We start from the raw sequence: 57,671 nt of genomic DNA, 5'->3' as shown, positions 1-57,671 counted from the left end.
CTTGTTATATAATGGATTAAGTTTTCCTATAAGGTACATTTCTAAGTAGTTGGGATACTTTGTTTCAATAATTTCAATTCTCTCTACTTCATCCATAAAAGTTGTGCTGCTGAAATGGTTATACATTCTCTTTCGAAAACAAATGGTACTTCCAACATATAATGGCACATCGTATTTTCCATAGAATATATAAGATGCACTTACACCTAATTTATATTCACGGACTTTAAAGGGAGTTTCTTTTTTACTAAAAGGTATTAACATTGCTCATATACACCTCCAAATATTTCTGTATTAATTATATCCTTCTATATAATTCCGGGAATAAATAAGTTGAGAACTAGATTGAAAAAAGCCTCCACATGATATTTGCGGAGGCGAGACATTGAGATGTAGGTTAATTATACATAAAAATACAAGATGTGAAAAGTTTGTAACTTTGTAACTGTATGACTACACCTATACGGTAACGATTTTTACAAAATAGAAAAGACGATAATAGCAAGGGTTTGCGGCTATATCTCTTGTTACCGTTTGACTGTTACCGAAATTGGGTGTATCTTAAGATCATCTAAATAGTAACGGAGGAGACAAAACATGAGAACAATCGCATACATACGAGTGTCATCCGAGGGACAAAACGTAGCTCGACAAAAGAAAGCGCTCAAAGAAGAAGGCTGTGAAGTCTTTTACGAAGAAAAGGTATCAGGAAAGAATACTGACCGACGGCAGCTTTTGAAGATGATTGAGGACCTCAATGAAGGGGATGTCGTAGTAGTACATGAAATATCGAGACTTTCCCGATCTGTAAAGGACTTACTTGAGATTGTCGAAAGCATCAAAGATAAGGGAGCGAGCCTTAAGTCGCTAAACGAAACATGGTTAGATACAACCGATGATAACCCGATGAATGAATTCCTTTTGAATATTTTTGGTAGTCTTGCTCAACTCGAAAGAGGGCTAACGCTCAAACGCCAACGTGAAGGGATAGAGATTGCGAAAAAGGAAGGCAAGTATCGAGGCCGCAAAACGGAAGTCTCTCTTGACGGTAAAAAGGCCGACAAAGCTGCTCAGGCTATCGCATGGCACAAGGAAGGGAAATCAGTGCGTTATATATGTAAGACGCTTTCCATCGGCACAGGCACGTTATATAGACTACTTGAGCGAGAAGGCATAAGGTAATAAGCGAATACTTACTTATGATAGGCGACATGACTGCGGTCCTTGTCGTCTTTTTTATACATCTGGTTTATGTAATAAGACATTATCTCATAGGTTCATATGCCGCAGTATACCCATAGGTACTCCTGATTCCTATCCTCAAATACTAGAACGGTGGAAAGTTGCATGCAGGCTCGTAGGTAGTCCGGTGTATTGCGATATCAAAGGTCTAATGCTCCGAGCTCTATGGTCTGGAAGTGAGCTAGAAAGTTCTCAAGCCTTTTATGTTTGCATTCTTATTCTTTCCTTCATTGGTTTCAACAAAGGAAAAGTAAACGTGGTAAAACTGAAAGGACTTCTCAAATGATTTTCTAATCTAGTCTAAATCATTTTAAAGATCAGAAATTAACTACTATCAAAGTCCTCCCCCTTGGATGTTTCTCCTTGCGCTTTGAGCACGTAAATAGTAAGTTGTGATCCCCCAAAGCAGGACCCACATCAAGTCAACAACTCGTCTTTATAAATTGGACGTTGTATTTTTGAACTCAATAGCTAAGTCTTTGAAACCAAACGACAACTTCTTCTGACATCTACTCTACCTGATATAACCAGTGAAACAATTTGAAGCCAACAGCACATAATCTCGACATGTAAACTAGCACTTGAGGGACGGTATCAACACATTATCCGAATGGAGCTTTCTAATCAATGTGACCTCAAAAATTTTTAGCAAAAAAATATTATCGATGTATAAAACCCACATTTAAAACGACGATAAAACTCCGAAAGAATTCATACAAATGCCCCTCTTTGAAAGATATAACTCGAAACACCTTAGCAGAAACAACTATACTACTTTAAAAAGTAAATGACCTTCTCTTTAATTTGTAAAGGCCTCCTATTTAAATAATACAGTAGCCCTCTTTAAGAAATAAAGGTTACTAAGATTTACTTATTAAGATTTACATATTTAGATTTAAATACTAATTACACAATATATTCTTCGAATACTTGTGTTACGCATCAGGATATAAATGCTTAGAGTAAAGTGAAAAATAAAGGAAAAAGTTCATAATTAACTGCACTCAGCAATACAAAAAAGAGTGGCTTCGCCATCTATAAGAAGGGAAAAGGTGAGTACCTCATACGAATAATCTTCCTCCTTGAAAGAGAGTTCGATCTCGTCTTTTCCTAATAATCAAATATGAGGTATGTACCGTTTTTATAAACGGATGCGCTTACTAGATTGAAGCGAGGTTTTGGTCGTCCTCGTTTGACATAGTGTTGGAGCTACTAATATTTGTGGCTCCTTTTCTTTTTGCAAAGTAAGTGCGGTAAACGACCAAACAAGAAAAAAGGAGGGGTTAAGTTTTGAATAGGTATACAGTCAAGCTCATTCGATCTCATTACGGAGAAACGCAAAGGGTGTTTGCCAAACGCTTGGGAATATCGATTTCGTACCTCGAAAAGCTTGAGATAGGAAGTAGAAGTGTCAGTGAAAATGTAGAGGCGAAAATCTTGGCAAAATGCGATTTAACAAGCCAAAGAATTCAAGACCTAAAAGATCATTCAAAAGTAATCGAAAGGTAGAGAGGAGTATAGGAACAGTATGTCAATCAATGCAAAAAACGACCGCTCTAATGTAGTAAACAAACAGGATCTAGGCGGAGCTACATTTACTCCGCAATTACGTGATTTAAACAAGTATCTATTCATAGATGGATTCTCAAAGACTACACTTTGCGTGTATAACGAGATCGTCTACCTATTCAACACGAATGAGGGAGTAGCATTTCCAAGTTACAATTACTTCCTTAGAGAGTTAAACATAACTTCGGCTACAGTGTCGAAAGCTATTAAAAAGTTAGTCAGAGTAAAGCTGGTTGGAAAGATGAGTGATAAAGGGCAGAGGAATCTCTATCTCCCTTATTATCCGCTAGATGAGGAGGAGTTTAAAAGAGCATTCCCTATTGCGTCAAACAAACGTGAAGCGACGATAGCGAAATCGAAAAGAAAAAGTAAAACAGATAAGGAGCGATTAGAAAATTATCAAAAGAAGATCGAAAAAGCTGAAGAGGAGGAATGACGATGCTGGATCGAACTACTTACGCAAATGTAAAGCGACTCGTCAAACGAAGCTGCGCAAACTACTCGAATAGTAGATGTTTACATTACGACACACAGTGCGACTATGAGAGTCGATTCGGCCATGCCATCTCATGCGATTATTTCGAGAAAAGCGTGTTACCGAATGATGACGTTCTCGAAGCAAGATACAAGAAAGCTCACGGCATTAACTATCAAGACGATCTGGAAGAGTCGAAGAACATTCGCAAGTGTTTGGATTGTTCCGAGGTGTTCTTTCGTAAAAGTAATCGACAAACCCGATGTAGTGAATGCCAACGCAACGCTAATCGTAAAGCGAAAGCCGAAAGAATGCGAAAGTATAGAGAAAAAGCGAGTAATATGTAGACAGTATAGGGAGCTGGAATCCGCTCTATAACAAGCTTCAGGTACTATACAAATGAAGGTGGAGACCTATAACACTCTCAATGCAGATATAGGCATTCAAAAGTGTCTACAAATATACAAAGGTGAGGCGATCAATAATGAGAGAGAAACTACAAAGAGCTCAAGAACTTATGCAAGGGAATACGATTCTTTTCAAGGAAGTAATCGATGAATACAGAGAAAAGAGATCAGAAGTAAATCGAAATACCGAGCTATCTGCATCAGGGAAAGAAAAAGCTCTTCAACGTCTATCTAAGGAATACGAGAAGAAATCAATGAAAATTGCGAAGCAGCTTAAGCAGGAGCGGAACGACCTAGCATCTGATGCGAAAAAGGAGGCGGAGAAGATTCTTACTTCGCAGCTACCGGATGTAAATGAACAAAAGCGAAAAATATTCTCGCAACGAGTAGACAATCTGGAAGCTCGAGTATTATTCGCAACAACTCCAGATAACGCAATAGTAGCACTAGGGGAGCTCGCAAAAGCAGCCGAGGAGCCAACGCTTGCTTACGAACTAAAACCGAAAGTCATGCAATTATCGCAGAGTATTCTAGGAACAATTACGGATTCTAACGAAGCAATCTCAACTCGTAAAGAGCTCGGGCAAATGTACGAGGAGCTTTCGGAAAAAGCAAAACCGGAGGGGAGTCAAGAGGCTAACGATACTATTGAAGCGGCCAACTCCATTATGAGCGCAGGTCTAGTAGGAGAGGCCGTGAGAAATGCTTTGCGTGAAGTAAGCGTAATGACTTCGAGTATGATCGATCAGCCACAGGAGTATTTTGGTAAGTATGACTTGCAAACTAATGAGTAGGAACTCCGTAAAGCATACATAAGGCGACCAAAAAGGTCGTCTTTTTCTTATTTCAATAAAATTGGACCATTTATTGATTTGATTGTGCTTATAAACATAGTCAAAACACTTTGGATAGGTGAAAATAGGAAGAAAGTATAAAAGTTATAGTTATAAAAGAAGAAGAAGCGAACAAAAAATCAATATAGAAAAGTCAACTCATCTTTACATAAGAAAGAGTTAAATAATAGTTTACGAGGTGTTTTTAACTCCGCTTAAAGAAAAACCATATGATGACCTACCCCAAGTTATGCCTATTGTAGAATTAAATCAAAAGTAATATAGTTATTGCGTCCTAAATAGAAAGAGTACATTTTTTCATTGAAACATTTTAAATATGATATTATTTGTATGGAATATATTGAAAAAATGGAGGTATTTATGTGCAGTTAGACTTTGAAAAATGGTTTTATGGAAAAAATTTTCCTAGAGAAGCAATAAATCAATTTAAAGAATCCGTGATATGTTTTAAAGCTTCTGCTTATAGAGCATCCCTGTTGATGTCTTATTTAGGCTTTCAATTGGTGCTTAAAGAGAGAATTTTAACTGCGGAAAAGCCAGATAACATTGAACGTGAACAATCGTGGGAAGCTATAAAGAAAAACTTACGTAAAGAAGATAAATGGGATGAAGAAGTAAATGAGTGCATTAAGAAAAGTGACGATAAAAAAAGAATATTTATTATATCTGAAGACTTAAGGAATCAAGCAAAGTATTGGAAATATAGGAGGAATGATTGTGCCCATTCTAAGCCAAATCAAATTGATGCCTCACACGTAGAATCATTTTGGCTTTTTTTAAGATCTAACATTGATAAATTTGTAGTCGGCGGGAGCATGGAAGCATTATTAACAAGAATAGACAAGCATTTTGATTCGAATTTTACTAGCAACACAGCTAGTCATAGCATACTTGTTGAAGAAATACCTAAAACAATCTTAGAAGAGGATATTGAAAAGTTTTATATGGAGCTAACCAATATATTTGAAAGCCACTTCATTTATCCATTGGTTGCACAAAGAGCACTTGAGTTTTGGAATGAGCTAATAAGGTTAGAAGGAGCTGTTGGGCAGAAAGCAATTGAATTTATTAAACATGAATCTCTTCTCGAAATTGAGTTTTTAAGTGAATACCCTGAGAGGACGGCAGTCTTTTATGAATGTGACTCCCCCGAAGTTAGAAACCTTTGGAGATCAAAGATACATAGGGGGAATTATGTACTTTTAAATATCTTTATAAGCCTTTGCCGAAATGGGTTAATAAAAAAAGAGAAAGAAGAGGCACTTGAATACTTAGTGGTTAATATAAAACAAACCAGTTTGCTTGAGGAGTGGATCAGTCCACTTAAAGAAATTGGATTTTTCAAAAAATATAAAGACTTAGTGTTTGCTAATGAAGGACCTTTACTTAATCAGTTTGATTGGGGCAATAACTCTTATTGGGGTATTGGTGATTTTCTTGATCAAATAGGTCTTGATTCACAAGTTGTTTTAGTTATAAATAATACATTCAGCACAACGTATTATCCATTTAAAATGCAAAAAGCAATTAAAGAGTACTTTGATCGAAAAGAAGGTGAAAAAGAAGATTACAAAAATATATGTGAACAATTATCTATCGAACCAGCTGAGAATTTAGGCTTTTAATTCTATTGATGTACTATGTGTTCAATCCAATCTTACTCAATTTATATGTCAGGGAGTAAATGTGATGTATAGCTAGAACTTAGTAAAAACAACCTATATTGAATAAAAGTAATGCTTCTGAATAATCTTGACTCATTTAAGGAATTCTTATAACATAAGACATACTGTTAGATGCGTAAGACTATTAATGCGTATAATTCATAAGATCGGTTGATACCTCGAAAGAAATCGAGTTGTACGAACCGTTACGAATATTACGCACTACATCACGTTAAAGAATAGCGTTATGACAACCATCAAAGGTTTTGAATACGAAGTAGGCTCGTGAAGCCGACTCAAAATCGTGTTCCTCACGGAGTGCCGGTTCGACCCCGGCCACCGGTACTAAATAGCTTGAATGAAAGACGATATCTACTTATTGTAAATATCGTCTTTTTTGTATGGTTTCCTAATCATAAAGGAACTCTTCCAGTCTAGTACACTTCCTTTTGCTTACATCCCGGAACGTTATACACTGGATATCATAAGAAAGACTCTCTCTCCGTTTGAATATTTCAGGAGGAAATGCTGAATCTAATCAGGTGGTTCCATTCCCGATGGATTAGGGAATGGGAGGAGTACGGATCGTTATTGAAGGAGGAAGATGGTAATGAAGATCGTAGTCACAGGTGCAACAGATGGCATCGGCCTTGCGACAGTAAAACGACTCGTCAAGGAAGGTCATGAGGTGCTTCTGCACGGCCGCAGCGCAGAGAAACTGGCTGACGTAGCCAACGAGCTGGGGAATGAAGAGATCGATCAGTATGTGGCTGATTTGTCTTCAATGAGTGAGGTAAGAAGGTTTGCAAAGGAAGTCGCAGCCAACCATGATTACCTGGACGTTCTAATCAACAATGCAGGCGTATACAATGCCTCGGAGCCTGTCACGGCCGAAGGACTGGACATTCGTTTTGCCGTGAATACATTGGCTCCCTATGAGCTGACAAAAGCACTCCTTCCGCTTATGGATGCTTCAAGCCGTATCGTGAATTTATCGTCGGCTGCGCAGTCGACGGTGGATGAGCAGGCTCTTTACGGGAAGAAGAAGCTTGCTGATGGAGAGGCGTATGCGCAGAGTAAGCTGGCGCTGACGATGTGGACGTATGAAATGGCCCGGCGGGTGGAGCCTGTTGTGGTTGCTGTGAATCCTATGTCCCTTCTGGGCAGCAAAATGGTGAAAAAGGCCTTTGGAACAGAAGGACGCGATATCAACATTGGTGCAGATATTTTGTGCCGGGCGGCCTTGTCTGATGAATTTGCAAATGCCTCAGGGAAATATTATGATAACGACATCGGATCGTTCGGTAAACCGCATCCGGATGCGCGTAATCTGGACAAGTGTGAAGCTCTTGTCAAACAGTTGGAAGAGATCGCAGCGAGTGTATAAACAACAGGTGTCCGGCGTGAAGCCGGGCACCTGTTCTATTCTCTCGTTTTCTTCCTGGTAGAAACGGGTAAACCTATGGATAGAGAATGTGAAGGAGGAATAGACGTGGGTCAAAACGCAGATTTAATTCACCACTATACAGAGTTTGCTTCATTTGAAGCCGAAGGGCTGCAAAAAGGGGAAATTGATTTTCCTGAGTTTGAAAAGGTCTTGAATGACTACATATTGAGCCAGCCGAAAGAGACGATGGAGTTCAAGGAGTGCTGGGTGTATAAAGAGCAGGATGGACTGCGGACGGTACGTGTTGATTTTTATGATCACAATTTGAAAAATGATATCCGTCTGTGGGGATCCAGAAATCCGGAGGACGGTCAGGTGAAAAGCTTGAACGTGGATGCTTTGGATGTGTCAACGAACGAAGTGGTTTATGAACGTAAACTGATGTAAGGAAAAAGAAGACCGATGCTGTCATGAAGACCGCATCGGTTTTTTATATGCCGAAGACGGACAATCATGCCTCTTTAGGAATAAAAAGGGGGGATAGATGGATAGAATAGTAATGGGTGATAAACATGACGAATTCTACACTTTTTCCTACACTGTTGTTCTTTCTATTTCTATTGTTCTCGTTTGGACTTATTTTTTTAGGTCGCCGTCAGGCTGAAGAAAATCAGCTGGTTGAAAAGGAAGTGTCTAAGAAGGCGCTGGCAGAAAAGCTTCACAGCGAATTGTCCAAGTATGGGCTGCACCCACAGCAGTACTATCAGGAAGGGGAATTCATTATCGATATGGCTTTTCCTGAATTGAAAATTGCGATCGAAGCTGTGGAGCACGAGTATTTGGTATCTCCTGATGAGTGGGAGATGGAATGGGAAAGGGATGCCTTTTTGAAAAATCACGGGTGGACCGTACTGAGGTTCAGTGCGGCACGTATTGAAGAGGATATTTCGAGGATTGCGGAGAAAATCAGCAGGGAGCTGGCCGGCCGGCATCATGCAGGATTTTGAATAGGACGAAAAGATCGAGTCAGAGAGGCCTCTGGCTTTTTCTTTTTGTTAAAAAGGTCAGAATCTTTGATACAATGGAGAGGGTCCTGTTTCTGTAGGAAACAGGCAGGAGGGCGAGTACTTGGTAAAGGAAGGTTTGACAGCTATGGAAGATAACTTGACCAGATTAACGATAGAAGGAAAAGAATATATCCTGATCGGCACGGCTCACGTCTCCAGACAAAGTGCGGAGCAGGTGAAGCAGGTCATTGAACAGGAACAGCCGGATGCTGTCTGTGTGGAGCTGGACGAACAGCGTTACCAGTCTATCAGGGACGGTGACCGGTGGAAGAATACGGATATCTTTGAAGTGATTAAAAGTAAAAAAGCGACGCTGTTATTAGTGAACCTCGCTGTTTCATCTTTTCAGAAGCGGATGGCGAAGCAGTTTGGCATTCAGCCGGGTCAGGAAATGATCCAGGGGATTGAATCTGCGGAAGACGCTGGGGCTGAGCTGGTGCTCGCCGACCGGAACATTCAGGTGACATTCTCCCGGATTTGGGGCAATCTTGGCTGGAGTGGAAAGTCGAAGCTCTTAATGTCGATCTTCTATGGCATTTTCAGCAATGACAAAATTTCTGAGGAAGAGCTGGAGAAAATGAAGTCCCAGGATATGCTGGATGGGATGCTTCAGGATTTGACCGATCATTTCCCGGACTTGAAGAAGCCGTTGATTGATGAGCGGGATCAGTACCTCGCACAGAAAATCAAGGATGCGCCCGGAGAGAAAGTGGTTGCTGTACTCGGAGCGGCCCACGTGCCCGGGATTAAGAAAGAGATTTATAACGATCATGATTTGAAAGCGTTGAAAAAGCGGCCGCCTAAGTCAAAAGCGCCGAAAATCATCGGATGGTCGATCCCAATATTAATATTATCGATTATTTTATATACATTCCTCTCCAATCCAGCCGCGGGTACCCAGCAGACGATCAGCTGGATCCTTTGGAACGGGTCGTTTTCAGCGATAGGAGCAGCGGCAGCTTTGGCACACCCGCTCGCCGTTGTGGCCGCATTTTTACTTGCGCCGATTACATCGCTGAACCCTCTCCTTGCGGCCGGCTGGTTTGCCGGGATTGTACAAGCCTATTTCCGACGGCCGAATGTGGGGGACTTTGAATCCCTTTCCGATGATGTCACGACGGTAAAAGGCTTCTGGCAGAACAAAGTAACGAGAATTCTGCTTGTTGTCGTGCTTGCAAATCTGGGAAGTACGCTTGGGACCGTCATTGGTGGAGCTGATGTGATCCGTTTATTTATTGAAAACCTGTAAAAGAGAAGTCTATGACAGACTTCTCTTTTTTTGTGCTCATTTACAGTATTTTCAACGAATGTTACAATTAGATGACGTGTGTTTGTCGGAAAAATATAAATTCAGAGAAAATATGCGCAATAAGGAATGAGAGGATATGAGCAGGTTTGTAAAGGGAACATCGATTCTTGGGATTGCACTCCTTGGTTTTGGTGTGTGGCAGCTGACAGAGATGGATCGGGAGAATCATGGGGAAGCGGAAAGTGCCCAGACGATTATTCAACAGGATCAAAGCTATGAGAAGGTTTTTATTGAACAGGAAGACGAAGAAGAGGAGAACCGTCCGGATTATGAACGCGTGGATAATCAGATGCTCCGAACGATTGAAGACAATGACGAAATGAAAGAACTCGTATCCGGCCTTGGTAAAGGGGTAACGGAGGATTTGAATGATCTGGAAGCGGAAACGGAAGAGCAGTGGAAAACAATTGAAGAAGATACAAAGCAGAAGAAGCAGATGTTGAAGCGGTTGATTGAGCTTACGGATGATAAGAAGATTGAGCAGATTGCTTCCAGTGCTGAGGCCAAACTGGACCGGATGATGGAGGATAAGAAAATCGACTTTTATAAAGAAGCTGTCCTTTCCTTCCAATTGATTTCCGAGCGGTTGTCTTAAGATTGGCTGTCAGGTAAGAGCGAGCCTCCTCACGTTTTGTCGAAATCGTGAATCATTGGAATGAGTCATCATCAATGACATGGTAATTTTTGTTTATTTTGCCGTTTTTCCGTTTTTCATGGTGATAAAACGGGGATGTGGAGAATGTAAAACAAATAAGGAGGTTCTTCATTTATGTCCATTGCTGTAAAAGATAGGTTGAGTACAGACAAGCTTAGTAAACTGAGAACGGCCGCTGTTTTGGAGTTTACCGAGGAAATCTTCGAGTCAGACAATTACCGCTGCCTGGAAGTTCTGGATTCGGATCAGCAGCACCTGTTTATTGTGAACAGAAATGACCGCACGCTGACAGCCTTAAGCTTATCGCCGGATATGTCATTGAAAAAGGAAACGTTGTTTGCGGACAAGATCATTTCTATGAAGGAGTACTTCGACGATTACAGCCTCAATGAAAACACACCTCCTAGAAAAATTGAAATCGTATTTATGGAAAACCGGACAGTGCTCATTGAACCCGTCAGTTCCATGGAGCAGGATGAGGAGTACAAGAAAAACGATGTCGCTGCCCAAGTGAATGAGGATTTTGAAAACTTGATCGCTGCTTTGAAGAACACGTTGATTCTATAAGTCAGACGGATGAAGAGCCATTAATATGGCTCTTCTTTTTATTTGTCATACATAAAGGCGGCACGTCCGGGGACAATAAGAAGACCCCGGCAGTAGATGCGCCAGAATACTTCTTCAGATGCAGCTTTCCTCCCGCACACATCCTCGTCCATCAGGATTGTGGAGGTGATTGAGATGAATACAACCGATCTGTTTGAGCTGTTTAAACTCTTCATTGACTCCCTGCATTTCACCGCTTTTCTCGTATTTTCCATCATCTACGTCTTCCAGCATAAGCAGAAGGATTAGTTCCAGACGGACTGCTTCACCCGGCAGTCTGCTTTTTCATGTATAAAAAAGACCCCATCCGGGTATAGTAGGCCTATCAGGCTTTTAAACTATAACCCCATAACATTGTAAAGCTGCTATTAAGATTTCGACAAAAAAACGTAAAAATCATGTTGCATCGATAGAATTCGGATGTTATCATAACAAATATAGATGAGGGAAGTTGTACGGACAACTTAGCTCTTTATATGCGGGTGTAGTTTAGTGGTAAAACCTCAGCCTTCCAAGCTGATGATGAGGGTTCGATTCCCTTCACCCGCTCCATTCACTATTGTGATGCATTTATTTTTTATACTTATGTGAACCAACGCAGTGTTTCGTTAAATGGGTAACGAAGCATTGCGTTTTTTAATGCGGAAAAATGGATACAACCTATAATAGAACGAAGACAGGAGGATGCCGGAATGAAAAAACTTCAAACGATGCTGAAGCAGATCGACGGAAAGAGTTACAAAGGATATAAGCAGATTCAAGGGACGTACAGTTTTGAGGATTATACGCTTCATATAGACTATGTGCAGGGAGATCCATTTGCGGCTCCATCGAAAATCAGGATACAGGTGCCTCAAAGCAGGCGCCCTGTTCCTGCCGAATATAAAGAGACGAAGAGTCGAAAAACGTACGCAGAAGATACCTTTGCGAGAGCGGCAGCGGATACGATTAAGAAAACCCAGTTCAGTGTGAAGGGATCAGGAAAAAGCGGAATGGTCGCCATCGATCAGCCGGGGCAGGAAATTTTAGAGCGGACAGCGGTTACCCTGATGCCTGAAGACATCATCATCTGCCTGACGGTCGGCCTGCCCGCAAATGGTCGGCGCATTAATGGAAAGCAGGCAGAAAAGCTGTTTTTCTCTGTGATTCCGGAAATGCTGAAGCAGTCTGTGTTTACTGTCAAAGACAGCGAGCTGGAGGAAGTTTGTCAGCTTGCCGATCAGCACGATGCCCTTTTAGTGACGATGCGTGAAAACGGCTGGATGTCCTTCGTGGCAGACGGGGCGGTTCTTCCAAGGGAGAGCGGAGTGAGCCAGCGTCCGATGAAAAAAGCCGTTCCCTTTGAAAGCCCTGAGGAGAACCGTGTTTCCATTGCTATCCCTCATCGTCAGGAGCCGCTGACAGGGATGGCCTTGAAAAAGGGGATTGTCCTCATCGTTGGTGGTGGGTACCATGGTAAAAGTACCCTCTTGAATGCCATCGAGCGCGGGGTGTATCCTCACATTAAAGGGGATGGACGTGAATATGTCCTGACAGATCCGGACAGTGTGAAAGTAAGAGCAGAAGATGGACGTCAGGTTACCAAGGTGGATATTTCGCCGTTTATTAAAAATCTTCCGCACGGAACGGACACGACGGCTTTTTCTACGGAAAACGCGAGCGGAAGCACCTCCCAGGCGGCCAACGTTATGGAGGCGCTTGAGGCTGGGGCACGCACACTGCTGATCGATGAAGATACCAGTGCCACCAACTTCATGATCCGTGATGAGCGGATGCAGGAGCTTGTCGTACAGGAAAAAGAACCGATCACGCCGTTCATTGATAAAATCAGACAGATGAGAAACGATCTTGATGTTTCTACGATTCTCGTCATGGGAGGTTCCGGCGACTACTTCCAGGCAGCGGATGACGTTATCATGATGGATCAGTATGTCCCGGTCAACGTCACGCAGAAAGCGAAAGAGATTGCCGGGAAGTATCCGTCAGAAAGACAAACGGCCGGAGAAGAACGCTTCGGCAGCGTTCCACAGCGTGCCTTTCTTCCGAATACGCTGCAGACGAGAAAAGGGAAGAAGGAAAAAGTCCAGGCTAAAGGACTGTTCAAGCTGCTGATGGGTCATGAAGATATCGACCTTTCCGGTGTAGAACAACTGGTCGATGCCTCACAGACACGTCTGATTGCCGATATCCTTCTGCATCTGGATAAAAAAGGCCGGCTGAAGGCTGAGCAGAGTCTGCCGGAACTTCTGGATCATATTGAAAAACAGCTGGACACGAAAGGCCTCGCTTCCTTCGGTCCGTTTAAAGACCAGCATCCAGGGGAGCTGGCCAGACCAAGAAGATTTGAAATCGCAGCAGCTATGAACCGGATTCGGACAGCTGCCGTGAAAGATATCCGTTAGAAAGGAGAACGTCCGGGTGGATTTTCATCAGTTTAAAGAAGAAGTGATCACCTACAGCAGAGAAATCGGCATCGATAAAATCGGATTTGCTTCTGCTGATGTGTTCGGAGAATTGAAAGCCCGTTTGAAACGCCAGCAGGAACTCGGATACCAGTCCGGTTTCGAAAAGGGGGAGGTGGACGAGCGGACCGAGCCCGGCCGCCTTCTGCCGGGCGCACAGTCGATTATTTCCATTGCTCTTGCGTATCCTTCGAAAATGAAAGATGCACCGCGCAGTGTGAAGGGAGAACGGCGGGGAATTTTCTGCCGAGCCTCCTGGGGACAGGACTATCACGATGTGCTGCGGGACCGGCTGCACAAACTCGGTGCTTTCATAAAAGAGAGGTTTCCGGAGGTGGAACTGAAATCCATGGTGGATACAGGGGAGCTCTCTGATCGTGCTGTAGCGGAGCGTGCAGGGATTGGGTTCAGTGGAAAGAATTGTGCCGTGATCACTCCGGAGTTTGGTTCATATGTATATTTAGGAGAACTTGTAACGAATATTCCTTTTGCTCCCGATGAGCCGGTGGATGACAGCTGTGGTGACTGCAACATTTGTGTGGACGCCTGCCCGACCGGAGCCCTCGTCCAGGGCGGCCAGTTGAATGCTCAGCGCTGTATCGCCTTTTTAACGCAGACGAAGGGTTTTCTGCCTGATGAGTTCCGCACAGTGATTGGCAACCGTCTCTATGGCTGCGACACGTGCCAGACCGTCTGTCCAAAGAACCGGAAGAAAGATTTTCATAATCATGAAGAATTCGAGCCGGATCCGGAGGTTGTCAAGCCGAAGCTTACACCGCTGTTGTCCATTTCCAATCGGGAGTTCAAAGAGAAATTCGGGTTCATTTCCGGCTCGTGGCGGGGTAAAAAGCCGATTCAGAGGAATGCGATTCTGGCGCTTGCTCATTATCGTGACGAAACGTCCGTTGATGAATTGATCCGTTTAATGAATCACGACCCAAGGCCGGTCATACGCGGAACCGCCGCGTGGGGACTCGGGAAAATCGGCCGTCCCGATTGTTTTGAGGCCATTGAGAAAGCGATGGAAAAGGAAGAAGATGAACAGGTCTTGTATGAAATGGAAAAAGGGCTGCAATTTCAAACGTAATCAACTCCTGTACCTTTTCAATCCACTAGAGCTCTAGTATAATAGAAAAAACTGTTAATAAAGAAGGGGTTGGCTATGAACCATCATTCTTTTCTATATTACGACACGTTTCAAACTCCTTTGGGGGCTATGACTGTTCTGGCCAATGATGAAGGAGTCTGCCGCATTGATTTTGGTCACCATGAAGATCGACTCCCAGCCTATCAATCTTGGAAAAGGAAGCATTTTCTAAAAGGTGAACTGGTTTATGACCCCGATCATTCATTGATTGTTCAGACAGAAAAAGAACTGCAGGAATACTTCCAGGGGATCCGCACAGCGTTTGATGTTCCGCTCAACTGTTACGGAACAGATTTCCAGCGGAAAGTGTGGAAGACACTGCTGCACCAAATCCCGTTTGGTGAAACACGATCCTACAAGGATGTAGCCTTAGCGCTGCATTCTCCGCAGGCAATCCGTGCTGTTGGAGGGGCCGTGAATAAAAACCCTTTCTCTGTCATCGTGCCGTGCCACCGTGTCATTGGAAGCAACGGAAAGCTCGTCGGTTATGCCGGCGGACTGGACAAAAAAGAAAAACTGCTGGATTTTGAAAAACAGCATACAGCTATACAACATTAAAAGTCCCTGCGGGGGCTTTTTTTCATGGCCTGACGCCCCCTTCATATACTGAAGGAGGGGGGAAGCGGATGAATAGCACGGAGGAAATCAAGCGTTACTGGCAGAAAGTGCTGGACCGGGTTTTCGATCAGGAGGAAGAAGGATGGTTAAAGCGGAAAATAGAGGGCATGGAAGCGCGTGATCACAAGCTCCAGCGGATGACTTTCCGCATTTATCCTTATCACAGGAAGGCTTATGATCACGTGGTGGATGTTGCTTATGACCTGCATTTGACCATGCTTGTAAAAAGTGGGCGCCATGTTTTTTTAGAAGAAGGGTTCTACACAGGTCGTGGACAGTGGACCAAAGGGAAGTGGGTTCATCACGAAGTCGTAACGGAGATTCCGGCATCCGGGGATTCTTCTTTGCCTTTGACCTTCGAGATGGGGGAGAGAGAGCCGGTGGATGATCCGCGCTTCGACTACAACCGTCGGGAGGCAGTGCGGTATGCTGACCGTTGGTGGGACAGCTACAACCCGGCTTATAAAAAGTTTGAAGTCGATTGTACCAATTATGTTTCCCAATGTCTGCGGGCCGGCGGTGCCCCGATGAGGGGAGCCGGGGACCGGACGCGTGGGTGGTGGTACGGGAATGGAACGTGGAGCTACAGCTGGACCGTGGCTCATGCACTGCGCTGGTATTTAAGCGGATCGCGTAAAGGCTTGAAAGCTGTGGAAGTATCCTCCGCGGATCAGCTCGCGCCGGGGGATGTCATCTGTTATGACTTTCAAGGAAACGGGCGGTATGATCATAATACTTTTGTTGTGAAAAAGGATGCCCAGGGGATGCCGCTGGTCAACGCTCATACATCAAACAGCCGGCACCGCTACTGGGCCTACGAGGACTCTACCGCTTACACGCCGGATATTCAGTATAAATTTTTCAGAATTAACGGGTGATCGATATGGTATAATGGTCTGGTTGACTACGATTAGACTGAGGTGAAAGTGATGCCTAACCATATTGTCCTTTTCCAGCCGGAGATTCCGGCCAATACCGGAAATATCGGGCGGACCTGTGTGGCGACAAATAGTGAACTGCATCTGATCCGGCCGCTCGGTTTCTCGACTGATGATAAAATGGTGCGCCGCGCGGGTCTGGATTACTGGCCCAAACTGACGGTCCATTACTATGACTCGATAGAAGAGTTGTATGAGAAATATCCAGAAGGCGAGTTCTACTACATTGAAAACTTCGGAACGAAATCGTATGCTGATTTTGATTTCAGTGATGCGGAAAAAGATCAGCTGTTTGTTTTCGGACGAGAGAGTGACGGCATACCGAAGGAGCTCTTAACAGGCCTTGAAGACCGCTGCCTCCGGATTCCTATGACCGGCGAGGTCCGCTCGTTGAACTTATCCAATACTGCATCGATCATTTTGTTCAATGCTTTACTGCAGCAGGGTTTTCCTGGATTAATCAAATAAGGCATGAAAAAACGCACCCCATGGGGTGCGTTTTTTTACTTTCTTGGCCCTGGCTTCGTATCATATCCAGCTGAGAAGATAGCTGTCAAAAATGCGAGGCAGACGAGAATAATCAAGGTTACATTCATGAATAGTCCTCCTTTTCTAGCCAGACAAGCGTTTCTTGTTTAAGTATACCCCATTTTATTCGAGGTGTGAATGGGCTTACAGTTAATTTTATCCTATCCCAGGTGACAGATGCCTATACGATGGCCGGGCTGGTGACATAGAGTGAAGAGTAGGTGAATAACCACAGGAATGGATAGGAGGAGAACGAGTGAATCAGTACCCATATGCTTATCCTTATGGAATAGAAGAAGACTATCGGAATGAAGAAGAGCGTTTCTTCTTTTTCGGCCCCTTTGCCGGTGGGTTACTGGGTGGCTTTTTAGGCGGTGCCCTGGCTCCTGGTTTGTATGGAGGATTTGGCGGCGGCGGCGGTTATGGCTATCCACCTCCTTATTACGGACGCCCGCCTTATTATGGAGGCGGAGGCGGAGGCTATTACGGCCGTCCCCCGTACGGAGGTTTCTGGTAATCAATAAATCCCCTTCTCCTTAATCAGGAGAAGGGGATTTTGTTTAGAAGTTCGTCGTGTCGAGTTCTTTCCCTTGGGACTCATAGCCCTGCATGTACTTGATCCGTCGCTGGGCGGAGGTGCTGTTCACCTGTTCATCCGCATGGTAGGAGGAGCGGACCATCGGGCCTGCCTCACAGTGCTTGAATCCTTTTTCAAGGGCAATCTGCTTCAGTTCCTCGAATTCGTCTGGATGGTAGTAGCGTTCCACATTCAAGTGTTTTTTCGTCGGCTGCAGGTACTGGCCGATGGTCATGATGTCTACGTTATGAGCAAGCAGATCATCCATTGCTTCGATGATTTCCTCTTTCGTCTCGCCAAGACCGACCATCAGGCTGGACTTCGTCGGTGTATTCGGACGGATTTCCTTCACACGGCGGAGCAGTTCAAGAGAACGGTCATACATGGCGCGTGCACGGACTTTCTTCGTCAGACGGCGGACGGTTTCAATATTGTGGTTGAAAATATCCGGCTCACCCTCCATCAAGGTATGCAGGCTTTCATAATCACCTTTCATATCAGAAGGAAGAATTTCTACCGTGCATCCCGGTACCCGGCGGCGGATCGCCTTCACCGTTTCACCGAATACAGCAGCACCGCCGTCATTCAAGTCATCACGGGCAACCGCTGTAACAACGACGTGTTTCAGTCCCATGATTTCAACGGATTCCGCAACACGCTCCGGCTCGCCCCAGTCAAGTTCGTTCGGCAGCCCGGTCTTAACGGCACAGAAGCGGCATCCGCGTGTACATGTATCACCCAGGATCATGAAGGTAGCGGTTTTCCGTTCACTCCAGCATTCGTGGATGTTCGGGCAGCGGGCTTCCTCGCACACCGTGTTCAATTTCTTTTCGCGCATCAGTTTTTTCAGGCCTGTGTAGGACTTATTGGTGTTGATCTTGATTTTCAGCCATTCCGGCTTTCTTATGTATTCTTGGTTTTTACTCACGTTCACCACTCCTTATCCCGCTCAGCGGGCGTAGTTCCATTCATCTGTTTCGTAGCGTTCCCGGGCGATTTTCCTTACCTCGTCCCATTGTTCCTCAGACAGGTGGAAGGGCTCCAGGTGGACATTCAATCCTTTTTCAAACCCTTGTTTAAATGCATGTTTTGTTTCTTCGAAAGAGACAGGCTCTTCGAGGATTTCGTTGATGGCAACGGCTTTGCTGCCGAAAGCTTTGCGGGCTCTTTCCTTGATGCGTTCATTTTTGTAAACAAACATGTCAAAAAGCTTCCCATCATCCACTTCAATCGGGATGGACCCGTGCTGCAGGATGATGCCGCGTTTTCTAGTCTGTGCACTTCCGGCCGCTTTTTTTCCATTCACAATCAATTCATACCAGGACGGTTCTTCAAAACAGACAGCTGAGCCGTTCACATCCAGCTTGCCTTCAGGAACAGCAAAATCTGCATCAATGTTCAGGTTTCTGAACCCTTCAAGCAGGCCCTTGGAAATGACGAGATAGGCTTCTTTCACGGAATCCGGCATGTCCTCGTGTTTTTCCGATACGATGACACTATATGTAAGTTCATGGTCATGTAATACCGCACGGCCGCCCGTTTGGCGGCGGACGAGCTGATACCCATGCTTCTGAACACCATCCAAGTCAATTTTTCCTTTTACTTTTTGAAAATAACCAACAGACAGCCCGGCAGGTTCCCAGCCGTAAAAACGCAGAACAGGCGGGATGGACCCTTCCCGGTGCCAATTCATAAGGGCCTCGTCCAGTGCCATGTTGATGGCAGGTGTACAATGGCCTGAATCGACAAAGTACCATGTTTCCATATGCAGTCCTTCTTTCTTTTTGAGTGAGTACTTTATCAAAGTAAAATAGTCAAAACAATTCTAACAATCGGACAGAGGCATGTCAAAATATAGTAAATCATTCTTTGAGGAATTTATTAGGACTTTAGGCTGAAGAATATACAGCCTCAGATTCGGAATATGCCTATATAATGAGAAGAGGAGGGATTAAGATGAATCAAACCTTGCTGTCCAGCGTGCTTTTTTTAATCAGTGCATCCATCTGGGCCATCCTTGCTATTTTTTACGACGATTACCGCTGGCTGAATTTATTCTTATTTATTTTGTTCCTCGTCATGGGACTTGCCAAAAGAAAAAGCTATATGGAAGGGAAAGATGTGGAAGAGGACGGAGATTGATTCCGTCCTCTTTTTTCATAAATGGCGGGCTGCGGCATAGGTTTAAGTAGAGGGGCTGTCCTTCTACCCTGCAGGGTGCAGGTCAAAATGATGTGAAATCACTGGATAGGCAATACCGCATGGGGACAAGTCGAACGGATTCGTTGTTGTAGTTGAGAGATTCCTGGAGTTCTTTCATGATTGATGTTTTGGTTCTTTGCATAGGCTTGTCGGGACTGACCAAGCCGCTTCCACATTTCTTTTTGTTGTCCAGCTCTGGCACCCAGATGCTCGAGACATAAGTCAATGATCTGTGTGAAGGAAGAACGCTTCACTCCGATCCTTGTCTTATGCTTGTCGCATCTACCGGGGTGCCTCCGCATTTCAGTCTCATTGTCCAGTTGCAGCGGCTAGTCCCTCGAGGTCATAAGTCCATCACCTCTGTGGAGAAAAGCACTCCACGGCGGTGCTGGTCTTATGCTTGTCGGGACTAACCAAGCCGCTTCCACATTTCTTTGAATCACACATGTTTTACATGAGCCAGGCATAGGATGTATTAAAATTCGTCTCTTACGACGGGGGAGGTCGCGAAGTGGACATTTTAAAGAAGATACAAGACCACCGGGAATACGAGGAAGAACTGAAGTGGGAAGGAACGTTTGCTGAATACTTGGAGCTGTTGAGAGAGCGGCCGTATTTAGCACAATCCGCTCATTCCCGCGTTTACAATATGGTTAAAAGTGCTGGTGTGGAAGAAGCGCATGATCATAAGCGTTATAAGTTCTTTGATGATGATATCTACGGACTGGATGAAGCGATGGAAAAGTTGGTGGAGGAGTATTTCCATCCGGCAGCGAGAAGGCTGGATGTCCGCAAACGTATTCTATTATTGATGGGACCTGTCAGTGGCGGGAAGTCCACACTTGTGAACCTGCTGAAACGTGGGCTGGAGGAGTACACGCATACGGATGAGGGGGCCGTCTTTGCCATCAAGGGCTGTCCGATGCATGAAGACCCGCTGCATTTGATCCCGAGCCATCTGCGCAAGGATTTTCAGGATGAGTACGGCATCCGTGTTGAAGGAAGTTTGTCTCCGTTAAATACGATGCGTGTGGAAACGGAGTATGGGGGAAGGATTGAGGATGTTCTAGTAGAGCGGATCTTTTTCTCAGAGGATAAGCGTACAGGCATTGGTACCTTCAGTCCGTCAGATCCGAAGTCCCAGGATATTGCCGATTTGACCGGTTCGATTGACTTTTCGACTATTGCTCAATTTGGTTCGGAATCGGACCCCCGCGCTTATCGTTTCGATGGTGAACTGAACAAGGCCAACCGTGGCATGATGGAGTTCCAGGAAATGCTGAAGTGTGACGAGAAGTTTCTCTGGCACCTGCTCAGTTTGACACAGGAAGGGAACTTCAAGGCTGGACGCTTTGCCCTTATCTCAGCGGATGAGTTGATTGTAGCTCATACGAACGAAGCGGAATACCGCTCTTTTATTGCCAATAAGAAAAACGAGGCGCTCCATTCCCGGATGATTGTCATGCCTGTGCCGTACAACTTGAAGGTCAGTCAGGAAGAACGGATCTATGAAAAGATGATCCGGGAAAGTGACATCCGTGATGTGCATATTGCCCCGCACACGTTGAGAGTGGCTGCGATGTTCACGATTTTGACGAGATTAAAAGAATCGAAAAAAGCGTCCATTGATGTCTTGAAGAAAATGAGACTTTATGATGGAGAAATTCTTGAAGGATTCAGCGATGTCGACGTTGAGGAATTGAAGAAGGAGCATGGTGATGAAGGAATGAGCGGGATCGATCCACGTTACGTGATCAACCGCATATCATCCACCATCATTAAGAAAGAACTGACATCAATCAATGCGCTGGATGTTCTCCGTTCCTTGAAGGATGGACTTGGAAGTCATGCCTCCATCTCCAGTGAGGACAAGGAGAGATATCTTGATTTCATTTCCCTGGCGAGAAAAGAATATGATGAAATTGCGAAGAAAGAAGTGCAGAAAGCATTTGTGTACTCCTATGAAGAATCCGCCGTTACGCTTATGGACAATTACCTGGATAACGTCGAAGCGTACTGCAACAAGGCGAAATTGAGAGATCCGCTTACAGGAGAAGAGCTGAACCCGGATGAGCGTCTCATGCGCTCCATTGAAGAACAGATCGGTGTTTCGGAAAATGCGAAAAAAGCCTTCCGTGAAGAGATTCTTATTCGTATCTCCGCCTACGCACGAAAAGGCAAGAAGTTCGACTACCAGTCCCATGAGCGTCTGCGCGAAGCCATTCAGAAGAAGCTGTTCGCTGATTTGAAGGATGTTGTGAAGATTACGACATCCACGAAGACGCCGGATGAGCAGCAGCTGAAGAAGATCAACGAGGTTGTAGCCACGCTTGTCGATGAGCATGGGTACAACTCCAGTTCAGCGAACGAACTGCTGAAATATGTAGGCAGCCTGTTGAACAGGTAATCCCTTGTCAGACCGCCCTCTTTTTCTATAAGAGGGTGGTCTTTTTTATGTTATAATGTCAAAAAATGAAGAGTGGTGAAATCATGGCCAGGAAATTTTATGCAATTATTGATGTGGGTTCAAACACGATGCGTCTAGTGATTTATCTGCGTGATAAAGGTGGACGTCTGCGTGAAGTGGAGAACGTAAAAGCGGTCGCACGTCTGCGCAACCATTTAACAAAGGATGGTCTGTTATCCACCGAAGGGCTGCAGACGCTGCTGACGACACTGAAGAGCTTCAAGGAAGTCGCTGAATCGTATACGCTTGAGGAAATGGTATGTGTCGCTACGGCTACGATCCGCCAGGCGGGGAACCAGGAGGAGATCATCACCCAGGTTTCCAAGCATACCGGTTTTGACATGCGCATTTTATCGGATCACGAAGAAGCGTATTACGGATACCTGGCCGTTGTGAATTCCACTCCGGTTACAGAAGGGATCACCGTGGATATAGGCGGGGGAAGTACCGAAGTTACATATTTTAAAGACCGTGAATTGATCGAATCCTACAGCTTCCCGTTCGGAGCGCTGACGCTGAAGCAGGACTTCTTCAAAAATGAACTGCCGACCGAGAACGAATTCGCGGCCTTGCGCCGGTACCTGCTTGACCAGTTCAAATCACTGCCGTGGCTGCAGAAGAAGGATATTCCATTGATCGGAATCGGCGGTGGAGCGCGGAACCTTGTACAGATCGACCAGAACTTGAAGGAGTACCCGCTGGCCGGCCTTCATCAATATAAAATGAAGGACAGTGACCTCGCTTTTATTAAAAATTATTTATTCACCCTGCCGATGAAGAAGCTTCAGAAGGTGGAGGGGCTGTCCAAAGACCGGGCGGATATTATTCTGCCGGCGACGGAAGTGTTCCATTCCCTTTACGATACTATGCAGGCTTCCGGATTCATTCTGAGTAGAAAAGGGCTTCGGGACGGTGTCTTTTTTGAACAGCTGACGAAGGATATGGGGACGTCGGTTTTTCCGAACGTGCTGGAGGAGAGCATTCAGGAACTGATCAATGATTATGACTTGAATGTCAAGCAGATCCAGCATGTCCAGCATCTGGCTCATCAGCTTTTCAGTCAACTCCATGAAAAAGGGCTCGGTTCCCTGAAGAATTCGGACTGGCAGGAAGTGAAGAGGGCGAGCTATGTGTTCAACCTGGGGGATTATATCGACAGCGAAGCGAGTGCCCAGCATACCTTTTACCTGCTTGCCAACCGGACGATCGACGGCTTGATGCATATAGAGAGGCTGCGGATGGCGCTTATGGCCTCCTATAAGAACAAAACGATTTTCAAGCAGTTCCTTCAGCCGTATAAGAAGTGGTTCTTAAAGGATGAACAGAAGAAGCTCCGTCTTCTTGGTTCCCTCCTGAAGTTTTGCTACAGCCTGGACAGCACCCGCAGACAGACGATTCAAAGCCTTGAGTTGACGAAGGAAGGTCATGATCTGCATATTACGTGTCACTGTTCGGGCGAATGGATGCCGGAAGAATATCAGGCGGAAAAACAGAAAAAACATTTGGAAAAGTCACTGAAAAAGACTATAGAACTGTCTTTTGTGGAAAATAAAAAGTAAGTCCCGCTGCGGGCTTCTTTTTATTAACAACTGTTAATTTCGGAATATTCTACCTTAAAAGAAAACATAATTCAGCAAAATTCATCATTTTTTTACAAAACCTTAACACCTGTTTTATATAGAGGATATAGAGACGTACTAACATATAGAGTGGAATAAATGTGTAAAGGGTGTGCGGCATGTCAACAGAAAACAAGACGCAGGAATTGAACAATCCATCATTTTATAACAACCGGGAGCTGAGCTGGCTCGCTTTTAATGAGCGTGTACTGGATGAGGCTCTTGATTTGGATAACCCTTTGCTTGAACGTTTGAAGTTTTTGGCGATCGGCTCCTCCAACCTGGATGAATTTTTCATGGTACGTGTAGCAGGGTTGAAGGACCAGGTAAAAGCCGGTTTCAACAAGCCGGAGAACAAAGCCGGGCTGACGCCGAAGCAGCAGCTGGCGAAAATTTCGGAAATCAACCATAACAACGTGAAAAAGCAGTATGACTCTTATCAGTCGATGAAGCCGGAGCTGGAGAAAGAAGGCATCTCCCTGCTTTCCATAGAGGATTTGACGAAAGAGGAAATCAACCGCTTCGAAAAATATTTTGACGAGGAAATCTTCCCGGTGCTGACACCGATGGCTGTGGATGCCTACCGTCCGTTCCCGATGCTTCTTAACAAGTCCATCAACCTCGCTGTCGTCATCAAAGATGATATCGACCCGGAGAACACAACAAAGACCGCAATTGTTCAGGTGCCGGCCGTACTCGATCGATTTGTCCAGGTGGAGCATGAAAATAAATACCAATATGTGCTTCTTGAGGAAATTATCAGCCATTTTATGGGTAAACTGTTTAAAGGATACAAAGTGGAATCTGTTACAGAGTTCCGGATAACGAGAAATGCGGATATGACGATCCATGAGGAAGGTGCCCGGGATCTTCTGAAGGAAATCGAGAAAGAATTGAAAAAGCGCAAATGGGGGGCAGCTGTCCGCCTCGAAGTCAGGGATGGAAAGTACGATGAGAAAGTGGTCAAGTTCCTGCTCAGCGTCCTGGAAATTCATCGTGATGACCTGTACATTACGAACGGTCCGCTTGATCTCACGTTCCTGTTCAAGTTCCATAAAACGTTTGCCGATGTGAAGGACCACCTTTACTACGAGACACTGATATCCCAGCCGCCGCGTGATCTGGAGGGGGAGGAGAATATCTTTGAAGCAGCGGAGAACCGCGACATCTTCCTGCACCACCCTTATGAATCCTTTGAGCCTGTCGTCGATTTTGTGGCGGAAGCGGCAGACGATCCATACGTGCTGGCCATCAAACAGACGCTGTACAGGGTAAGTGGAGATTCACCGATTATAGACGCTTTGAAGCGGGCCGCAGAAAAGGGGAAACAGGTGACAGTGCTTGTGGAACTGAAGGCGCGGTTTGATGAAGAGAACAACGTGCAGTGGGCCAAGGAGCTCGAAAAAGCCGGGTGTCACGTCATATACGGCATGACTTACTTGAAAACCCACAGCAAAATCACCCTTGTCGTCAGGAAAAAAGCAGAAAAGATCGAGCGCTTCGTCCACCTGGGTACCGGCAACTACAACGACCAGACGGCTTCTCTGTATACCGATATGGGCATCATTACTTCAAAGCGGAAGTTCGGGATTGATGCGACGCACTTCTTCAATTACTTGAGCGGATTTACGGAAAAACCGGAGTTCCATCACTTGTCTATGGCTCCATTTGATATCCGGAATGACTTTATCCGCTACATGAACAATGAAATCCGCTTCCATAAGCAGCACGGAAACGGCCGGATCATTGCGAAGATGAACTCGCTTACGGACAAAAATCTGATCATAAAAATGTACGAAGCTTCCCAGGCAGGCGTACGGGTCGACCTGATCGTCCGGGGGATCTGCTGCTTGAAGCCCGGCATTGAAGGCGTCAGTGAAAATATCCGCGTGTACAGCATTGTCGGACGATTCCTGGAACACAGCCGGATTTATTATTTCCATCACAACGGGGACGACCGCCTGTTCCTTTCCTCTGCGGATATGATGACTCGAAATATGGTGAAACGCGTTGAACTGCTTTTCCCGATTCACGAGCCCTCTGTGAAAACCCGTCTGAAGAAAATCCTGTCCATCATGCTGAATGATAACGTCAAGGCGAGGGAGCAGAAGAACGACGGCAGTTATGAGTACGTACAGCCTGAGAAAAACCAGGTGCGTATCAACAGCCAGATGAAGTTTTTCGATATGGCTTACCGGGTTCTTGAGGATGAGGAATAATCTTTACCAGTAAAAAGTAAAAAGGCGTACCAAAGGGTGCGCCTTTCTTGTTATAATGGAATTGTTACCATTTGAGAAAAATAAGCGAAATTTGTTGAATACGTAAGCGTTTCAATTCTATAATAGTATGTGGACTTGGAAACGTTTTCGAGGAAACTTTAGCCAACAACTACTTGGAGGTATTCTACGTGTCTAAACAAGGCTCCACTCAAAGATTTTGGGATAATTTCCACGGCCCCAACATGGGGTATATCGAAGAGCAATTCGAAGTATATGAAGAAAACCCAAGTGCTGTCGATCCTTCACTGAAGGATATTTTTGACGAGCACGGGGCACCTGACTGGATGAAGACTAGCCCGTCTGTTGAGACGAACGGTGCTGCGTCTCCTTCGGAAAGGGACATTGCGAAAATCACCTCGGCATTGAAACTTGTTGAGGCTATTCGTCGTCACGGCCATCTGCAGGCGAATATCTATGCTGTAGGAAGTGACGAGCGACCTAAAACAAATTTGCTTGATTTAGAAACCTACGGACTTCAGGAGAAGGATCTGGAGGCTATGCCGGCGGAGTGGGTCTGGCCGGACGCGCCTATGAAACTGGACAATGCCCTCCAAGTGGTCCATGTACTTAAAGAAAGATATGCGGGGACAATCTCCTTTGAATTCGGCCATGTCAATAATGAGAATGAAAGAAAATGGCTGCAGGACAAAGTCGATACAGGGTCGTATCAGGTATCTTTGACAAACCAAGAAAAGAAACAGCTGTTGTACCGCCTGGCTGAAGTGGAAGGCTTTGAGAACTTCCTTGCCAAAACATTTGTGGCACAGAAGCGCTTTTCCATCGAAGGCCTTGATATTATGGTGCCGATGCTCGACCATATTATCCAGTCGGCTTCCGGCGATCACATTAAACATATCATGATGGGCATGGCCCACCGGGGAAGACTGAACGTTCTTGCCCACATCCTCGGGAAGCCTTATGACCGGATCTTCTCTGAGTTCCATCATTCGCCTGATAAGGAGCTCGTTCCTTCAGAAGGTTCGATGGGAATCAACTATGGGTGGACAGGTGATGTGAAGTATCACTTCGGAGCCCGGAGAGAGATCGAAAACGGCGAGCAGTCGGCAACGAAAGTGACGCTGAGCCATAACCCTTCCCACCTGGAATACGTCAACCCTGTCGTCCAGGGTTTTACAAGAGCGGCGCAGGATGACCGCAGGGAGCCGGGCTATGCGAAAATGGATGAAGATGAGGCATTCGGCCTCTTGATCCACGGGGATGCAGCCTTTATCGGTGAAGGGGTTGTCGCAGAGACGCTGAACATGAGTGACCTTCCCGGCTATCGTACAGGGGGAACGGTCCATATCATCGCCAACAACCTTGTCGGTTTCACGACCAACCGCAGAGACGGACGTTCGACAAGATACGCCAGTGATCTTGCGAAAGGCTTTGAAATACCGGTGCTGCATGTGAATGCCGACGATCCAGCGGCATGCCTTTCTGCTATGGCGCTTGCGTATGAATACCGTCAGAAGTTCCATAAGGATTTTCTGATTGATCTCGTCGGGTACCGTCGTTTCGGACACAACGAAATGGACGAGCCGCGCTCTACACAGCCGAAACTGTACAAGGAAATCGACGAGCATCCAACGGCTGCCGCTGTTTTTGAGAAGCAGCTTCAGGATGAAAGTGTTGTGGAAGAGGGCGAACTGACGAAGATGAAAGAAGAGATTGAAGAAAAGCTTCGGGATATCTACAACAATATGGGTGAGCATGAAACGGCCGCTCCTGATGTGAAAGACCGCCCGAGTGGCGTGGAAAGGGATCTGGACGAAATTCAGACATCCGTGGATATTGAGCGTCTGCGTGGACTTAACGAAGGCATGCTGAAACGTCCGGAAGGCTTCAATGGATTTAAGAAGCTTGAGAAAATCCTTCAGCGCCGTGCGAAAATGCTGGATGAAGGGCAGAAAGTGGACTGGGCGACAGCGGAAGCTCTGGCCTTCGCTTCTATACTGGAAGATGGCATCCCGATCCGGATTACCGGTCAGGATACGGAGCGTGGAACCTTCGCTCACCGTCACCTTGTCCTTCATGATGTAGAAACAGATGAAACCTACTGTCCGCTCCACGGACTGGATCAGGCGGAAGCGTCCTTTGATATTCACAACAGTCCGTTATCGGAAGCCGGGGTTATCGGATTTGAGTACGGATACAGTGTTCATGCTTCCGATTCTCTTGTCCTGTGGGAAGCCCAGTTTGGTGACTTCGCCAATGCCGGGCAGGTCATTTTTGATCAGTTTATTGCCGCCGGCCGTGCGAAGTGGGGCGAGAAATCCAATATGGTCTTCCTGCTTCCGCACGGGTATGAAGGACAGGGACCGGAGCATTCCAGTGCCCGCCTTGAGCGCTTCCTTCAGCTGGCTGCAGAAAACAACTGGACCGTGGCCAATGTCACGTCATCAGCCCAGTATTTCCACCTGCTCCGCAGACAGGCGGCAATCAGCAACCAGGAAGAGGCACGTCCGCTCGTATTGATGACACCGAAAAGCCTGCTGCGTAATCAAAGAGTCGCCGTAGACGGGGCTGCTTTCAGCGATGGGAAATTCCAGTCGCTCATGATGCAGCCGGGATTATCTGAGAATAAAGATAAAGAAAAAGTGAAAACCCTTCTATTAGGAAGCGGAAAAATCATGGTGGATATCGAAGACAAAGTGGAAAGCATGGACGAAACCTTTGAAACCATCGATGCTGTCCGGGTGGAACAGATTTATCCATTCCCGGATCAAAAACTGGCAGAAATGCTGGAAACCTATCCGAATTTAGAAGAACTAGTATGGGTCCAGGAAGAACCGCAGAACATGGGTAGCTGGTATTTCGTGGAGGGGATCCTCCACAGACTCCTGAAGGATGGACAGATCCACAGATTTGTAGGACGTCCGCACAGGGCTTCCCCTTCCGTTGGAGAACCGAATATCCATAAAACAGAGCAGAATCGAATCATTCTTGAAGCGCTGCAGATGTCTAAAGGAGGAGAAACAAAATGAAGGAAATCAAAGTACCTGAATTAGCTGAATCCATAACTGAAGGCACGATAGCCGAATGGCTGGTAAAAAAGGGCGATCACGTTTCCAAAGGCGATCCGATTCTTGAGCTGGAAACAGACAAGGTCAATGTGGAAGTGAACGCGGATGCAGACGGAGTTATTGCTGAACTGCTCAAGGAAGAGGGAGATGACGTGGAAGTCGGAGACGTCATCGCCAAAGTGGATGAGAACGGAGAAGCTTCCGCATCTTCTGAGGATTCCTCCGGTGATCAGCAGGCAGAAGCATCTGCAGCTGAACAGAAGGAAGAGCCTCAGCAGCAGGAACAGAAACAGGAGTCCAAGCAGGAAGAACAGCCAGCGGGCTCCAATGGACAGAACAATGGGAATAAAGATATTGTGGCCACTCCGGCTGCCAGAAAGCGTGCTCGTGAACTCGGCATTGATTTGAGCAGTATTTCTGCCCGTGATCCACTCGGCCGCATCCGTCCGGAAGATGTCGATGCAGCTGCTAAGGGTGGCAGCAAGTCGGAAGAGCCGAAATCAGCGTCTAACGACAAGCCGAAGAAAGAGAAAAAGGAAGAGGAGAAGACGCAGTTTGATAAGCCGGTGGAACGGATTAAAATGTCCCGCCGCCGTCAAACGATTGCCAAACGTCTTGTAGAGGTCCAGCAGGAAGCAGCAATGCTCACGACGTTCAACGAAGTGGACATGACGAACGTTATGAAGCTCCGCAGTGACCGCAAGGAATCCTTCCAGAAAAAACACGATGTGAAGCTCGGATTTATGTCCTTCTTCACGAAAGCGGCTGTCGGTGCCTTGAAGGAATTCCCGAACTTGAACGCAGAAATTCAAGGCAACGAAATCATTCAGAAGAAATTCTATGATATCGGAATGGCTGTTTCGACAGATGAAGGCCTTGTAGTTCCTGTCGTCCGTGATGCCGACCGCCTTGATTTCGCTGGTATTGAGAAGGGAATCGCTGATGTAGCAACGAAGGCCCGGAATAAAGAACTGCAGCTGGAGGATCTCCAAGGAGGTTCCTTTACCATCACAAACGGTGGAATTTTCGGGTCCATGCTTTCTACACCGATCCTGAATTCCCCTCAGGTCGGAATCCTTGGGCTGCACAATATCGAGAAGCGCGCGAAAGTCATGCCTGATGACAGCATTGAAGCACGTCCGATGATGTACATTGCGCTTTCCTACGACCACAGAATCGTTGATGGAAAAGAAGCGGTCCAGTTCCTGCGCCGCATTAAAGAAATGATTGAAGATCCGTACGACCTTCTTTTAGAAGGATAATAGGAAATGAAAGTCCCCTGCAGCCTGGCTGCAGGGGCTTTTTTATGAGAAAACCTAGTAGAAGGGGTCAGAAATAAGAGAAAAAGATAGGCGGAAATAACAAATAATCTTTACATATCCCAATATGTTTCATCCATTCACGTGGACCTGCATACGATAGAGTAATACTCGATTAGGAGGGAATAACATGGATGAAGAGACGAGTTTTGTAATCGCCGAAGACGACTGGTCCCTCCATCGGAAAGGCTACGACGATCAGCGTCGACACCAGGAAAAAGTCAAAGATGCCATGAGCAAGCAGCTGCCTGATTTGATAACCGAAGAGAACATTGTCATGTCCAATGGAAAGCGTGTCGTGAAGATTCCTATACGTTCATTAGATGAATATAAAATCCGCTACAATTATGAAAAGAATAAGCATGCGGGACAAGGAGAGGGAGACAGCGAAATTGGCGATGTGGTGGCCCAGGCCCCGCAGCCCGCTAAAGGGAAGCCCGGCAATGGAGACGGCGCTGGTGACCAGGCGGGAGACGATTATTATGAGGCGGAGGTATCGCTGGCTGAGTTGGAAGAGGCTTTATTCAAAGAGCTGACCCTTCCTAATCTTGATGAGAAAGAAAAGGACAATATCCTTCATACGGATATTGAATTCAGCGATATCCGTAAAACGGGGTTGACCGGCAATATCGACAAGAAGAGGACAATGCTTGAAGCCTACAAGCGGAATGCGCTTCGGGGGGAACCCTCTTTTGCACCGATTTACCCGGAGGACATCCGATACAAGACGTGGAATGAGAAGACCAAACCGGAGTCCAAAGCAGTCGTCATTGCCATGATGGATACCAGTGGATCGATGGGGCAGTGGGAAAAATACATGGCCAGAAGTTTCTTTTTCTGGATGACCCGCTTCCTGAACCGAAACTATGAAACGGTGGATATTGAATTTGTAGCCCACCATACGCAGGCGAAAGTCGTCAGCGAGGAGGATTTCTTTTCGAAAGGGGAAAGCGGAGGAACCATCTGCTCATCTGCTTACAGGAAAGCGCTGGAGCTCATTGAGACTAAATATTCGCCGGAACGCTACAACATCTATCCGTTCCACTTTTCTGATGGTGACAACCTGACCTCTGATAATAAACGATGTCTCGGTTTAATTGAACAGTTGATTGAAGTTTCGCAGATGTTCGGGTACGGGGAAGTGAATCAGTATAACCGTTCCTCCAGCTTGATGCAGGCTTATAAATCCATCGAACATGATAAGTTCCGTTATTACATTCTACGCAGAAAAGCCGACGTTTTTCATTCGATGAAGCATTTCTTCAGCGAGCAGGCCGAGGAAATGTTCACGTAGCTGACATAAAGAGGGGGTCGAGAGAGTTCTCGGCACCCTTTTTTGTGCGAAAGGTTTACAAGTACACGGGAATGGAAACTCCTTGGTATAATGAAAAGTGTAATCCTACATATAAGGAGTTCATTCTATGATTCAAGAAATTCTGCAGTCCAATCAATTCATTATGCTGATGGCGCTGCTGCTCATTGTCAGCATCATCGTTACGAAATTCTCTTCCCGTCTCGGGGTCCCGTCTCTTGTGTTGTTTATTCTTGTCGGGATGATGGTCGGAAACGAGGGTCTGGGTTTTATTGATTTTGACAATCCGGAAATCGCCCAGCTTGTCGGTGTCATTGCTTTGATTATCATTCTGTTTGAAGGTGGAATGCTGACCAAGTGGAAAGATATTCGTCCTGTCCTCGCCCCTTCGTTGACGCTTGCGACCGTCGGAGTCGTATTGACGACAGGAATCGTCGCTGTTGCAGCGAAATATTTCCTTCATATCGGCTGGGTCGAGGCGATGCTCGTTGGAGCGATCGTCGGTTCTACAGATGCTGCAGCCGTCTTTGCTGTACTGAAAGGGAAAAATGTAGACGGGAAGCTGGAGGCTACACTGGAAGCTGAATCAGGGACGAATGATCCAATGGCTGTGTTTTTGACGATCAGCTTCATTCAACTGCTGACGGTTGATGAAGTCAACATGTTCGGCATGGTCGGTTCCTTCTTCTGGCAGATGGGAGCGGGGGTCGTTGTTGGTGCTGCGATCGGCTGGGGGGCGAGTTTCGCTTTAAACCGAATCAACCTCGATTCCAGTGGGCTTTATCCACTTTTTGCGCTCGGTTTCGCCTTTCTTTCCTATGGGGCAAGCTCTCTTCTTCAAGCCAGTGGACTTCTTGCCGTCTATGTAACTGCGGTGATTATCGGAAATGCGGAACTTGCCTACCGTTATTCAATCCTTCGATTCCATGAAGGCTTTGGCTGGATGGCACAGATTCTGATGTTCATCATCCTTGGGTTGTTTGTCACTCCCTCAGAGGTGTTTACGTGGTCTGTAATGTCGAGTGGATTATTGATTGCCGGGGTGCTCATTTTTATTGCCAGGCCGGCAGCGGCTTTTTTGAGTCTATCCGGGTTTTCGTTTTCATGGAAGGAAAAGGTGTTTCTATCGTGGGCGGGTGTCCGGGGAGCAGTTCCGATCGTCCTGGCAATTTTCCCGATGCTTGCCGGCATCGAAAACAGCCAGGTGATCTTCAACGTCGTTTTCTTCACGGTCCTGACTTCAGCGCTCATCCAGGGGTCCTCGATTACTTGGATGGCAGACCGGTTCAAACTGGTTTCCGACAAGCTTGGCAATCCGATTCATTCTTTGGAACTGATTTCAATTGGAAAAGCGAATGTAGAGATGATTGAGTTTGAGGTTACTCCGAGGAATGTCGTCGTCGGGCAGAAGCTTGAGGAAATGGAGCTGCCGGACAGGGCATTGATTAATGCCATTATCCGTAAAGGTGATGTGATTACACCATACGGACAGACGGAAATAAAAGCGGGGGATACATTATACATTCTAGTTTCCAGAAAAAACAAGAAAGAAGTCAAGAAAGTTCTTGAAGCCGTTAAAGATCACGGACACAACGAGAAAAGCCGAGCTTAAACAGCTCGGCTTTTCTCGTAGCAGCTATGATATTTTGGGCGTTTCTTTATGATATGAAGAATACAGTCTTTATTATAGGTAACAAATGCTGATTTGTAAACCTTTTCTAATAAAAACGTGATCATTTTACTAGAAAATATTAGTGAAAGCGGGAAGCAATTGTGTGTTCGACAAAGTTCCTATACAATAAGAATCACCAAGGAGGGATGTACGGTGAAGAAACGTATAGGTTTTATCGGCTGCGGTCAGATGGGCCAGGCCATGATTCAGGGCATGATTGATGCAGGGGTCGTGGAACCGGGACATATCGCTGCGACCGCTTTGTCTGATGAAACGATCGATTTTGTTGCCGATGAGTACGGCATACATATTTCCAATGATAATAAGAAGCTGGCAGCAGAAAGCGACCTGCTGTTTCTGGCCGTGAAGCCATATGTGTACAGAGATGTGATTGAGGAAATCCGTGAAGAGGTCTCCGATGATACGGTAGTCATTACGGTTGCTGCCGGCATTACACTTGAATCGATGGAAGAGGCGTTTGATAAGAATGTGAAAGTCATCCGCTCCATGCCGAACACCCCATCATTGGTTGGTGCAGGTATGAGTGCGCTCTGTCCCAATGCTTTTGTGACACAGGAAGATCTGGCCGAAGTGCTCGAGCTGTATGAAAGCTTTGGGGAAGCGGAAGTCATTGAAGAGAAACTCATGGATGCTGTGCCGGCGGTCAGTGGTTCTTCCCCTGCTTTTGTATACATGCTGATTGAAGCGATGGCGGATGCCGCTGTCCAGCAGGGCTTTCCGAGGGACAAGGCTTATAAAATGGTTGCCCAGACGGTCGAGGGGGCTGCGAAAATGGTCAAGGAAACAGGCAGACATCCAGCAGAATTGAAGGATGCCGTCTGCACGCCTGGAGGCACTACGATTTCCGGTGTAACCAAGCTGGAGGAAGCTGGGTTCAGGAAGGCCATTATTCAAGGGATGACGGCCACAACAGAAAAGTCGAAAGCCTTATCCCAAGGAAGAAAGTAACAGAAAGCCGGGCCCCGGATGCCGGGCTTTCTGTTTGTTTGAAACGAATGGGCTCGCATATCCGTACAGATAGTACAGGAGGTGGACGTATGAATAATCAGCCGGCTCAACGTATTTCTAAGCGGGCTTTAACGCTATGGCGCATATACGGCGTCATACACAGCTTCATTCTATTACTTATCACAACGGCTTTAACCGTTACGGTGTTCCTCTGGGAATGGCCGTGGTGGCTGGCGGCAGGAGCAGGAGGACTGGTCGTTCTGGATGCCGTTCTTTTCATCTGGTTGATTCCAGGCCTTCGCTGGAAACGTTGGCGCTATGAGGTCAGTGAACAGAACATCGATCTGCAGCACGGCATTTTCATCATTACCCGCACATTGGTACCGATGGTCAGGGTTCAACACGTAGATACGGAGCAGGGACCGCTGCTCCGGAAATTCCGACTTTCCACCATCAGCATATCGACAGCGGCGACGATACATAAAATACCAGCGCTTGATGAAGATGAGGCAGAACGTCTGCGCCAGTCGATTTCTTCTTTGGCAAGGGTGGCTGAGGATGATGTTTGAACCACGGAAGCTCCATCCTATTTCTGCTTTGATCAATTTTGTGAAGACATTGAAAGATGCGGCGCTGCCGTTGATTGTGGTGATCTTTATCAACGGGAGCCCGTTCAGTGGGGACTGGAACTGGGTCCCGCTGGCCATCTGGGGCGGTCTGCTGGTGATTGTGCTTGGTTCAGGAGTCATCCGCTGGCTGCGCTTTTCTTATTGGATGGAAGATGGAGAACTGCGTATTGAATATGGGTTGATTTTCAGGAAAAAACGCTACATTCCTGTGGAGAGAATCCAGAGTCTTGATTTTTCGGAAGGAATTTTCCACCGCCCGTTGAAATTAGTGAAAGTTTCTGTGGAAACGGCAGGGGCGACCGGTACACAAGGAGCGGAGGCAGAACTGACAGCTATTACCCGCGAAGAAGCCAAAGAGCTGGAGACGCTCATCTTTCAGCAGAAGCGGGCGGCCCAGGAAGAAGAAACCGTTGAGGAGAATGCCGGGGAACAACCGGTAGAACCGCCAAGACAGAAGGTGTTCGGCATGACGATGAAGGATCTTGTCCTTATGGCCGTCACTTCCGGAGGGGCGGGAGTGGTTATTTCCGGTGTGGCCGTGTTCTTTTCCCAGTTCATGGACATTCTTCCTGTCGGGGCGATTTATGAAGAACTGCTGGACTGGATTCAGATCGGTGTTCTGATGGTGGCTGTTACCGTCCTCTTTGTTCTCTTGATTGCTTATGGGATATCGATCCTCCTTACGATCATGCGCTATGCGTATTTCTCTGTCTACTTGGAGGAAGAGGACCTGATTATTACCCGGGGATGGCTGGAGAAAAAGCAGATGACCATCCCGCTCAACCGGATTCAAGGGGTGCGGATTGATGAAAACCTGATCCGCCAGCCAATGGGGTATGCATCGGTTACGATCATCAGTGCCGGTGGTTCCATCATGAAGAACGATGAACATCAGTTGAAACTGCTTCCAATGATCCGGAAAAAGGAAATCGAAGCAGTCCTCCAGATGATTCTCGAAGATTATCAGGTTGCGGGTGATTTCAAACAGCCACCAGCCAGATCGAAATATCGTTACATGATCCGGCAGTCGTGGCTCGGGGTGTTGGCGGCCATACCGGTCAGCATATACTTTTATCCGTATGGGTTACTGGCTGTTCCAGCTGTCGCGGCGCTAGCGGGCTTCGGCCTGCTTGCCTATAAAGATGCAGGGTGGACGATTGATGGTACCCAGTTGAGTCTGCGTTCAAGAAATATTATCAAGCAGACCTACTTGATGAAGAGGTTCCGCATCCAGGCCGCATCCAAGAAGCAGACCCTGTTGCAGAAGCGTTCCGGTCTTTCTACTATTCAGGTGACGCTTACCTCAGGTGGAGGCGGAGCGGTGGCGCGCTGCTACTACCTGGAGGAAAAAGATACCGATTCGGTCATGGGCTGGTATATTGACGCTGTGACCAATCAAAAACCAGTGGAAAAGTAATTTTTCCACTGGTTTTTTTCTGTTTACAATAAAAACACGAACATTAATAAAATACAGTTGATTTTTGTTCGTTTTACTATTACTATAAGAGACGTCCTATTCTTACGCGAAAGATTGGTGTTAACATTGATGAATAAATTATTCCGTTTGGAAGAGAACCAAACCACTATAAAAACTGAAATACTTGCGGGGATTACGACCTTTCTGACGATGGTCTACATTGTCGTTGTAAACCCTGCGATCCTGTCCGGGGCGGGTGTTCCGTTCGGTCAGGTGTTTATGGCGACGATCATTGCTGCTGTCACAGGAACGCTGATTATGTCCTTTGCAGCCAACTATCCGATTGCCATCGCCCCCGGGATGGGATTGAACGCCTATTTTGTTACAGAAGTGGTCCAGCAGGATGTCAGCTATTCGGTCATCTTCGGATCCGTCTTTGTTGCTGGTATTCTATTTGTTATTTTAAGTTTAACAAGTCTTCGAAAAACGTTGATTATGGCGATTCCGCCATCCTTGAAATACGGCATAACCTCCGGAATCGGTCTGTTTATTGCGTTTCTTGGACTGCGCATGTCCGGCATTATTGTTGAGAGTGATACAACGCTTGTCACCCTTGGAGACATGACATCTCCCGGTGTGCTTTTGACCGTCTTTGGTCTTATGGTCACACTCGGCCTGATCGCAAGAAAGGTTACCGGCGGACTATTTATCGGCATGTTCATTACCGGCCTTGTTGGATTTTTCACCGGTCAGCTTGAACTGAATGGTTTTGTTGATACACCTCCAGCTCCCGTTTTCTGGGATATGGATATTGGAGCGGTGTTCAGTAACGGGCTTTATACTGTGATCTTTGCGTTTTTACTCGTGACTATTTTTGATACGACGGGGACGATGATCGGTGTAGCCGAGCAGGCTGGATTCATCCGCAAGGACGGAAGTCTTCCGAGAGCCCGCGCAGCTTTAATGGCGGACGCCTCTGCTACAACGGTCGGTGCCGTGTTCGGAACAAGTCCTTCTTCGGCGTACATTGAATCTTCTTCTGGTGTAGCAGCAGGAGGACGGACAGGATTGACAACGATGGTCGTTGCCGGTCTGTTCCTTGTTTCCATGTTCTTTGCACCTGTTGTAGGGGCAGTTTCCGGCCTGCCTGCGATTACCGCCCCGGTGTTGATCATCGTCGGCTGCTTTATGATGGAGGGGCTGGCAAAAGTCAACTGGGGCTCCTTTGATGATGCTTTCCCGGCTTTTATCATTATCCTTACTATGCCGCTTACCTCAAGTATTGCAACAGGGATTGCATTTGGGTTCATTACGTACCCGATTTTGAAACTTGTCGTCGGCAAAGGAAAGCAAGTCCACTGGATGCTGTACATGTTTGCTTTAATCTTCATCCTGCAGATGGCCTTCTTCCCTGGTCATTAATCCTGAACCTGCGTGCCCTTAAAAAGGCAGGCAGGTTTTTTTATGTTCCTACGGGTATATTTTCCTTTCTGATTGGAAGATTAAGGACAGGTGATGCTCATGGGATTTTTTAAGCGGTTGTTCTTTGGAGATCATACAAGACTCCAGGACAGGGATTTGGCGCACGATCATAATCATGGTCGTAAACAGCTGAGTTCCAAGAAATTATCGGAGAATGTTGATTACCTCTTAAGCAATTTTCATAAGTCCAATGATTTGAAAATCCGTGTTCTCAATGAAGGGAATGCGGCTTTACTGTATTTTGAATCACTGTCTGACCAGGAAAAGGTGTTTGAAAAAATCTTCGCCCCTGTCGAAAACGGCCAGATTGACGAAATTTCCAAGTTGAGAAGTGCACGGATTACTCAAAACCTTGAAGAAGTGATCACGAATCTGCTTGGTGGTCAGGCGGCTTATATCGAGGATGGTTCCAATAAAGTTCACCTTTTTGATGTGACGTCCTGCTATAACCGGACACCGGAAGAGCCGCAGAACGAGCGGGTCATCCGCGGGGCGCACGACGGATTCATCGAAAATATCATGATTAACATCAACCTGATCCGAAAAAGGATTGAAAATCGGAATTTAACCGTGAAGTACATCAAGCTTGGCACATACACCAATACAAATGTCGCTATCATTTATATGGACGGCATCGCAGATCCTTCCTTGGTTCAGGAGGTGGAAAGAAGGGTCAGCTCTATCGAAACGGATATGGTGCACAGTCCCGGCCTGATTGAAGAATACATTGAGGATCAAACGAATACGCCATTCCCACAGATGCTTCATACAGAAAGGCCGGACAGAGTGGTCGGCAATTTAATGGAAGGACGTGTGGCCATCATGGCTGAGGGCACTCCGACAACGCTTATTGCCCCATCCACATTCTTCATGTTTTATCAGGCGTCTGATGATTACAACATGCGCTGGTTCACAGGAACATTCATCCGTCTTGTCCGTCTGTTCAGTTTTGTGATTGCCGTCGGCCTTCCGGCATTTTACATTGCTATCGTCGGTTTTCATTTTGAGGTTATCCCTGATGAACTGATCATCCCTGTGAAGGCTTCCATCAATGAAATAGCCTATCCTCCGATTATCGAAGCGCTGGTCATGGTCGTGATTATCGAATTGATCCGTGAGGCCGGGGTCCGGCTGCCGGCGCCGATCGGCCAGACCATCGGTATCGTAGGGGGGCTCGTAATCGGAGATGCGGTCGTACGTGCGGGGCTTGTTTCCAATTTAATGGTTATTGTTGTCGCTTTAACGGCGATTGCTTCTTTTGTAGTGCCTTCCAATGAATTGAGCACAGCGCTTCGTCTGTTGACGTTTCCGTTAATTGTTCTGGCCGGAACAATGGGGTTTGTCGGTATCGTGTTTGGGATGCTTATCATTATTATCCATCTGACAAAGCTGCAGTCCTTTGGTGTACCCTATCTTGCTCCGGTAGCACCGCTCAATTTTGGAGATCTCAAGGATACGTTTGTCCGCCTTCCGATGTTTATGATGAAAACGAGACCGAAAGACTCGCATGCGATTAAGCCTGACGCATTGAATCCAGTAAGGAAGTGGAAGCTCAGTGACCAGCAAGGATCAAAACCAAACCAACAGCCGGACGGGGCAGAAGCCTCTTCAAAAAAACAATCCGATAGATGATCAGAAAATTTCCAGACGTCAATTCTTCTTTATTATCATTCAGACCCAGATTGGTGTTGGAGTGTTAAGTGTTCCTTTTGAACTTCATAGTGCAGCCAGGCAGGATGGATGGATATCCCTGATTATAGGAGCTTCGGCCCTTCCTGTCGTTCTCCTGGCGATATGGGGGACGGCGAGAAATTTCCCTGAAGATTCGCTGTACAGGATCAATGAAAAAATCTTTCTCACATGGGGAGGGCGTGTGCTGAGTGCCGGGTTCGTCCTCTATTTTATTAGTGTGGGGACTTTGATCATCATTCTGTACAGCCGGATGATCAGTCTATGGGTGCTTCCTCATACACCTTTGTGGATTACTGCTAGTTTAATGATTCTCGTCTGTTTTTATATGATCTCCGGCGGCCTGCTTGTCATGGGCAGATTGTATACCATGCTCTCTGTTTTAATCCTCATTTTATTTGGGGTGATCTTATATTCTGCAAAAGAAATGAATATCGTTTATCTGTTTCCGATACTCGAGAGTGGATGGGGCAGGGTGTTCGGCGCAGTGAATCAAGCGTTTTTTTCGTTCTTCGGTTATATCGTATCGCTTGTAATCTATTCCAAGGTGATAGGCACGCATAAAGAAAAGCTGAAAGTGATCTTGTATGCCCACAGTTTTGTGTTTTTGTTTTATTTCATCATTGTGTTTGTCAGCTTTACGTATTTCAGCACAGAGGAAATCACACTTGTCCCGGAACCGATTTTATACATGCTGAAAGCTTTTGAACTGCCGATTATAGCGAGACTTGACTTGTTTTTTATATCCATATGGGTCGTAAATGTGGCTACCACTTTTGGAACCTATTTATACATGGCGGGTCTTGGTTTAAGCCACCTGTGCCCGATTTGTACAAAAACGACAGCCGGAATCATAGTCGGTATCATCGTCCTTGCTTTGACTCTTTATGTCGGGTATGACATTCAGAAAACAGAGCAGTTGAATCAACTGGTCCTTCGTATGGGGTACGCTTTTTCGCTGGGTATTCCCTTAATCATGCTGCCGTTGTCCTATGTGAGGAAAAACCGGTACAAGGAAGGTGAATAAGATGAGGAAAGGGGTATTGATCCTGACTGCACTTATTCTTTTGACAGGCTGTTGGGATGAGCGGCAGTTTAAAAATATCAGCCTCGTTCTTTCGATGGGATTCGATACCGGAGAAGAACAGGCTATCCGGCAGACAGTATCCATCCCCACGGTTACCCGAAGCTCAGAGGGTCCTGGTCAGGAATTCATCAATGTACTCTCCACGGAAGCTCATACACCGAGAGAAGCGAGAGATAAAATTGACATGATGATTTCAGATAATTTTGATCCGTCCAAGGTCAGGGTGGTCGTATTTGGAGAAGAGCTGGCAAAAGAAGGGATTTTTCCTGTGCTGGACGATATGTACAGAGATCCGAAAAGTAACTTGAATGCCTATATGGCAGTTGTGGAAAAAGGTACAGCAGAGGAAATCACCCGTCTGAGAGCGACCGGAGAGACCAGAATCAGCGAATATCTCGGAGGAATGCTGGAAACAGCGGCTTCTTCGACCCATACCACAGGGGAAAATCTGCAGCTGTTATGTGCGGAGCTGATTGAGCCAGGGATCGATTTTTCGGTTCCGCTCATAGAGCTTGACAAACAGAATGGAGCTATCAATTTCAGCGGAATGGGTTTATTTCATGAAAAAACGTACACAGGAGAGAAGATTTCAGCGGAGAAGTCCACTTTATACATGCTGCTTCAGGGGAAGAAAGGGAAAATCGCCCGTCTGACGGAGAAGGTTTCTGGTGAGAATGATGAGATTACGAGCTATGCGACCGTTGAAGTGAATAAAATGAAAAGGAAAATGAAATTGACGGTTGATGATGGGGTGACGGCTGATATACATGTAAACCTGGAGTTGAAAGTGGTCGAGTACCCGTCCGATCATCTCTATGTGAAAGGGAAAATTAAAATGTTGGAAGAGCAGCTTACTGATGTATTCACGAAGGAATCAGAAAAAATACTCACTACGCTTCAGGAAGCGAACAGTGATGTGTTCGGGATTGGAAGACGAGTGAAAGCGTATCATCCTGACTATTGGAATGAGGTGGAATGGAGTGAGGAATATCCTGAAATTGCGATTGTGCCTCACTTCGATATCAAGATCATTGAACATGGCATAATGAATTAGGAAGAAAAAGATATGGATTTTTTCCTTCCTGCTGAAACCTTTTCAAGTCGAGTCTCGTCTGTAGAGTAGAACGATTTTGGAGGACGTTCTTTCAGCAGTCCAAACGACTGGGTTTGTACGCCGGAATCGTTCTCAGTTCCTGCATTCCGATAAAAGGGTTCCTGCGGATAAGAAAAGCAGGCACGTTCAAGTCTGAATCTGCGGCTTGTGCTTCCACGCTTTACCCCTTTCACGTCTGCCTGTATATTGAAGGAAACGAAACCATGTTCTTTTCAGCACAGAGGATGCGTGATCAACCGTGCTGCCGAAAAGCTAGGATGGACGAAGAACGGCATCTTCAAAAGGCTTGTGTCCCCAAGAGCCTGCTGTTCCTGATGACATGAATGAACGTAGTGTGACACCTCAGCACCTGGTTGAAGTGGCTCACTCGTTTCATTAATAAAATGGTTTATACCTCCCCTATGGTATAATACATGTGCACCTGCCGCCTGACCAACGGCAGGTGTTTTTTTGTTTCCTTTTTATACATAATTTCCCTCTCTTGAACCAAACTATAGCTATGAATAGGAGGGAATGATCGTATGAAAAAATGGATCGGTAAGGCTGTACTGCTGATCGTACTGCTGTTCTCCATGAGTCCTGAAATCATTCACGCGCAGACGGATACGTATACGGTTAAGCGTGGAGATACCCTTTGGAAAATCTCACGGAAATACAAAATCGGTCTTTCGGAAATTATCAATGCCAACCCCCAGTTCAATAATCCGGACTTAATTTATCCCGGTGACAGGGTGACGATCCCGTTAAAGCCGAACATCAAGTCTGTGGAAAGCCAGGTCATTGATTTAACAAATGAAGAACGGGCAGCCAATGGCCTTCCAGCTTTGAAGGCGAATTGGCAGGTCTCCAGGGTCGCCAGGTATAAGTCTCGTGATATGGCAGGGAAGGGGTATTTTTCTCATCAATCCCCGACCTATGGATCTCCGTTTCAAATGTTGAATGATTTTAATGTTTCCTACCAGAAAGCAGCGGAAAATATTGCTGCCGGCCAGCGCACACCACAGGAAGTGGTAGATGGCTGGATGAACAGCGCCGGCCATAGGAAGAATATTCTGGACTCGGGGTTGACCCAGATCGGTGTCGGTTATGCAGAGGGTGGAAGTTACGGCTATTACTGGACACAGATGTTTATCACTAAATAGGAGTGGACATTGGAGGAGGTGCAGGTGCGCCTTCTCTTTTTTCGGTCCTTTACACGGCGGAGAATTCTTATTATGATAGAATGAGTTTGTGATAATGGTTATCAATTATAGGGGGATGTTTATGAAAAAGTATTGGAGTTACATAGGGCTCCTCTTCCTTGTACTTCTGCTTGCCGCGTGTGGCAGTGAGAATGAAGGGGAACAGAAGGAAAGCTCAAATGGGGAAGGCTCCAGTGAGCAGGAAACACGGGTGATTGAACATGAGATGGGAGAGACGGAAATCAGCGGCCAGCCTGAAAAAGTCGTAGCCCTCGAGTTTTCTTTCGTGGATAACCTGGCTTCTCTCGGTGTATCACCTGTCGGAATTGCCGACGATAATGATGAGGCGCGGATCATAGAACCGATCCGTGAGAAAATTGATGACTATACGTCTGTCGGTACACGGAAGCAGCCTTCTCTTGAAGTGATCAGTTCACTTCAGCCGGACTTGATCATTGCGGACATGCAGCGTCATAAAGACATTTATGATCAGTTGTCTGAGATTGCTCCAACGATCATTCTTCCTTCACTGGCCGCCGATTACGATGGCATCATCGACAGCTTCCAGACGGTTTCGAAAGCTGTGGGTATGGAAGAACATGGAGAAGAAGTACTGACTGAACATAAAGAAACGATGGAAGAACTGCGCAGTCAGGTGCCTGAGGATGAGGACCGGACTGTTCTGCCTGCTGTTGTCGCTGACAGCGGCTACTTTGCTCATAATATGGAGTCCTACACCGGTTCACTCCTTGAGTCCATTGGGTTGAAGAATGCGATCCAAAGCGGCGATGACCGCTACAACAAAATCAACCTGGAACAGCTCGTAGAGTTTGACCCTGACGTCATGTTCCATATGTCCTCAGGTGATCAAACGGTTGTTACGGAATGGGAAGGCAGCGAATTGTACCGGGACATATCCGCTGTAAAAAATGGAGAAGTCCATGAAGTGGATCGCAACATGTGGTCACGTTTCCGCGGCTTGATTTCTTCAGAGAAAATTTTAGAAGATGCCGTTCAGTATCTTTATGAGGGTCAGTAAGTAAAAAGCGGAGGGATACCTCCGCTTTTTTTATGTAAGGATGCAGGAAAGAGGAGGATGTCGTGTGAATCAAACCTTACACCGTTTTAAAACAGGAACGGTCATCGTAGTAGGCATCCTTTTGCTGCTGGCCAGTTTTACGGCCAGTTTAAGTATTGGAGCTTACGCGATCTCTTTTTCAGAGGTATTGAGCCTTCTGTTTTCCCCTGATGGAAGTAAAGCCTCTTCCATCATAGACACTATCCGTCTTCCGCGGGCGGTGACGGGCATTGTGATCGGGATGTGTCTTGCTGCCGCAGGAGCCATCATGCAGGCGATTACCAATAATCCGCTCGCCTCTCCGCAGGTCTTCGGAGTAAATGCCGGGGCGTCCCTGATGGTTGTGATTGGTGTCGTCCTTTTTCCGGGGTTAGGAGCTGGGACGCTTGTTTATGGGGCTTTTTTAGGGGCGGCAGTCGGTGGCGCTGCTGTGTATTATATGGCTTCAACAGGAGGAGGGATGACTCCTGTAAAGCTCGCTTTATCCGGCATTACCATCCACCTTCTGCTTTCATCTATGATTGAGGGCATTGTATTGTTTCATGAAACATCGACGGAAGATGTTTTGTTCTGGCTTGCCGGAGGGATTGACGGACGGACATGGACAGATGTGAACCTGCTTCTTCCCTGGGCCGCTGTCGGGTTAGCGGGTGCAGGTATACTAGGCAAACCGCTGACGACACTCGGTCTTGGTGATGATGTCGCTCAAGGACTAGGGCAGAAAATCGGGTGGATCCGGGGAGGGGCGGCTCTCCTGGTCGTTGTCCTTGCGGGTATATCCGTAGCTGTAGCCGGACCGATCGGATTTATTGGATTGATCATTCCGAATATAATCCGTAAACTTCTTGGTCCTGATTACCGGATCCTGCTGCCTGTATCTGCGCTTTATGGAGCCGTACTGCTGACGTCTGCAGACGTGCTCTCCCGGTTTATTTCCTATCCAGGGGAAGCCCCGGTGGGGATCGTTACCGCACTCATAGGTGCTCCATTCTTTTTATATCTGGCCGGCAGAGGAGGTCGTAACGGATGAACCCGTTGATTCGAACACCAAAAAGATGGCTCGGGATGCTGCTGATGCTGCTGTTGGTCATGACCTATTTATCGATAGGAATAGGTGCGGTATGGATCGGTCCTGCAGGGATCTTTGAATATATCATTGGCAAAGAGGCGTCAGGACAGGCGTACATTATTGAAAACTTCCGTCTCCCACGTATTGTGGTCGGATTGTTAGCTGGAACAGGGCTCGGGTTATCCGGGGCCATTCTTCAGGGTGTCATCAGAAATCCGCTTGCCTCGCCTGATGTAATCGGAATTACGAAAGGCGCCGGCCTGGCTGCTGCCGCTGTAATTCTGTTGTACCCGGGCCTGCCGGTACTGGCGCTTCCGGCCGCGGCATTTTCAGGAGCCGCTCTCGTCATGCTTGGCCTGTATGTATTTGCTTTCAGGCGGGGTGTCCAGCCGGCAACCCTCGCTTTAATAGGGATTGCTCTGGGTGCGGTGTGTCAGGCAGGCATTCAATTTCTTACCATCAAATTTCCATTGGAAACGAACGCAGCTCTCGTCTGGCTGACCGGCAGCGTATGGGGGAAAGATTGGACGGATGTCCTTATGCTCGTTCCGTTTATTCTGATCGGGGCGCCTGCTGCATGGCTGTTGTCCAGGAAGCTGGATGTCCTGAACTTAGGTGATGATGTAGCTGAGGGCTTGGGAGAACCGGTTCAAAAAGCGAGGCTGTCTCTTCTTGCTCTGGCTGTTGTTCTGGCAGGGGCTTCTGTGGCTGTAGTCGGAACCCTTGGATTTGTCGGGTTGATTGCTCCTCATATTGCCAGGCAGATGGTGGGGAACAGGCATGTGTATCTGCTTCCGGCTTCCGCCTTAACGGGAGCCCTTCTTCTTGTGACGGCGGACAGTCTGGGGAGGGGCTTGTTTCCTCCTACAGAGGTCCCGGCCGGAATATTTACAGCTGTGATAGGAGCCCCTTATTTTCTATTTTTGTTAAGAAAAATACAAAAATCCTAAAAAATGGTTTATTTACTTTTCTTGATTGTATGGATAAATTTTAAGAATATGCGACATATTACACAACAGAACGACAATAATAGCAGAAATGTATTATATTTCATACAAATAAACCTTGCATGACGTCTGACAACCTGATAAAATCCATAGTGGAATTACTAGATGTAAGCATTTTCATTTTAGCTTTTTTGTCAAAAATAGAGGGGGAGGACTTTTCATGGATATTCTATTAGGAATTCTTGCAGTTGCCGTCATTATTGGAATCGCTTTTCTAATGTCCAATGACCGCAAAAATATCAATTTTAAGGGCATTGGAATTATGCTCGCTGTCCAGCTGCTGATTACGTGGTTCATGTTCAATACCAAAATCGGTGAGGCGATCATCACCGGTATTTCCTGGGGCTTTAACAAGCTTATCGCCTTTGGTACAGAAGGTGTGAACTTCGTGCTTGGTGGTGTAGAGGTTGGAGAAGGCGGCGTGTTCTTCTTTAACGTACTGCTTCTTATTATTTTCTTCGCTACCATTTTGTCTGTTCTTACGTATTTGAAGATACTTCCGTTTATTATCAAGTATCTCGGCTGGGGACTTTCCAAAATCACAGGTCTTCCGAAAGTCGAATCATTTAACGCGGTCAACAGTATTTTCTTCGGTCAGTCTGAAGCGTTGATTGCGATTAAATCGCAGTTCCACAATTTGAATGACAACCGTCTTTATATTGTGAGTGCGTCAGCGATGGGTTCTGTGTCGGCTTCGATTGTAGGGGCTTACCTGAATATGCTCCCGGATCAATATATCCTTGTTGCACTGCCGTTAAACATGTTTAGTGCGTTGATCGTCGCTTCCTTGATTGCACCGGTCCGAGTGTCCAAGGAAGAAGATAAAGTTGACATCCAGGATGTTTCCAATGCGAAGAGTTTCTTTGAAGCCATGGGTAACGGAGCCCTTGATGGTGGTAAAATCGCCTTGATCGTAGCGGCTATGCTGATTGCCTTCATTGCTTCCCTTGAATTGGTTAACGCAATGTTCGGTGCGTTGTTCAGCGGATTTACATTGCAGCAGCTGCTTGGATATATCATTGCTCCTATCGGCCTGTTGATGGGTATTCCGGCAGCTGAGGTTCTGGATGCCGGAGCGATTATGGGAACGAAAATCGTGACCAACGAATTCGTAGCCATGCTTGAATTCCAGTCTATGCTTGACGGTGTATCTGCGAAAACCGCGGGTATCGTGACGGTCTTCCTTACAAGTTTCGCCAACTTCTCCTCCATCGGAATCATTGCTGGTACCGTTCAGGGGATCGATCCAGAAAAAGGCGGCCGCGTATCAGGCTTCGGTTTGAAGCTTTTGATCGGTGCGACGCTTGGATCTATGCTTTCTGCAACAATTGCCGGTCTTTTCTTGTAATCGTATAAAAAGTCTGAATGGATGCGTCCATTCAGACTTTTTTTTGTCATCAAACCCGCCGTCGATCGATGCATGAACCAATAGATTCCGGGCCCAGATATTATAGAGAAACATTGTTTTTTAAGTGGAAAAGAGATGCGAAGTGCTTTTTAGTTATATTAGGATATTTTTTGTTCGTGTGTTATGTTGGGCTATGTCTCTTTAATCAGACATGACTCAACCCTATAGAAAGGAAGGACGCATCCATGTTTACGCTCAGTGATCTTCCGATGTTTTTCGTTAACTTTTTTCTCATTCTCCCGCTGGTCACCCTTATTCATGAAGCCGGGCACGTATGGACAGCACGATTATTCGGTGGAAAAATCAAATTCTGTCTCGGCACAGGAGAGACGCTCTTTCACATCGGACCTCTGGAAGTGAAAAAGAAATACTTCATGGAAGGCTGGTGCCAGTATGACTCTCTGACCTACAACAAAACGTGGGCGCATGTTGCCATCTATCTGGCCGGTAGTGGTTTCAATTTGATGGTTATTCTGCTTATCAATTATTTAATCACCATTGATGTCCTGCCTTCCACGTTGTTCTTTTACCAGTATGCTTATTTCTCCATCTACTTCATATTTTTCTCTTTGTTCCCTTACCGCAATGATAATGGTAAACCGAGTGATGGCATGGCCGTTTACGATGTTCTCCGTTATGGAAAGGCGAAAGACCCGATTGATTAACGGAACCTGTAGTCTGTCCCCCATCATAGAAGATCCAGTTTCTTCAAGGAGACGTTTACGGATATTTTATTGAGGAAATAAACAGGTATAGACATTTTAGATAAGGGAGAGATGACCGTGGAAACCTATCAACTGTTCATAAATGGAGAATGGATCAAAACCGGTGAAACACAGGAGGTCCTTAATAAATATACACAGGAAACCTATGCACATGTGGCTAAAGCCTCTGAAAAAGAGGTCGATCAAGCCGTTGCGGCTGCATCCGATGCGTACCGGAATAACCAGCTTTCTCCTTATGAACGTTATCAAGTGCTGAAGCGGGTCAGTGAACTTCTGCAGGAAAATAAGGAAGACTTAGCGGCAACGATTACCCACGAAGCTGGAAAGCCGTTGAAGCAGGCACGTTCAGAAATCGATCGTGCGACCCAGACGTTTGAACTTTCCGCTGAAGAGGCGAAACGCATTCATGGGGAAGGGGTCCCGGTTGAAGCAGCACCTGGATCGGAAAACCGCATGGCCTTTACAATCAAGGTTCCGGTCGGTGTCGTTGGAGCCATCAGTCCGTTCAACTTCCCGATCAACCTCGTCGCTCACAAAATTGCCCCAGCTATTGCCGCAGGGAATGCAGTGGTACTGAAACCGGCAAGTAAAACGCCGATTTCCGCTCTGAAACTGGCCGGTTTGTTTGAAGAGGCAGGACTCCCGAAAGGGCTGCTCAACGTCGTTGTAGGTTCCGGATCGACGGTCGGTAATCAGATGATGCAGGACTCCCGCATTAATCTCTATACGTTTACAGGAAGCGCAGAAGTAGGATTGAAGCTGAAGCAGAACACAGGATTGAACAAACTGGTGCTCGAACTGGGGAACAATTCGCCCGTAATCGTCGATAAAGAAGCGGATGTAGAGGCAGCGGCGGAAAATATTGCGGCTAAAAGCTTTGCCTTCGCCGGACAGGTGTGCATCTCGGTGCAGCGGATTTATGTTCACGATGATGTGAAAGATGCTTTTCAGGACAAGTTCATCCAGGCGATAGAATCTCTGAAGGTCGGCGACCCGAATGATCCGGAAACGGACGTAGGGCCGATGATCAGTGAGGATGAAGCCGAGCGTGCCGGGCAGTGGATCGAGGAAGCGAAGGAAGCAGGAGCGGAAGTCGTTTATGGTGGGGAACGCGAAGGTGCTCTTCTGAAACCGACCATCCTTACTAACGTGACCGGCGACATGAAGGTGGTTTGTGAAGAAATCTTCGCCCCAGTCGTCACCATTCAAACGTTCTCTGACATAAAAGCCTGTATCGAAGACGTCAACACGTCAAGCTATGGTCTGCAGGGAGGGATCTTCACCCAGAATGTAGACACGGCTTTCTATGCGGCCAGAAACGTGGAAGTTGGAGGATTCATGATTAATGATTCTTCTCAATACCGCGTGGATTTGATGCCTTATGGTGGTGTGAAGGACAGCGGCTCCGGCAAGGAAGGTCCGAAGTATGCGATGGAGGATATGACAGAAGAACGTCTCGTGGTTATGAACTTAAAATCATAATAAGACGCCTGAACATTAAAAACGATTCTACACGACTTTTGTCAAACAAGGATCGTTTGCAGTAAACGTTTTTCGTTAAGTTTGAATGGCTGTGTCAAGATACAATTTTCACATCAATTTTGTTGAAAAAGAAAAAACTTCTTCGTTGCTCATCATTTAGTGAAGTCACGGGAAGCGTTCGGTGGTGACACTTGCGGGAACAGCGCAAGCGCAAGCTCAAGATCCACTTGATCAAGGTAGCTGAGGACGTGCCCGCGGCAAGCATCCACCGAAAAGCTGGATGTGATGGTTCACACGATTATAGTATTTCTTCAATATGTTGAGCCTCCTGTTCATTTACAGGAGGCTTTATTTATTCACGAAGCTGTTTTCTCTGCAGCAGGACCATCCGGATAAACAGGGCTGCTGCTCCGGCTGTTAAGCCGATAGTCAGACTCAGCCAGTAGCCGTAGGGTCCGAAAGCTGTGTAGTTGGCAAGCAGCCATCCGCTCGGAAGCCCGATTCCCCAGTAGGAAACGAAGGCCATCACCAATGTAATGTTCACATCCTTATATCCACGGAGGATGCCTTGAAGCGGGGCTCCGAATCCATCAGAAAGCTGGAAAAATACCGCGTAAATAATAAAAGTCTTTGTCAATTCCACGACAGCTTTATCAGAGCTGTACAACCTTGCCACACTGTCATCGAATACGTATAGGATGAGGCCGGCAATGACGCTCATACATACAGCGAGTCCGATGCCCAGGTAGGAATAGGTGCGGGCTTCCTTGTAGCGTCCCGCCCCTGATTCAAATCCGACAACGATCGTCAAAGTGAAAGCAATGCTGAGCGGTACCATGTACAGAAACGAAGCGAAGTTGATCGCTGCCTGGTGCGCAGCGATCGTATTGGTGTCATACACCGTCATGAAGAAGGTCACCGCAGCAAAAATGCTCGTTTCAAAGAAAATCGCGAACCCGATGGGAACACCGATTTTCAGCTGATCTTTCCATTCATGGAGCGATGGCCGTTTCCATGACTTGAAAATCTCATAGCGTCTCAATGGTCTTACCCGGTGGATGATCAGGACGAGGATAAGTAAAGACACCCAGTAAGTCAGAGACGAAGCGGCCCCCGCCCCTACACCTCCAAGAGCAGGAGCGCCCCATTTACCAAATATCAACACATAGTTGAATAAGAGATTGAGTGGGAGTGTCAGTAGAATGACCATCATGGAAAGTCTCGTCAGTCCGAGAGCATCGACAAAGGAACGAAGGATATTAAAGACGAATAAAGGCACGATACCTGTTCCAAGGGCGACTAGATAATAACGGGCCACGCGGGCAACTTCAGGTTCAATATTCATGAGGGACAAGATGGGGTCCAGTAGAAACCAACCGGTCCCTGCTACAACTACGGCCAGCAGGACAGCCAGATAGACCCCTTGTTTGACGGAAAAAGGAATCTCTTTTTCCCTCCCGGCGCCTTTTAATTGAGCAACGATCGGGGAAATCGCCATCAAAATACCGTTCAGACCTGTGAAAACGGGTACCCAGATGCTTGACCCGATTGCAACACCAGCGAGCTGATCTGGCCCCGCTCTGCCGGACATGACGGTGTCAAAGAAGTTCATAGCGTACATGCCGAGCTGGGTAATTAAAATAGGAAACAAAATGATTAGAAATAGTTTGATTTTCTCTTTTATTGTGTGAGTTTCATACATGATGATCTCCCTTTTCTGTTACAATGCAATTTAGAGGAATATGAGGATTATAGCACATTTATCCATAGAAGAAAGATCGTAGAAAGGACGTTAATTCAATCATGAACGATAAGCGTATTTTATTTACAGGCGGAGGAACGGCAGGTCACGTCATTGTGAACCTCGCTCTTATCCCGGAATTTCAAAAACAGGGATATACCGTTGATTATATTGGTTCCTATGAAGGAATTGAAAAGCAGTTGATTGAACCGCTGGAAGGAGTGACCTACCACGGAATTTCCACAGGAAAGCTCCGGAGATATATGTCGAAGGAGAACTTCAAGGATCCCTTTAAAGTAGCCAAGGGCCTGATGCAGGCTCTGTCTATCATCCGGAAGAGAAAACCAGGCGTTGTCTTTTCAAAAGGCGGGTTTGTTTCGGTTCCGGTCGTGATGGCTGCCAGATTAAAGGGCGTCCCCACGCTCATCCATGAATCCGACTACACACCGGGTCTTGCGAACAAGCTTTCTTTCCCGTTTGCGAAAAAGATTCTGGCTACATTCCCGGAAACGATGAAGCACCTTCCGGAAGACAAAGGTGAATTTATTGGAGCCGTTGTCAGGGAAGAGCTGTTCCAGGGCAGTCGCTCCAAGGGTCTTTCTATGTGCAGCTTCCATAAGCAGAAACCTGTCGTGATGGTCATGGGAGGAAGCATGGGCTCCAAGGTCATCAATGATGCGGTCCGCTCCAATCTGGATCAACTGCTGCAGAACGTGCAGATCATTCATATTTGTGGACGTGGAAACAAGGATGACTCACTGAAGCGGCCGGGTTATGCCCAGTTTGAATATGTCCAGGACGAGTTGAAGGATTTATTTGCAGCCACGGACTTTATCGTTTCCAGGGCCGGGTCCAACGCCATCTTTGAATTTCTAGCATTGAAAAAACCGATGCTTCTTATTCCATTGTCGCGAAAGGCCAGCCGGGGTGATCAAATCCTGAATGCCGATTCCTTTGTCAAGCAGGGCTATGCGATGAAGCTGGAAGAGGAAGAGCTGACCAGGGACCGTTTTGCGACGGATCTTCAGACGTTGATGCAGAATAAACAACAAATATTGGAAAGTATGCAGGATTATAAGAGTGAACAGACGAAAGAAAGGGTTATACGACTCATTCAGGAGTTTGAAAAGTGAGTGCTGAAAGAAAGAGTAAGGAAGTTTTTTCTTCCATTTTTATGAAAAAAACGATCGAACCTTTTATAGGGCGACATAAAAGGGAATAGGTAAATGTAGACAAATCACCACATTAGTCATTCTTTACTCATTCAGCAGAGGAGAGGTTGAATCATGAAGACGTCTCTTGAAGCACAGATCAGACATCCACGAGAAATAAGGACGATCCGGAAAAAATACCACCCCTATTTAGCCAAGTACTTTGGGAGTGATCAGCTGCTCGTCGACGCCAGTATATCTGAGGCGGTATGGAATGCCTGGGAGCACGGACACGGGCAGAACAGAGATTACCCAATCCTGCTGAAGGTGAACTTTCTAAAGCACCGTCTCGTCGTACGGGTCTACGATCAGGGCGGAGGTTTTGACTGGCGGCCTTATCAACTATCGAGCGATGTGAGGCATTGGTTTCCGAAAATGGAGGATCTGGATGAAAACGGCCGGGGCATTATGCTCATCCTTCGGGTTATGGACTGTCTGAGGTATAATGAAAAAGGCAACGAATGTTTGCTGATGAAAAATTATCTTCAGGAGTAGATACTGTGAAATCCAATATGTGCCGCTACTGTTATAAAGAAATCAAGGACAGGGATGAGCTGGTGACGGCATCCAGCTGGTTCCGCCTGCGTCCCTATCATTATCAATGTTTTGAAAAACTTGTACAGGACACCCGGACGGTTGCGGGCGTCTGGAAACCGGTAAACGGTTTGACGGGCTCCGTCAATCTCCTTGTCATGCTGATTCTGGCTGTGGGGCTCCTTGGTACTGATCTTCTGGGCAGCATCGGAGATATCATTGGGGTGATCGCATTGTATCCCCTTTTCCTCCGGCTGTTGTCTTATATGATTTTTGAGCGGCCGCTTCCTAAACTCGCACCGGAAAAGCAGAGGTAACCGACAGGATTCCTTCATACCGAGCTTGTAGAGAATTTCCTCTACAAGCTTTTTTTCATGCTCCCAAAAGGTTTACAATAGATTTGATTGCGCTTCCATGAAGGGTGTGATATGTTGGTTTTCTCTGTTTTTAGATTTGTTGATCGCAGCTATTCATGGAAGGGAGGAGATTCAGCTTGAATGAATTTCAGTATGAGAAGGATCGTCTGGATTTTACGAAGGCTTATATGGAGCGGATGATTGCTGCCCAGGAAAGCGGTCGTGCCTCTTTAAAGGAGCGCCAGGGGGATACGCTGGAAAACCTCGATTTCCAGGACAGCAGTTTGCGGTATCAGGAAATGCTCTCCCACGCCAACTTTATGAAGATGTCCAGCGACCAGCTGGATAATTTGAAAAGTCTGCGACGAAAGCCTTACTTTGCCAGGATCGATTTTCACCGGAAAGAAAATCCCGAAAAAGAACAGTTCTACATAGGGAAGGTCTCCTTGTTCGACAGGGAAACGCAGCTTCCCATTATCCTGGATTGGCGGAGCCCGCTGGCTAACGTCTATTACGAAGGACGGCTTGGGGAGGTCAGCTATGAGGCGTTGGGCGAGCGGTATGAGGGAGAAGTTTCTTTAAAGCGGCAGTACCAGATTGAAGAAGGAGAGTTGATTGACTACCGGGACATAGACGTAACGGCTAATGACGATCTCCTGCAGGACTCCCTTTCCCAAAACGCCGGTGGGCGCTTATCCGAAATTGTTTCGACGATTCAGGAAGAGCAGAACCGTGTCATCCGGGCGGATCTTCGAAAGCCGATCATTGTCCAGGGGGCAGCGGGAAGTGGAAAGACGACGATTGCTCTGCACCGCATATCCTACTTTCTTTATACGATGAAGGAGATATTCAAGCCGGACGAAATGCTGATTCTCGCTCCCAACCGTCTATTCATCCAGTATATCTCAGAAGTACTTCCTGAACTGGGGGTGCAGCGCGCCAGACAGTCCACTTTCCAGGATTACGCCGTTCATACGGCCGGGATCAAGAGGCCGGTCATTACTCAGCATGATGTGCTCACACAGGCTGTTGAAGGTACTATCGGTCGGGATGGGGTTACAGCCGCCCGTTTGAAAGGATCGAAGGAATTCCAAACCATCATGGACACCTATATCCAATCATTAAAAAAGCAGTACAACATCAATCAGGATTTTATGCTTTCGGAGTTCCGGATAAAGAAAGCTCGAGCCATCAACCGTCTGTTTTTTGAGGAATACAGCTATTTTCCTTATGAGGTACGGGTGAAAAAAATTAAAGCGGTTCTCCAAAGTGAACTGCGGCGTAAGAAAAAGCAGATTCTTGAAAAGGTGGCTGCCAAATACGATGAAGCACTGGATAAGGCTTTTTACGGAATGAAGGATCCGGATAAACGGAAAATCCGAGTCAGCTACTTGATTACAAGAAAAGAGGAACGGCTCGCTGAAATCAAAAAGGCCGCACGGACGGCAGTCGCTTCCTTTATGAAGCAGTACCCGTCTTTTCCTATAGAGAGGACGTATGAAAGGTTGTTTGAGGAGGACGTATTTCTGGGCGTCCACCCTGAGGATACCGAAGAATGGAGAGCGGTCCGCCGCTGTTCCCGAGCGGCATTTGCAGAGGGATATGTCTACTCCGAGGATCTTGCGGCTCTGCTTTATCTCTATACATTTCTAAAAGGCATCCACCCGGATGACCGCGCTAAAAAAGTGGTGATCGATGAGGCACAGGATTACAGCTATTTTGAAATCTATGCTCTGCGCAGGGCCTGTCAAACGGACTTGTTTACCATTGTCGGAGATCTGGCCCAGGGCATTTATCAATACAGGGGGCTTGACAATTGGGAAACATTGGTCGAGGACATCTTTCCTTCAGCCTCTTATTTAACTTTACAGAAAACGTATCGGACAACCATTGAAATTATGGATCTCGCGAACGGCCTGCTTACTTATCTTCCGGTCTCTCTGCCGCGGGCGGAGCCTGTCGTCCGTCACGGATCTCTTCCACAGTTTCTTCCTCTCAGAAATGAATGGGAGGAAAGAGTCAATGCCTACTGCCTCGGTCTCGTGGAAGAAGGGCTGTCCAGCTTTGCCATCATTACAAAAACGATGGCGGAAGCTGAGGATGTCCAGAAAAAACTGGAGGTTTATGGCATGGCTTTTAAGCTTTTGAGAGAAGGGGAGGAAAGCTTGTCTGAACGGATGGTTTTGCCTGCCTATATGGCCAAAGGTCTTGAATTCGATGCTGTTCTTTTATATAACGACCGTGATCCTTTCAAGGAGTCGGAGCTTGATTTGAAAATGCTGTACGTAGCTATGACCCGTCCCCTTCACAGGCTGCTGATGATTGGAGAAGAAAAAGAGGACTTTCTGCTTCATCTCATCCAACCGGACCTCTTCGTAGAAGTTTAGATTCCCGTCCATAAAGGGTACATCCTGTCATAAAGCTGATGGTGTAGGCAGAGGACTGCATCTTTCAGGCCGCTTTTTAATAAAGAAAGGAGTTTTTTTGATGGGAATCCGTTCGGAAGCCGTTCTAAGTAATGGTGTGAAAATTCCGCGTGTAGGTCTTGGCGTTTATAAAATGGAAGATGGAGAAGAAGTTAAGCAAGCGGTTCAATCCGCTGTCGACCTTGGTTACCGCCACATTGACACTGCTTCATTCTATGGGAACGAAGCAGGGGTTGGGGAAGGAATAAAAGCCTGTGGGGTGCCCAGGGATGAATTGTTCATTACTACGAAGGTGTGGAATGACGAACAGGGATATGAAGAAACGCTGGAAGCTTTTAATAGAAGTCTTGATAAACTGGGAGTAGAGACCCTGGACTTGTACCTCATTCACTGGCCGGTTCTCGGGAAATTCAAAGACACGTGGAAAGCGTTGGAGAAACTCTACCATGAGGGACGTGTCAGAGCCATTGGGGTGTGCAATTTTATGGAGCATCACCTCGATGAACTGATGATGGATGCAGAAGTGACCCCTATGGTCAACCAGGTGGAATTCCACCCGGCCCTCTACCAGGAAGCGCTTGCTGATTACTGTTATCAAAAAGGAATCCAGCTGGAAGCATGGGCTCCGCTAGCCCGAGGCCGCTATTTTGATGCCGCGATTTTAAAACAGCTCGCTGAAAACTATCAAAAAACCCCGGCTCAGGTTATTTTAAGATGGCACCTGCAGCATGATGTCGTCGTTATTCCGAAGTCGTCCAATCCGGATCGTCAGAAAGAAAACTTTGATGTTTTCGACTTTGACTTGAAGAGCGATGAAATGCTGCGTATCGACGAACTGCACAGTGGGGACCGTATCGGTAAGCATCCGGATGAATTTGATTATGATGCATAAAGAAATCACCAGCCTCCGTGGCTGGTGATTTCAGCTTTTAATGGACCAGAGGCGTATGCGCTTCTCTCTTTGTGGGACATTAATAAAAAATGTGCCGGCAGGGAGGATGGTCTGTTGAATGTGCAGCTGATAGAAGTTTATATCCCGGATAAGCACTTTGAATCAATCAATGAAAAGCTTCAACAATACGATCATCGGTCCTATTGGATTTCCAGCGAGTCTGAAGAGCGCATGCTCGTCCGGATGCTCGCCGATACCAGTGATGTCGAGGAAATCCTCAACTATTTGGAGGGAGTCTCAAACGTCGTTGAAGGATTTGAAACGATGCTGATCCCTGTCCAGACGTACTTATCCAAGGAAACCATCAATGAATCGGTGGAGGAAGAAGGAGAGGAGCAGGAGGCAGAAAAAGCGAAACTGCTGAGAGCGAGCCGTCATGAGCTTATGAATGCAGCAGAAAAAAACAGCAGGATTTCCTGGAACTATTCTCTATTAATCGTGCTTTCAGCGATCGTGGCAACAGTCGGGATCATCAAAGACAGTGAAGCGGTCGTTATCGGTGCCATGGTAATCGCGCCGATGATCGGCCCCGTCATCTCCATTGCCTTCTCTGCCATCCTTGGAGACTATAAGCTGCTCGGTAAGTCTGCTCTGTCTTCCTTATACAGTGTACTCATCGTATTAGCCATATCAATTCTTTTTGGTTATGTGACGGATGCTGGAATGGAAAACAGTCAGTACCTGGACCGGACAAAGGTGACTTTGATCGACAT

Annotated in this window: 50 protein-coding genes and 1 tRNA gene (2 of these 51 cut by a window edge); 46 read left to right on the top strand and 5 right to left on the bottom strand. The window is 46.4% G+C overall.

Features of this window, described 5'->3' with window-relative positions; genetic code table 11:
• On the bottom strand, positions 1-264 hold the 5' portion of the coding sequence (locus H615_RS0119170) for a GIY-YIG nuclease family protein (protein WP_027956651.1). 48 nt of this gene lie to the left of the window's left edge; 264 of the gene's 312 nt are visible here — the first part of the coding sequence; its start codon is at positions 262-264; the stop codon falls past the left edge of the window.
• A 333-nt stretch (positions 265-597) separates the two neighbouring features.
• Here H615_RS0119170 and H615_RS0119165 point away from each other — a divergent pair, with 333 nt between their 5' ends.
• From H615_RS0119165 to H615_RS0119065, 18 genes are all read left to right on the top strand, one after another.
• A complete protein-coding gene (locus H615_RS0119165) occupies positions 598-1,182 on the top strand; it encodes a recombinase family protein (protein WP_027956650.1) in 585 nt (194 codons plus the stop codon).
• Between the two features lie 1,588 nt (positions 1,183-2,770).
• A complete protein-coding gene (locus H615_RS0119155; protein ID WP_027956648.1) occupies positions 2,771-3,247 on the top strand; it encodes a helix-turn-helix domain-containing protein in 477 nt (158 codons plus the stop codon).
• A complete protein-coding gene (locus H615_RS22925) occupies positions 3,244-3,633 on the top strand; it encodes a cysteine-rich VLP protein (RefSeq protein WP_084163226.1) in 390 nt (129 codons plus the stop codon). Before H615_RS0119155 ends, H615_RS22925 begins: the two co-directional genes overlap by 4 nt.
• Before the next feature lie 137 nt (positions 3,634-3,770).
• Positions 3,771-4,487, top strand: a complete 717-nt coding sequence (locus H615_RS0119145; protein ID WP_027956647.1) for a hypothetical protein — start codon at positions 3,771-3,773, stop codon at positions 4,485-4,487.
• 422 nt (positions 4,488-4,909) lie between these two features.
• Positions 4,910-6,172: a hypothetical protein gene (locus tag H615_RS0119140; RefSeq protein WP_027956646.1), complete on the top strand. Its 1,263-nt coding sequence runs from the start codon at positions 4,910-4,912 to the stop codon at positions 6,170-6,172.
• 649 nt (positions 6,173-6,821) lie between these two features.
• Complete coding sequence (locus tag H615_RS0119135) at positions 6,822-7,598, top strand: SDR family NAD(P)-dependent oxidoreductase (protein WP_211225380.1); 777 nt, start codon at positions 6,822-6,824, stop codon at positions 7,596-7,598.
• A gap of 105 nt (positions 7,599-7,703) precedes the next feature.
• On the top strand, positions 7,704-8,045 hold the full coding sequence (locus H615_RS0119130) for a hypothetical protein (RefSeq protein ID WP_035532719.1): 342 nt from the start codon (positions 7,704-7,706) through the stop codon (positions 8,043-8,045).
• A gap of 125 nt (positions 8,046-8,170) precedes the next feature.
• Entirely contained in the window at positions 8,171-8,605 is a 435-nt protein-coding gene (locus H615_RS0119125) for an endonuclease domain-containing protein (RefSeq protein ID WP_027956643.1), read from the top strand.
• Positions 8,606-8,750: 145 nt separating this feature from the next.
• A complete protein-coding gene (locus H615_RS0119120; protein ID WP_035532745.1) occupies positions 8,751-9,914 on the top strand; it encodes a TraB/GumN family protein in 1,164 nt (387 codons plus the stop codon).
• 136 nt (positions 9,915-10,050) lie between these two features.
• The gene (locus H615_RS0119115) at positions 10,051-10,569 is read left to right on the top strand and encodes a hypothetical protein (RefSeq protein ID WP_027956641.1); all 519 of its coding nucleotides are present in this window, start codon (positions 10,051-10,053) and stop codon (positions 10,567-10,569) included.
• Between the two features lie 174 nt (positions 10,570-10,743).
• The gene (locus tag H615_RS0119110) at positions 10,744-11,196 is read left to right on the top strand and encodes a hypothetical protein (protein WP_027956640.1); all 453 of its coding nucleotides are present in this window, start codon (positions 10,744-10,746) and stop codon (positions 11,194-11,196) included.
• Positions 11,197-11,713: 517 nt separating this feature from the next.
• A tRNA-Gly gene (locus H615_RS0119100) sits at positions 11,714-11,787 on the top strand.
• A 140-nt stretch (positions 11,788-11,927) separates the two neighbouring features.
• Positions 11,928-13,637, top strand: a complete 1,710-nt coding sequence (locus H615_RS0119095) for an ABC-ATPase domain-containing protein (RefSeq protein ID WP_027956638.1) — start codon at positions 11,928-11,930, stop codon at positions 13,635-13,637.
• A 16-nt stretch (positions 13,638-13,653) separates the two neighbouring features.
• Entirely contained in the window at positions 13,654-14,784 is a 1,131-nt protein-coding gene (queG, locus tag H615_RS0119090) for a tRNA epoxyqueuosine(34) reductase QueG (RefSeq protein WP_027956637.1), read from the top strand.
• 75 nt (positions 14,785-14,859) lie between these two features.
• Complete coding sequence (locus H615_RS0119085) at positions 14,860-15,402, top strand: methylated-DNA--[protein]-cysteine S-methyltransferase (protein ID WP_027956636.1); 543 nt, start codon at positions 14,860-14,862, stop codon at positions 15,400-15,402.
• Between the two features lie 68 nt (positions 15,403-15,470).
• Entirely contained in the window at positions 15,471-16,340 is an 870-nt protein-coding gene (locus tag H615_RS0119080) for an amidase domain-containing protein (protein WP_027956635.1), read from the top strand.
• Positions 16,341-16,391: 51 nt separating this feature from the next.
• On the top strand, positions 16,392-16,868 hold the full coding sequence (locus tag H615_RS0119075; RefSeq protein WP_027956634.1) for a tRNA (cytidine(34)-2'-O)-methyltransferase: 477 nt from the start codon (positions 16,392-16,394) through the stop codon (positions 16,866-16,868).
• A gap of 316 nt (positions 16,869-17,184) precedes the next feature.
• The gene (locus H615_RS0119065) at positions 17,185-17,445 is read left to right on the top strand and encodes a hypothetical protein (RefSeq protein WP_027956633.1); all 261 of its coding nucleotides are present in this window, start codon (positions 17,185-17,187) and stop codon (positions 17,443-17,445) included.
• A gap of 43 nt (positions 17,446-17,488) precedes the next feature.
• Here H615_RS0119065 and lipA read toward each other — a convergent pair whose 3' ends face one another.
• Both lipA and H615_RS0119055 read right to left on the bottom strand, forming a co-directional pair.
• Positions 17,489-18,433, bottom strand: a complete 945-nt coding sequence (gene lipA, locus H615_RS0119060) for a lipoyl synthase (RefSeq protein ID WP_027956632.1) — start codon at positions 18,431-18,433, stop codon at positions 17,489-17,491.
• Positions 18,434-18,454: 21 nt separating this feature from the next.
• The gene (locus H615_RS0119055; RefSeq protein ID WP_027956631.1) at positions 18,455-19,270 is read right to left on the bottom strand and encodes a lipoate--protein ligase family protein; all 816 of its coding nucleotides are present in this window, start codon (positions 19,268-19,270) and stop codon (positions 18,455-18,457) included.
• A 191-nt stretch (positions 19,271-19,461) separates the two neighbouring features.
• Between H615_RS0119055 and H615_RS0119050 the strand changes: the two genes are divergently transcribed.
• From H615_RS0119050 to H615_RS0118980, 15 genes are all read left to right on the top strand, one after another.
• Positions 19,462-19,647, top strand: a complete 186-nt coding sequence (locus tag H615_RS0119050; RefSeq protein ID WP_027956630.1) for a hypothetical protein — start codon at positions 19,462-19,464, stop codon at positions 19,645-19,647.
• 571 nt (positions 19,648-20,218) lie between these two features.
• Positions 20,219-22,114, top strand: coding sequence for a PrkA family serine protein kinase (locus H615_RS0119045; protein WP_027956629.1), 1,896 nt, complete (start codon positions 20,219-20,221; stop codon positions 22,112-22,114).
• An 83-nt stretch (positions 22,115-22,197) separates the two neighbouring features.
• Entirely contained in the window at positions 22,198-23,733 is a 1,536-nt protein-coding gene (locus tag H615_RS0119040) for a Ppx/GppA family phosphatase (protein WP_027956628.1), read from the top strand.
• Between the two features lie 179 nt (positions 23,734-23,912).
• Positions 23,913-26,012 (top strand): RNA degradosome polyphosphate kinase, encoded by a 2,100-nt coding sequence (locus tag H615_RS0119035; protein ID WP_027956627.1) that lies wholly within the window; start codon positions 23,913-23,915, stop codon positions 26,010-26,012.
• 242 nt (positions 26,013-26,254) lie between these two features.
• Positions 26,255-29,059, top strand: coding sequence for a 2-oxoglutarate dehydrogenase E1 component (locus tag H615_RS0119030; RefSeq protein WP_051254779.1), 2,805 nt, complete (start codon positions 26,255-26,257; stop codon positions 29,057-29,059).
• The gene (gene odhB, locus H615_RS0119025; protein WP_027956625.1) at positions 29,056-30,360 is read left to right on the top strand and encodes a 2-oxoglutarate dehydrogenase complex dihydrolipoyllysine-residue succinyltransferase; all 1,305 of its coding nucleotides are present in this window, start codon (positions 29,056-29,058) and stop codon (positions 30,358-30,360) included. The genes H615_RS0119030 and odhB overlap by 4 nt, the downstream gene beginning before the upstream one ends.
• Before the next feature lie 187 nt (positions 30,361-30,547).
• Positions 30,548-31,711, top strand: a complete 1,164-nt coding sequence (yhbH, locus tag H615_RS0119020) for a sporulation protein YhbH (protein WP_027956624.1) — start codon at positions 30,548-30,550, stop codon at positions 31,709-31,711.
• A gap of 127 nt (positions 31,712-31,838) precedes the next feature.
• Complete coding sequence (locus tag H615_RS0119015; RefSeq protein ID WP_027956623.1) at positions 31,839-33,341, top strand: potassium/proton antiporter; 1,503 nt, start codon at positions 31,839-31,841, stop codon at positions 33,339-33,341.
• Between the two features lie 213 nt (positions 33,342-33,554).
• Positions 33,555-34,370 carry a pyrroline-5-carboxylate reductase gene (proC, locus tag H615_RS0119010; RefSeq protein WP_027956622.1) on the top strand — a complete coding sequence of 272 codons (816 nt, stop codon included), beginning with the start codon at positions 33,555-33,557 and terminating at the stop codon, positions 34,368-34,370.
• 89 nt (positions 34,371-34,459) lie between these two features.
• Positions 34,460-34,939 (top strand): PH domain-containing protein, encoded by a 480-nt coding sequence (locus tag H615_RS0119005; RefSeq protein WP_027956621.1) that lies wholly within the window; start codon positions 34,460-34,462, stop codon positions 34,937-34,939.
• Positions 34,929-36,416, top strand: coding sequence for a PH domain-containing protein (locus H615_RS21650; protein WP_051254773.1), 1,488 nt, complete (start codon positions 34,929-34,931; stop codon positions 36,414-36,416). The genes H615_RS0119005 and H615_RS21650 overlap by 11 nt, the downstream gene beginning before the upstream one ends.
• 129 nt (positions 36,417-36,545) lie before the next feature.
• On the top strand, positions 36,546-37,838 hold the full coding sequence (locus H615_RS0118995; RefSeq protein WP_206936075.1) for an NCS2 family permease: 1,293 nt from the start codon (positions 36,546-36,548) through the stop codon (positions 37,836-37,838).
• Positions 37,839-37,937: 99 nt separating this feature from the next.
• Complete coding sequence (locus H615_RS0118990) at positions 37,938-39,530, top strand: spore germination protein (protein ID WP_027956619.1); 1,593 nt, start codon at positions 37,938-37,940, stop codon at positions 39,528-39,530.
• The gene (locus H615_RS0118985; protein WP_027956618.1) at positions 39,454-40,614 is read left to right on the top strand and encodes a GerAB/ArcD/ProY family transporter; all 1,161 of its coding nucleotides are present in this window, start codon (positions 39,454-39,456) and stop codon (positions 40,612-40,614) included. The genes H615_RS0118990 and H615_RS0118985 overlap by 77 nt, the downstream gene beginning before the upstream one ends.
• A 1-nt stretch (position 40,615) precedes the next feature.
• Positions 40,616-41,728, top strand: coding sequence for a Ger(x)C family spore germination protein (locus H615_RS0118980; protein ID WP_027956617.1), 1,113 nt, complete (start codon positions 40,616-40,618; stop codon positions 41,726-41,728).
• A gap of 91 nt (positions 41,729-41,819) precedes the next feature.
• Here H615_RS0118980 and H615_RS22850 read toward each other — a convergent pair whose 3' ends face one another.
• Positions 41,820-41,945: a hypothetical protein gene (locus H615_RS22850; RefSeq protein WP_280513316.1), complete on the bottom strand. Its 126-nt coding sequence runs from the start codon at positions 41,943-41,945 to the stop codon at positions 41,820-41,822.
• A gap of 364 nt (positions 41,946-42,309) precedes the next feature.
• Between H615_RS22850 and safA the strand changes: the two genes are divergently transcribed.
• The 7 genes from safA (at position 42,310) to H615_RS0118940 (ending at position 49,738) form a co-directional block, all read left to right on the top strand.
• Positions 42,310-42,930 (top strand): SafA/ExsA family spore coat assembly protein, encoded by a 621-nt coding sequence (gene safA / locus H615_RS0118970; protein ID WP_027956616.1) that lies wholly within the window; start codon positions 42,310-42,312, stop codon positions 42,928-42,930.
• A gap of 121 nt (positions 42,931-43,051) precedes the next feature.
• Positions 43,052-44,008 (top strand): ABC transporter substrate-binding protein, encoded by a 957-nt coding sequence (locus tag H615_RS0118965; protein WP_035532715.1) that lies wholly within the window; start codon positions 43,052-43,054, stop codon positions 44,006-44,008.
• 64 nt (positions 44,009-44,072) lie between these two features.
• Positions 44,073-45,077, top strand: a complete 1,005-nt coding sequence (locus tag H615_RS21645; protein WP_244877776.1) for a FecCD family ABC transporter permease — start codon at positions 44,073-44,075, stop codon at positions 45,075-45,077.
• A complete protein-coding gene (locus tag H615_RS0118955; RefSeq protein ID WP_027956614.1) occupies positions 45,074-46,066 on the top strand; it encodes a FecCD family ABC transporter permease in 993 nt (330 codons plus the stop codon). The genes H615_RS21645 and H615_RS0118955 overlap by 4 nt, the downstream gene beginning before the upstream one ends.
• 217 nt (positions 46,067-46,283) lie before the next feature.
• Entirely contained in the window at positions 46,284-47,471 is a 1,188-nt protein-coding gene (locus H615_RS0118950; protein ID WP_027956613.1) for a NupC/NupG family nucleoside CNT transporter, read from the top strand.
• Between the two features lie 245 nt (positions 47,472-47,716).
• Positions 47,717-48,196 carry a site-2 protease family protein gene (locus H615_RS0118945; RefSeq protein WP_027956612.1) on the top strand — a complete coding sequence of 160 codons (480 nt, stop codon included), beginning with the start codon at positions 47,717-47,719 and terminating at the stop codon, positions 48,194-48,196.
• A 111-nt stretch (positions 48,197-48,307) separates the two neighbouring features.
• A complete protein-coding gene (locus H615_RS0118940; protein ID WP_035532712.1) occupies positions 48,308-49,738 on the top strand; it encodes an aldehyde dehydrogenase family protein in 1,431 nt (476 codons plus the stop codon).
• Positions 49,739-50,090: 352 nt separating this feature from the next.
• Here the strand turns inward: H615_RS0118940 and H615_RS0118935 are convergent, their stop codons facing one another.
• Positions 50,091-51,440: an MATE family efflux transporter gene (locus H615_RS0118935; protein ID WP_027956610.1), complete on the bottom strand. Its 1,350-nt coding sequence runs from the start codon at positions 51,438-51,440 to the stop codon at positions 50,091-50,093.
• Positions 51,441-51,541: 101 nt separating this feature from the next.
• Between H615_RS0118935 and H615_RS0118930 the strand changes: the two genes are divergently transcribed.
• The 6 genes from H615_RS0118930 to H615_RS0118900 all read left to right on the top strand — a co-directional run.
• Positions 51,542-52,612: an undecaprenyldiphospho-muramoylpentapeptide beta-N-acetylglucosaminyltransferase gene (locus H615_RS0118930; protein WP_027956609.1), complete on the top strand. Its 1,071-nt coding sequence runs from the start codon at positions 51,542-51,544 to the stop codon at positions 52,610-52,612.
• A gap of 153 nt (positions 52,613-52,765) precedes the next feature.
• Positions 52,766-53,185 carry an ATP-binding protein gene (locus H615_RS0118920; protein WP_027956608.1) on the top strand — a complete coding sequence of 140 codons (420 nt, stop codon included), beginning with the start codon at positions 52,766-52,768 and terminating at the stop codon, positions 53,183-53,185.
• Positions 53,186-53,190: 5 nt separating this feature from the next.
• Positions 53,191-53,541: a hypothetical protein gene (locus tag H615_RS0118915; RefSeq protein WP_027956607.1), complete on the top strand. Its 351-nt coding sequence runs from the start codon at positions 53,191-53,193 to the stop codon at positions 53,539-53,541.
• Between the two features lie 176 nt (positions 53,542-53,717).
• Entirely contained in the window at positions 53,718-55,967 is a 2,250-nt protein-coding gene (gene helD / locus H615_RS0118910; RefSeq protein WP_051254771.1) for an RNA polymerase recycling motor HelD, read from the top strand.
• Positions 55,968-56,067: 100 nt separating this feature from the next.
• Entirely contained in the window at positions 56,068-56,898 is an 831-nt protein-coding gene (locus tag H615_RS0118905; RefSeq protein WP_035532711.1) for an aldo/keto reductase, read from the top strand.
• Between the two features lie 120 nt (positions 56,899-57,018).
• Positions 57,019-57,671, top strand: the 5' portion of a protein-coding gene (locus tag H615_RS0118900) for a TIGR00341 family protein (RefSeq protein ID WP_244877777.1). 355 nt of this gene lie beyond the right edge of the window; only the first 653 of its 1,008 coding nucleotides appear in the window; it begins with the start codon at positions 57,019-57,021; the stop codon falls past the right edge of the window.

This window comes from Halobacillus kuroshimensis DSM 18393, assembly GCF_000425705.1.
GTDB lineage: Bacteria > Bacillota > Bacilli > Bacillales > Halobacillaceae > Halobacillus > Halobacillus kuroshimensis.
The sequence above is the reverse complement of the archived record's forward strand: the minus strand, read 5'-3'. Positions and strand labels throughout refer to the sequence as shown.

Coding starts and splice junctions, on each gene's coding strand:
- H615_RS0119040 (WP_027956628.1), top strand. CDS start 22,198: ATGGCCAGGAAATTTTATGCAATTATTGATGTGGGTTCAAACACGATG.
- H615_RS0119015 (WP_027956623.1), top strand. CDS start 31,839: ATGATTCAAGAAATTCTGCAGTCCAATCAATTCATTATGCTGATGGCG.
- H615_RS0118935 (WP_027956610.1), bottom strand. CDS start 51,440: ATGTATGAAACTCACACAATAAAAGAGAAAATCAAACTATTTCTAATC.
- H615_RS0119030 (WP_051254779.1), top strand. CDS start 26,255: ATGGGGTATATCGAAGAGCAATTCGAAGTATATGAAGAAAACCCAAGT.
- H615_RS0119125 (WP_027956643.1), top strand. CDS start 8,171: ATGACGAATTCTACACTTTTTCCTACACTGTTGTTCTTTCTATTTCTA.
- H615_RS0119055 (WP_027956631.1), bottom strand. CDS start 19,270: ATGGAAACATGGTACTTTGTCGATTCAGGCCATTGTACACCTGCCATC.
- H615_RS0118990 (WP_027956619.1), top strand. CDS start 37,938: ATGGGATTTTTTAAGCGGTTGTTCTTTGGAGATCATACAAGACTCCAG.
- safA (WP_027956616.1), top strand. CDS start 42,310: ATGAAAAAATGGATCGGTAAGGCTGTACTGCTGATCGTACTGCTGTTC.
- H615_RS0118940 (WP_035532712.1), top strand. CDS start 48,308: ATGACCGTGGAAACCTATCAACTGTTCATAAATGGAGAATGGATCAAA.
- H615_RS0119155 (WP_027956648.1), top strand. CDS start 2,771: ATGTCAATCAATGCAAAAAACGACCGCTCTAATGTAGTAAACAAACAG.
- H615_RS0118950 (WP_027956613.1), top strand. CDS start 46,284: ATGGATATTCTATTAGGAATTCTTGCAGTTGCCGTCATTATTGGAATC.
- H615_RS0119085 (WP_027956636.1), top strand. CDS start 14,860: ATGAACCATCATTCTTTTCTATATTACGACACGTTTCAAACTCCTTTG.
- H615_RS0118995 (WP_206936075.1), top strand. CDS start 36,546: ATGAATAAATTATTCCGTTTGGAAGAGAACCAAACCACTATAAAAACT.
- H615_RS0119080 (WP_027956635.1), top strand. CDS start 15,471: ATGAATAGCACGGAGGAAATCAAGCGTTACTGGCAGAAAGTGCTGGAC.
- H615_RS0119075 (WP_027956634.1), top strand. CDS start 16,392: ATGCCTAACCATATTGTCCTTTTCCAGCCGGAGATTCCGGCCAATACC.
- H615_RS0119095 (WP_027956638.1), top strand. CDS start 11,928: ATGAAAAAACTTCAAACGATGCTGAAGCAGATCGACGGAAAGAGTTAC.
- H615_RS0119005 (WP_027956621.1), top strand. CDS start 34,460: ATGAATAATCAGCCGGCTCAACGTATTTCTAAGCGGGCTTTAACGCTA.
- H615_RS0119120 (WP_035532745.1), top strand. CDS start 8,751: ATGGAAGATAACTTGACCAGATTAACGATAGAAGGAAAAGAATATATC.
- yhbH (WP_027956624.1), top strand. CDS start 30,548: ATGGATGAAGAGACGAGTTTTGTAATCGCCGAAGACGACTGGTCCCTC.
- odhB (WP_027956625.1), top strand. CDS start 29,056: ATGAAGGAAATCAAAGTACCTGAATTAGCTGAATCCATAACTGAAGGC.
- H615_RS0118965 (WP_035532715.1), top strand. CDS start 43,052: ATGAAAAAGTATTGGAGTTACATAGGGCTCCTCTTCCTTGTACTTCTG.
- H615_RS0118920 (WP_027956608.1), top strand. CDS start 52,766: ATGAAGACGTCTCTTGAAGCACAGATCAGACATCCACGAGAAATAAGG.
- H615_RS22925 (WP_084163226.1), top strand. CDS start 3,244: ATGACGATGCTGGATCGAACTACTTACGCAAATGTAAAGCGACTCGTC.
- H615_RS0118945 (WP_027956612.1), top strand. CDS start 47,717: ATGTTTACGCTCAGTGATCTTCCGATGTTTTTCGTTAACTTTTTTCTC.
- H615_RS0118930 (WP_027956609.1), top strand. CDS start 51,542: ATGAACGATAAGCGTATTTTATTTACAGGCGGAGGAACGGCAGGTCAC.
- H615_RS0119145 (WP_027956647.1), top strand. CDS start 3,771: ATGAGAGAGAAACTACAAAGAGCTCAAGAACTTATGCAAGGGAATACG.
- H615_RS0118955 (WP_027956614.1), top strand. CDS start 45,074: ATGAACCCGTTGATTCGAACACCAAAAAGATGGCTCGGGATGCTGCTG.
- H615_RS0119135 (WP_211225380.1), top strand. CDS start 6,822: ATGAAGATCGTAGTCACAGGTGCAACAGATGGCATCGGCCTTGCGACA.
- H615_RS0119115 (WP_027956641.1), top strand. CDS start 10,051: ATGAGCAGGTTTGTAAAGGGAACATCGATTCTTGGGATTGCACTCCTT.
- H615_RS0118980 (WP_027956617.1), top strand. CDS start 40,616: ATGAGGAAAGGGGTATTGATCCTGACTGCACTTATTCTTTTGACAGGC.
- H615_RS21650 (WP_051254773.1), top strand. CDS start 34,929: ATGATGTTTGAACCACGGAAGCTCCATCCTATTTCTGCTTTGATCAAT.
- H615_RS0119035 (WP_027956627.1), top strand. CDS start 23,913: ATGTCAACAGAAAACAAGACGCAGGAATTGAACAATCCATCATTTTAT.
- H615_RS0119050 (WP_027956630.1), top strand. CDS start 19,462: ATGAATCAAACCTTGCTGTCCAGCGTGCTTTTTTTAATCAGTGCATCC.
- H615_RS0118905 (WP_035532711.1), top strand. CDS start 56,068: ATGGGAATCCGTTCGGAAGCCGTTCTAAGTAATGGTGTGAAAATTCCG.
- H615_RS0119110 (WP_027956640.1), top strand. CDS start 10,744: ATGTCCATTGCTGTAAAAGATAGGTTGAGTACAGACAAGCTTAGTAAA.
- H615_RS0119165 (WP_027956650.1), top strand. CDS start 598: ATGAGAACAATCGCATACATACGAGTGTCATCCGAGGGACAAAACGTA.